This is a genomic window from Pedobacter humicola, assembly GCF_056490705.1.
On sequence record NZ_JBWJIG010000004.1, the window covers coordinates 115,344 to 173,014 of the forward strand.

At 39.8% G+C, this 57,671-nt stretch carries 53 protein-coding genes and 1 pseudogene (2 of these 54 cut by a window edge); 29 read left to right on the forward strand and 25 right to left on the reverse strand.

The window, feature by feature from the left end:
• Positions 1–1,745 carry the 5' portion of a M14 family metallopeptidase gene (locus tag AC04Q1_RS08405; protein WP_478363638.1) on the reverse strand. Its footprint begins 751 nt before the window's first position, so 1,745 of the gene's 2,496 nt are visible here — the first part of the coding sequence; it begins with the start codon at positions 1,743–1,745; the stop codon falls past the left edge of the window.
• Positions 1,746–1,829: 84 nt separating this feature from the next.
• Here AC04Q1_RS08405 and AC04Q1_RS08410 point away from each other — a divergent pair, with 84 nt between their 5' ends.
• Positions 1,830–3,131: a UDP-N-acetylmuramoyl-tripeptide--D-alanyl-D-alanine ligase gene (locus AC04Q1_RS08410; protein WP_478363640.1), complete on the forward strand. Its 1,302-nt coding sequence runs from the start codon at positions 1,830–1,832 to the stop codon at positions 3,129–3,131.
• A 256-nt stretch (positions 3,132–3,387) separates the two neighbouring features.
• On the opposite strand, the gene AC04Q1_RS08415 is transcribed toward AC04Q1_RS08410, so the two are convergent.
• The 3 genes from AC04Q1_RS08415 to AC04Q1_RS08425 are packed head-to-tail and all read right to left on the reverse strand — an operon-like array spanning position 3,388 to position 6,521.
• A complete protein-coding gene (locus AC04Q1_RS08415) occupies positions 3,388–3,879 on the reverse strand; it encodes a gliding motility lipoprotein GldH (protein ID WP_478363641.1) in 492 nt (163 codons plus the stop codon).
• The gene (locus AC04Q1_RS08420) at positions 3,848–5,371 is read right to left on the reverse strand and encodes a PSP1 domain-containing protein (RefSeq protein ID WP_478363643.1); all 1,524 of its coding nucleotides are present in this window, start codon (positions 5,369–5,371) and stop codon (positions 3,848–3,850) included. The genes AC04Q1_RS08415 and AC04Q1_RS08420 overlap by 32 nt, the downstream gene beginning before the upstream one ends.
• A 1-nt stretch (position 5,372) precedes the next feature.
• On the reverse strand, positions 5,373–6,521 hold the full coding sequence (locus tag AC04Q1_RS08425; RefSeq protein WP_478363644.1) for a DNA polymerase III subunit: 1,149 nt from the start codon (positions 6,519–6,521) through the stop codon (positions 5,373–5,375).
• A gap of 312 nt (positions 6,522–6,833) precedes the next feature.
• On the opposite strand from AC04Q1_RS08425, the gene ruvX reads away from it, so the two are divergent.
• The 7 genes from ruvX to AC04Q1_RS08460 all read left to right on the forward strand — a co-directional run bounded on the left by ruvX (position 6,834) and on the right by AC04Q1_RS08460 (position 11,826).
• Positions 6,834–7,250 carry a Holliday junction resolvase RuvX gene (gene ruvX, locus AC04Q1_RS08430; RefSeq protein WP_478363645.1) on the forward strand — a complete coding sequence of 139 codons (417 nt, stop codon included), beginning with the start codon at positions 6,834–6,836 and terminating at the stop codon, positions 7,248–7,250.
• Between the two features lie 7 nt (positions 7,251–7,257).
• The gene (locus AC04Q1_RS08435; protein ID WP_478363647.1) at positions 7,258–7,893 is read left to right on the forward strand and encodes an O-methyltransferase; all 636 of its coding nucleotides are present in this window, start codon (positions 7,258–7,260) and stop codon (positions 7,891–7,893) included.
• A gap of 101 nt (positions 7,894–7,994) precedes the next feature.
• Positions 7,995–8,669 (forward strand): glucosaminidase domain and LysM peptidoglycan-binding domain-containing protein, encoded by a 675-nt coding sequence (locus AC04Q1_RS08440; RefSeq protein ID WP_478363649.1) that lies wholly within the window; start codon positions 7,995–7,997, stop codon positions 8,667–8,669.
• A 94-nt stretch (positions 8,670–8,763) separates the two neighbouring features.
• A complete protein-coding gene (locus tag AC04Q1_RS08445; protein ID WP_478363650.1) occupies positions 8,764–9,606 on the forward strand; it encodes a glucosaminidase domain-containing protein in 843 nt (280 codons plus the stop codon).
• A 48-nt stretch (positions 9,607–9,654) separates the two neighbouring features.
• Entirely contained in the window at positions 9,655–10,407 is a 753-nt protein-coding gene (locus tag AC04Q1_RS08450; protein WP_478363652.1) for a hypothetical protein, read from the forward strand.
• Positions 10,404–10,727, forward strand: a complete 324-nt coding sequence (locus AC04Q1_RS08455) for a hypothetical protein (RefSeq protein ID WP_478363653.1) — start codon at positions 10,404–10,406, stop codon at positions 10,725–10,727. The genes AC04Q1_RS08450 and AC04Q1_RS08455 overlap by 4 nt, the downstream gene beginning before the upstream one ends.
• 94 nt (positions 10,728–10,821) lie before the next feature.
• Positions 10,822–11,826, forward strand: a complete 1,005-nt coding sequence (locus AC04Q1_RS08460; protein WP_316845268.1) for a DUF3078 domain-containing protein — start codon at positions 10,822–10,824, stop codon at positions 11,824–11,826.
• A gap of 9 nt (positions 11,827–11,835) precedes the next feature.
• On the opposite strand, the gene AC04Q1_RS08465 is transcribed toward AC04Q1_RS08460, so the two are convergent.
• A complete protein-coding gene (locus AC04Q1_RS08465) occupies positions 11,836–12,567 on the reverse strand; it encodes a ferredoxin reductase domain-containing protein (RefSeq protein WP_478363654.1) in 732 nt (243 codons plus the stop codon).
• Positions 12,568–12,663: 96 nt separating this feature from the next.
• On the opposite strand from AC04Q1_RS08465, the gene AC04Q1_RS08470 reads away from it, so the two are divergent.
• The gene (locus tag AC04Q1_RS08470; protein WP_478363656.1) at positions 12,664–13,650 is read left to right on the forward strand and encodes a helix-turn-helix domain-containing protein; all 987 of its coding nucleotides are present in this window, start codon (positions 12,664–12,666) and stop codon (positions 13,648–13,650) included.
• A 59-nt stretch (positions 13,651–13,709) separates the two neighbouring features.
• On the opposite strand, the pseudogene AC04Q1_RS08475 reads toward AC04Q1_RS08470, so the two are convergent.
• A pseudogene (locus AC04Q1_RS08475) lies at positions 13,710–16,133 on the reverse strand (DUF5916 domain-containing protein).
• A gap of 193 nt (positions 16,134–16,326) precedes the next feature.
• Here AC04Q1_RS08475 and ffh point away from each other — a divergent pair.
• From ffh to AC04Q1_RS08490, 3 genes are all read left to right on the forward strand, one after another.
• Positions 16,327–17,664 carry a signal recognition particle protein gene (gene ffh, locus AC04Q1_RS08480; RefSeq protein ID WP_478363658.1) on the forward strand — a complete coding sequence of 446 codons (1,338 nt, stop codon included), beginning with the start codon at positions 16,327–16,329 and terminating at the stop codon, positions 17,662–17,664.
• A 220-nt stretch (positions 17,665–17,884) separates the two neighbouring features.
• Positions 17,885–19,423 (forward strand): YifB family Mg chelatase-like AAA ATPase, encoded by a 1,539-nt coding sequence (locus AC04Q1_RS08485; protein ID WP_478363660.1) that lies wholly within the window; start codon positions 17,885–17,887, stop codon positions 19,421–19,423.
• Positions 19,424–19,918: 495 nt separating this feature from the next.
• Positions 19,919–20,293: a hypothetical protein gene (locus AC04Q1_RS08490; RefSeq protein WP_478363662.1), complete on the forward strand. Its 375-nt coding sequence runs from the start codon at positions 19,919–19,921 to the stop codon at positions 20,291–20,293.
• 53 nt (positions 20,294–20,346) lie between these two features.
• Here the strand turns inward: AC04Q1_RS08490 and AC04Q1_RS08495 are convergent, their stop codons facing one another.
• Positions 20,347–20,601, reverse strand: coding sequence for a hypothetical protein (locus AC04Q1_RS08495; protein ID WP_316845280.1), 255 nt, complete (start codon positions 20,599–20,601; stop codon positions 20,347–20,349).
• Positions 20,602–20,776: 175 nt separating this feature from the next.
• On the opposite strand from AC04Q1_RS08495, the gene AC04Q1_RS08500 reads away from it, so the two are divergent.
• Positions 20,777–21,049, forward strand: coding sequence for a hypothetical protein (locus tag AC04Q1_RS08500; protein WP_478363664.1), 273 nt, complete (start codon positions 20,777–20,779; stop codon positions 21,047–21,049).
• 82 nt (positions 21,050–21,131) lie between these two features.
• Positions 21,132–22,514: an MBL fold metallo-hydrolase RNA specificity domain-containing protein gene (locus tag AC04Q1_RS08505; protein WP_478363665.1), complete on the forward strand. Its 1,383-nt coding sequence runs from the start codon at positions 21,132–21,134 to the stop codon at positions 22,512–22,514.
• A 224-nt stretch (positions 22,515–22,738) separates the two neighbouring features.
• Here the strand turns inward: AC04Q1_RS08505 and AC04Q1_RS08510 are convergent, their stop codons facing one another.
• From AC04Q1_RS08510 to proB, 3 genes are read right to left on the reverse strand one after another with little or no spacing between them, the layout of a single operon-like run.
• The gene (locus AC04Q1_RS08510; protein ID WP_478363667.1) at positions 22,739–23,992 is read right to left on the reverse strand and encodes a glutamate-5-semialdehyde dehydrogenase; all 1,254 of its coding nucleotides are present in this window, start codon (positions 23,990–23,992) and stop codon (positions 22,739–22,741) included.
• Positions 23,982–24,380 carry a hypothetical protein gene (locus AC04Q1_RS08515; protein WP_478363669.1) on the reverse strand — a complete coding sequence of 133 codons (399 nt, stop codon included), beginning with the start codon at positions 24,378–24,380 and terminating at the stop codon, positions 23,982–23,984. Before AC04Q1_RS08515 ends, AC04Q1_RS08510 begins: the two co-directional genes overlap by 11 nt.
• A gap of 4 nt (positions 24,381–24,384) precedes the next feature.
• Positions 24,385–25,464, reverse strand: a complete 1,080-nt coding sequence (proB, locus tag AC04Q1_RS08520) for a glutamate 5-kinase (protein ID WP_478363671.1) — start codon at positions 25,462–25,464, stop codon at positions 24,385–24,387.
• A 395-nt stretch (positions 25,465–25,859) separates the two neighbouring features.
• On the opposite strand from proB, the gene AC04Q1_RS08525 reads away from it, so the two are divergent.
• The 4 genes from AC04Q1_RS08525 to def all read left to right on the forward strand — a co-directional run bounded on the left by AC04Q1_RS08525 (position 25,860) and on the right by def (position 30,574).
• Positions 25,860–28,010 carry a S9 family peptidase gene (locus AC04Q1_RS08525; protein WP_478363673.1) on the forward strand — a complete coding sequence of 717 codons (2,151 nt, stop codon included), beginning with the start codon at positions 25,860–25,862 and terminating at the stop codon, positions 28,008–28,010.
• Positions 28,011–28,114: 104 nt separating this feature from the next.
• Positions 28,115–28,567, forward strand: a complete 453-nt coding sequence (locus AC04Q1_RS08530) for a hypothetical protein (RefSeq protein ID WP_478363675.1) — start codon at positions 28,115–28,117, stop codon at positions 28,565–28,567.
• Positions 28,568–28,593: 26 nt separating this feature from the next.
• On the forward strand, positions 28,594–29,826 hold the full coding sequence (locus AC04Q1_RS08535) for a M16 family metallopeptidase (protein WP_478363677.1): 1,233 nt from the start codon (positions 28,594–28,596) through the stop codon (positions 29,824–29,826).
• A gap of 187 nt (positions 29,827–30,013) precedes the next feature.
• Positions 30,014–30,574: a peptide deformylase gene (gene def / locus AC04Q1_RS08540; protein WP_478363679.1), complete on the forward strand. Its 561-nt coding sequence runs from the start codon at positions 30,014–30,016 to the stop codon at positions 30,572–30,574.
• A gap of 249 nt (positions 30,575–30,823) precedes the next feature.
• Here def and AC04Q1_RS08545 read toward each other — a convergent pair whose 3' ends face one another.
• The 3 genes from AC04Q1_RS08545 to AC04Q1_RS08555 are packed head-to-tail and all read right to left on the reverse strand — an operon-like array spanning position 30,824 to position 32,869.
• The gene (locus AC04Q1_RS08545) at positions 30,824–31,459 is read right to left on the reverse strand and encodes a peptidase associated/transthyretin-like domain-containing protein (RefSeq protein ID WP_029274883.1); all 636 of its coding nucleotides are present in this window, start codon (positions 31,457–31,459) and stop codon (positions 30,824–30,826) included.
• A 53-nt stretch (positions 31,460–31,512) separates the two neighbouring features.
• The gene (locus tag AC04Q1_RS08550; RefSeq protein WP_316845290.1) at positions 31,513–31,758 is read right to left on the reverse strand and encodes a NifU family protein; all 246 of its coding nucleotides are present in this window, start codon (positions 31,756–31,758) and stop codon (positions 31,513–31,515) included.
• A gap of 34 nt (positions 31,759–31,792) precedes the next feature.
• The gene (locus AC04Q1_RS08555; protein ID WP_478364091.1) at positions 31,793–32,869 is read right to left on the reverse strand and encodes an Mrp/NBP35 family ATP-binding protein; all 1,077 of its coding nucleotides are present in this window, start codon (positions 32,867–32,869) and stop codon (positions 31,793–31,795) included.
• Positions 32,870–33,000: 131 nt separating this feature from the next.
• On the opposite strand from AC04Q1_RS08555, the gene AC04Q1_RS08560 reads away from it, so the two are divergent.
• The 3 genes from AC04Q1_RS08560 (at position 33,001) to AC04Q1_RS08570 (ending at position 36,505) form a co-directional block, all read left to right on the forward strand.
• Complete coding sequence (locus AC04Q1_RS08560) at positions 33,001–35,160, forward strand: transglycosylase domain-containing protein (protein WP_478363681.1); 2,160 nt, start codon at positions 33,001–33,003, stop codon at positions 35,158–35,160.
• Between the two features lie 87 nt (positions 35,161–35,247).
• Positions 35,248–35,790: a hypoxanthine phosphoribosyltransferase gene (hpt, locus tag AC04Q1_RS08565; protein WP_478363683.1), complete on the forward strand. Its 543-nt coding sequence runs from the start codon at positions 35,248–35,250 to the stop codon at positions 35,788–35,790.
• 55 nt (positions 35,791–35,845) lie between these two features.
• A complete protein-coding gene (locus AC04Q1_RS08570; RefSeq protein ID WP_478363685.1) occupies positions 35,846–36,505 on the forward strand; it encodes a phosphatidylserine decarboxylase family protein in 660 nt (219 codons plus the stop codon).
• Between the two features lie 265 nt (positions 36,506–36,770).
• Here AC04Q1_RS08570 and AC04Q1_RS08575 read toward each other — a convergent pair whose 3' ends face one another.
• From AC04Q1_RS08575 to AC04Q1_RS08600, 6 genes are all read right to left on the reverse strand, one after another.
• Positions 36,771–37,946: a mechanosensitive ion channel family protein gene (locus AC04Q1_RS08575; RefSeq protein WP_478363687.1), complete on the reverse strand. Its 1,176-nt coding sequence runs from the start codon at positions 37,944–37,946 to the stop codon at positions 36,771–36,773.
• Positions 37,947–38,016: 70 nt separating this feature from the next.
• Positions 38,017–38,364, reverse strand: coding sequence for a 50S ribosomal protein L19 (gene rplS / locus AC04Q1_RS08580; protein ID WP_478363689.1), 348 nt, complete (start codon positions 38,362–38,364; stop codon positions 38,017–38,019).
• Positions 38,365–38,502: 138 nt separating this feature from the next.
• Entirely contained in the window at positions 38,503–39,177 is a 675-nt protein-coding gene (gene trmD, locus AC04Q1_RS08585) for a tRNA (guanosine(37)-N1)-methyltransferase TrmD (RefSeq protein WP_478363691.1), read from the reverse strand.
• 57 nt (positions 39,178–39,234) lie between these two features.
• On the reverse strand, positions 39,235–39,846 hold the full coding sequence (locus AC04Q1_RS08590) for a hypothetical protein (protein WP_478363693.1): 612 nt from the start codon (positions 39,844–39,846) through the stop codon (positions 39,235–39,237).
• A gap of 43 nt (positions 39,847–39,889) precedes the next feature.
• Positions 39,890–40,417: a ribosome maturation factor RimM gene (gene rimM, locus AC04Q1_RS08595; RefSeq protein ID WP_478363695.1), complete on the reverse strand. Its 528-nt coding sequence runs from the start codon at positions 40,415–40,417 to the stop codon at positions 39,890–39,892.
• A gap of 118 nt (positions 40,418–40,535) precedes the next feature.
• Entirely contained in the window at positions 40,536–41,108 is a 573-nt protein-coding gene (locus tag AC04Q1_RS08600; protein ID WP_478363697.1) for a 30S ribosomal protein S16, read from the reverse strand.
• Between the two features lie 144 nt (positions 41,109–41,252).
• Here AC04Q1_RS08600 and AC04Q1_RS08605 point away from each other — a divergent pair, with 144 nt between their 5' ends.
• On the forward strand, positions 41,253–41,774 hold the full coding sequence (locus tag AC04Q1_RS08605; protein WP_478363699.1) for a 5' nucleotidase, NT5C type: 522 nt from the start codon (positions 41,253–41,255) through the stop codon (positions 41,772–41,774).
• A 124-nt stretch (positions 41,775–41,898) separates the two neighbouring features.
• On the opposite strand, the gene AC04Q1_RS08610 is transcribed toward AC04Q1_RS08605, so the two are convergent.
• Positions 41,899–44,979, reverse strand: coding sequence for a VIT domain-containing protein (locus AC04Q1_RS08610; RefSeq protein WP_478363701.1), 3,081 nt, complete (start codon positions 44,977–44,979; stop codon positions 41,899–41,901).
• Positions 44,980–45,156: 177 nt separating this feature from the next.
• On the opposite strand from AC04Q1_RS08610, the gene AC04Q1_RS08615 reads away from it, so the two are divergent.
• Entirely contained in the window at positions 45,157–45,480 is a 324-nt protein-coding gene (locus tag AC04Q1_RS08615) for a heavy metal-binding domain-containing protein (protein WP_029274899.1), read from the forward strand.
• Positions 45,481–45,564: 84 nt separating this feature from the next.
• On the opposite strand, the gene pfkA is transcribed toward AC04Q1_RS08615, so the two are convergent.
• From pfkA to AC04Q1_RS08635, 4 genes are all read right to left on the reverse strand, one after another.
• On the reverse strand, positions 45,565–46,548 hold the full coding sequence (pfkA, locus tag AC04Q1_RS08620; protein ID WP_478363703.1) for a 6-phosphofructokinase: 984 nt from the start codon (positions 46,546–46,548) through the stop codon (positions 45,565–45,567).
• Positions 46,541–48,226 (reverse strand): protein-disulfide reductase DsbD family protein, encoded by a 1,686-nt coding sequence (locus AC04Q1_RS08625; RefSeq protein ID WP_478363705.1) that lies wholly within the window; start codon positions 48,224–48,226, stop codon positions 46,541–46,543. The genes pfkA and AC04Q1_RS08625 overlap by 8 nt, the downstream gene beginning before the upstream one ends.
• Before the next feature lie 148 nt (positions 48,227–48,374).
• Entirely contained in the window at positions 48,375–48,824 is a 450-nt protein-coding gene (locus AC04Q1_RS08630) for a protein-disulfide reductase DsbD domain-containing protein (protein ID WP_478363707.1), read from the reverse strand.
• 6 nt (positions 48,825–48,830) lie between these two features.
• Complete coding sequence (locus AC04Q1_RS08635) at positions 48,831–49,607, reverse strand: biotin--[acetyl-CoA-carboxylase] ligase (RefSeq protein ID WP_478363709.1); 777 nt, start codon at positions 49,605–49,607, stop codon at positions 48,831–48,833.
• Positions 49,608–49,651: 44 nt separating this feature from the next.
• On the opposite strand from AC04Q1_RS08635, the gene rsfS reads away from it, so the two are divergent.
• The 6 genes from rsfS (at position 49,652) to AC04Q1_RS08665 (ending at position 57,084) form a co-directional block, all read left to right on the forward strand.
• Positions 49,652–50,026, forward strand: a complete 375-nt coding sequence (gene rsfS / locus AC04Q1_RS08640; RefSeq protein ID WP_055914301.1) for a ribosome silencing factor — start codon at positions 49,652–49,654, stop codon at positions 50,024–50,026.
• A 27-nt stretch (positions 50,027–50,053) separates the two neighbouring features.
• Complete coding sequence (ftsH, locus tag AC04Q1_RS08645; protein WP_478363711.1) at positions 50,054–52,075, forward strand: ATP-dependent zinc metalloprotease FtsH; 2,022 nt, start codon at positions 50,054–50,056, stop codon at positions 52,073–52,075.
• Positions 52,076–52,140: 65 nt separating this feature from the next.
• Positions 52,141–52,785, forward strand: a complete 645-nt coding sequence (locus tag AC04Q1_RS08650; protein WP_478363713.1) for a LutC/YkgG family protein — start codon at positions 52,141–52,143, stop codon at positions 52,783–52,785.
• Positions 52,786–53,397: 612 nt separating this feature from the next.
• Positions 53,398–55,275: a sensor histidine kinase gene (locus AC04Q1_RS08655; protein WP_478363715.1), complete on the forward strand. Its 1,878-nt coding sequence runs from the start codon at positions 53,398–53,400 to the stop codon at positions 55,273–55,275.
• Positions 55,275–55,928 (forward strand): response regulator, encoded by a 654-nt coding sequence (locus tag AC04Q1_RS08660; protein ID WP_478363717.1) that lies wholly within the window; start codon positions 55,275–55,277, stop codon positions 55,926–55,928. Before AC04Q1_RS08655 ends, AC04Q1_RS08660 begins: the two co-directional genes overlap by 1 nt.
• 79 nt (positions 55,929–56,007) lie before the next feature.
• Positions 56,008–57,084 carry a 3-oxoacyl-ACP synthase III family protein gene (locus AC04Q1_RS08665; RefSeq protein ID WP_478363719.1) on the forward strand — a complete coding sequence of 359 codons (1,077 nt, stop codon included), beginning with the start codon at positions 56,008–56,010 and terminating at the stop codon, positions 57,082–57,084.
• Here AC04Q1_RS08665 and AC04Q1_RS08670 read toward each other — a convergent pair.
• A protein-coding gene (locus tag AC04Q1_RS08670; RefSeq protein ID WP_478363721.1) for a tetratricopeptide repeat protein crosses the window boundary here: on the reverse strand, positions 57,081–57,671 show its 3' end. Its footprint extends 897 nt past the window's final position; the window shows 591 of its 1,488 coding nt (coding positions 898–1,488); its start codon lies off the right edge, out of view; it ends in the stop codon at positions 57,081–57,083. The genes AC04Q1_RS08665 and AC04Q1_RS08670 overlap by 4 nt on opposite strands.

Consider the following 57,671-nt stretch of genomic DNA (forward strand, 5'->3'; position numbering starts at 1 on the left):
AAACCGCTGCTTACCGCCTGAATGGGTTTATCGAGCATTTTGGCAATCAGCGCAACTTTATCTTTCATCCCTTTTATTGAGCGCTCATTTTCAGCCCGCAAAACAATCAGGGTGCCGGCAGGGTAGTCTTTACCGTTTACCGCAAATGGCTGATCGGCCTGACGGACTTTTATATTTTCCTTTTGCAACGCAATTAAAAGGCGGGCATCCTCATTGGTCCCCCAGTTAAATAACCAGGCCAACGGTTTATCAACATCCGTATTCGCAACTTTAGGCTCTTCCAACGAAGAAAACTTCCCTTTAATGCTTTCTTTGCTCGCATAAGCTTTTAAACCATACACATAAGGCAAGGCCCATGCAGTAATATCGTAAGTGTTAGAATCGGTTACGAAGGTTTGGGGTTCCAACAGCACATTGGCCAGAACGGCCCTAGATTGCTGAACATTCACGATCAGATCGTTACGGCCAATGGTAAAATTCTCTTCCTTTTGTGTATCGTAATCGTAAGCCCTTCCGTTTTTATCCCCGCCAAAAGCAAATTCTATTTTGTTTTTAGTGAGCAGTTCAGCCAATTTTTTCAACCGCGATAAATTGCTCGGTTTGATGATATAACTTTTATAAATGCCCGGAGCAGTAGTTAATTCCTGCTGAAAATACTTTTTATACTCTTCTAACAGTTTATTGTGGTTTAAGGAGCTTACTTCAAGCGTCGACATTCCTGTGGTAAAGTGGTGTGCAATGCGGTCTTTAAGCGTTAAGGTATCACCGTCGTTGGTTACCACTGATAATCCGGCCCTGATGCCACCCTGTTCATAAGTCATCCCGATGGAGCCATTATACAGCGGATAGGTATCGCCATAGGATGGATAAAGCAGGTCGAAACGTTCTTTGGTGAAATACTGCCACCCTTCTGCATCAAAATATTTGGCGTTGTTTTTCCCTACTACCACCTGGAAACTTTTTTGCCATGGGGTAATGTCCTGATGAACAGGCTCTGCCGCCGGGGCAAAATAGTACGGTTCGTTATAACCTTGTTCATGAAAATCGACATGCACCTGTGGCATCCATTGGTTATATAAGGCCAACCTTTGCTGGCTTTCAATCTGCGTTTGCCAGGCCCAGTCGCGGTTTAAATCAAAATAATAATGGTTTGGTCTTCCACCTGGCCAAGGCTCGATATGTTCTCTTGAAGCGGGGTCGGAGTTGGGTGTTTTACCCACCACACTGTTAAAATAATTGACATAGCGATCCCTTCCATCGGGGTTTAAACAAGGATCAATTACCACAACAGTATTTTTTAACCACTCAGTTGCTGGTTTATTTGTTCCGGAAGCAAGCGTGTACAACATTTTGATGGCGGTTTCAGTAGAATTGGCCTCATTGCCATGCACATTATAACTTAACCAAAGGATAACCGGCTGACTGGCTAAATCGGCACCGCTGTTTGTACCGGATGTTAAGGCCAGGTTGTTATTTCTGATCTGCTCGAGCCTCGATATATTTTCTACTGAAGAAACAACGGCCACCATAAGCGGTCGGCCCTCGTTTGTTTTGCCATACTCGATCAGTTTGATGTTCTGAGGAGATGCCGCAGCAGTATGCCTGAAATAATCGGCAACTTTATGGTGGGGCGTAAAGTGCGAACCCAGTTCATAACCCAAAAAATCATCCGGTGATTTTAGCTGGGCTTGTACAAAAAAAACGGAACCAAGGGAGATTAGGCAGAACGTTAACAGTCTCTTCATAGGAAAATAATTTTACCTAATGTACTAATTTTGTTTTTTGTTGTTGCTAAAGCTTAATTTTACATCATATTTTTTACGATAAGCATGATCACAACAGAAAAATTATACGAATACTACCTGGAAAATCCTGTTATTTCTACCGATACAAGAAACATTACGCCTGGTTGTATCTTTTTTGCCCTAAAAGGAGACCTTTTTAATGCCAATGAATTTGCAGTTCAGGCCATCGAAAAAGGAGCCGCCTATGCGATCATCGATGAAAAAAAGTATGCTATAAATGATCGTTGTGTATTGGTAGCAGATGTTTTAAGCACTTTGCAGGATCTGGCACGCCATCACCGCAAACAGTTAAACATCCCCGTGATCGGTTTAACCGGTAGTAACGGAAAAACAACGAGTAAAGAACTGGTCAATGCCGTTTTAGCAGAGCGGTATAAAACCTTTGCCACTTTTGGCAATTTAAATAACCACATTGGCGTTCCTCTGTCTATCTTATCCATTACCGATGATGTGCAGATCGCGGTAATCGAAATGGGGGCAAACCACCAGAAAGAAATAGCACTGCTCTGTACCATTGCCCAGCCCACACATGGCATTATTACAAATGTGGGTATGGCACACCTGGATGGATTTGGTGGCTTTGAAGGCGTAAAAAAAGGCAAGGCAGAATTATATGCCTACCTGAAGGAAACAAACGGTTACACCTTCATCAACAGAGACAGTCCTTACTTACTCGAAATGAGTGCTGTTGCGGGCCTGAATAAACTGATTTATTACGGAACTGAAAATGGCAATACCATTAAGGGTGCCTTAAAAAGCAGCGACCCTTTTATTGAGGTAGACTGGACCAACCATGATGTTTCTTCATCAGTAAAAACGAATTTAACGGGGAGTTACAATTTCGAAAATATCCTTGCGGCCATCTGCATCGGTGATTTTTTCGACATGAGCCCTGAGGAAATTAATACGGGTTTATCGAACTACCAGCCTAAAAACAACCGTTCGCAACTCACCAAAACAGAAAAAAACACCGTAATCTGCGATTTCTATAATGCCAACCCCAGTAGCATGACCGCTGCACTAAAAAATATTGCAGTATTATCGGCCGATAAAAAGACCGCCATTTTGGGCGATATGTTCGAACTGGGGCCCGAATCGCCCGGACAGCATGAGCTGATTGCCAAACAGGCCAGCGAAAGTAGCCTGGATCAGATTATCTTTATCGGAAAAGATTTCTACGCGTTTAAAGATGAGGTAGAAGGCACCTTTTTCGAAACACCGGCCGAGGCGGCAGGTTATCTGCAAGCAAACCCCGTTCTAAACCATTTGGTATTGCTAAAGGGATCACGTGGAATGAAACTGGAAAGCCTGCTGCAATATTTATAGTTTAAATTTCCTAGCCAAATACATAAACTTTATACAGTGCAACCTTAATTAACCACAGATACACACAAATACATACGGATTTTATCTGTGTGCATCTGTGGTTTAAGCATTGGAATTGATGTCATTCTCTTAAAATGTACAGTCAATTTACGCAACGGCCACTAAGCCAAACTAGCTCACCGCCCTTGGGTAAAGGAATCTCTCTGGAAAATCGAATACAGATTGATAGACTAAGAATTAATTACAAAACAGGCGTTTATTTATCCACATCAACCAAAACACCGGCATCACTCACTTCCAAAAGCGGATTTTCACGCATATTCTGTTCAATTTCGATAGCAAATTTGCCATTTCTCGGAAAATGATAATTGGTAAGCATGGGTAAGGTATAGGTAAATAAATTCCCCGAACCGCTGCCCAGCCATTCGCCATCATTCTTGGCCAGTTTGTATTGATAACGTTTGGTGACCATATTTTTCCCATCCCTAAAATGGGCAAGAATAAAAATATTGGCGTATTTATAATCCGCAGTATGCCGCAGTTTAAAGTAAATGTTATATGCTTTGGCGTTATCCTTAATTTCAAACGAGGTAAGAATATGCCTGCGGTAACTCCACCTTCGGTCGGTAATTTCTACATTGCTATCCACCACACTCTCGGTACAGCCAACAAATAGTGAAGTCACCAATAGAAAACCAAGCAAAAATAATTGCTTTTTACTCTGCAGCAGGTTTATTTTCTGGGCCATTGTTGTTATTTCGGCGGTTATTGTTTTTCCTACGGTTATTTCTATTCTTGTTTTTGCTTTGCTCTGGTTTAACACCGTCTGCTGAAACCTCTCCTTCGGCTTTTGCTACGGGTTTTGGCCCTTGCTGCTGTGGTTTCTGCTTATTATTTTGTGGTTTTGGTCCGTTAACATGCTGTGGTTTCGGTACCGTCTGTTGTTGAGGCCTTGGCCCGTTCGGTTGTGCTTTCCCGGCTTGCTGAGGTTTCTGACCACCTTGCTGAGGATGTTGAGACCTGTTATTAGGTCCTGCATTCTTTTCGCCTGCCGGTACCCGGTCTCTTCTATTTTGATTATTGTTGTTGCGGTTATTCTTCTGATTGTTGTTTTTGTTCTGGTTGTTTCTACCCCGCGAACGTTCATCCAAACGGGTTAAGCTGTCCTGACCAACTACATTTTCATAATCGAAAGATTTCTCTACCACAACCGGCGCAGCAATTTGAACAGCTTCCTCTTTTAGGTTAGGAGCCTTTTTGCCGGCTTTGTTCATCGCCATGATCTCTTTTACGCGGGCAGCTTTAACCGGAATCCAGTTTTCATCACCCTGGTAGCTGAACCACATGATTTTTTTGAAGATATCGGTTTTTTGGTGACGGGCATAACCTGCTTCGGTATCTAAGTTTTCGATTCTGTCCGGAATATCCTTTAAAGCATCCAGATAAGTATCCAGTTCATAGTTTAAGCAGCATTTTAATTTACCGCACTGTCCGGCAAGCTTCAAGGTATTTAACGATAGGTTTTGATAGCGCGCCGCAGCTGTAGAAACCGTTTTAAAGTTGGTTAACCAGGTAGAACAGCATAATTCGCGACCACACGAACCGATACCACCCAAACGGCCGGCTTCCTGGCGCATTCCGATCTGGCGCATTTCAATCCTGATGCGGAAACTTTCGGCCATCTTTTTAATCAGCTCGCGAAAATCCACACGTCCGTCAGCTGTATAAAAAAAAGTGGCTTTGGTTTTATCTGCCTGGTAATCCACATCACTGATTTTCATCTGTAAACGGAGATCCAATGCCAGTTTACGGGCTTTGTGCATGGTTTCCCATTCCATTCCTTTGGCGGCATTCCATTTCTCCACATCAGCCTCTGTAGCCTTACGGTAGATTTTTTTAGTTACCTGGTCCATCGCGGTTTTGCGGCGTTTCATCTGGATGCGTACCAGTTCGCCGGTAAGCGAAACATGCCCCACATCAAAACCTCCGGTTGGTCCTTCAACAGCAACAAGTTCTCCGATTTCGAGATAAATATTGTCGTTGTTCAGGAAAAACTCCTTACGTGAACCTTTAAATTTGATTTCTGTAACCTGAAAAGGTTTATAATTAGATGGCATATCCAAATTAGATAGCCAATCGTGAACTTCCATTGTTTGGCAACCACCGGTGCCACATGAGCCATTACTTTTGCATCCATTAGGGGTGCAACCACCACCTGTTGAACAACTTCCACATCCCATATTAATTGTATATATATTGAGTCCCCGCAGGGAGCGTTTTAAACTTGATAATTTTTACCAATTGTAAAGATACATCTAAAAACAGAATTTTCGGGTTCGCGTTTCTTTCAATGTGGTAATGTGCCTTTTCCAGTTCGCCAATTATGGCCTCTGCCATAGGCAAGGTAAGTACGTGTGTACTTAGTTTTTTTGCGGTTTCGAAGGTCAATGGCGGCAATTTTACCAGTTCTTCGGCACCACTTAAAATCAAACAGCACTCGCGTAAATAATTTACGCCATATTTTAAAAAATTCTTTTGGTTCTCTCTTCCCCACTTCGCTGCCTCATCGGTAAAGTCGATTAAATCGGGAACTTTATTACCAAAACCCATTCTCAACCAGGCCGTAAAGGTGCCCGAACTGTCGCTTTGCGTATCGGCGGCCAAAGCTTTGGCTTCAATTAAGTTTCCATCGGCCAGAAAAGAATAATCGATGGCCTGATGTTCGTTTAATCCACTGCTATTTAACAGGTATCCGGTTACTTCTTCTGAAGATAGTTTCGGAATCTTCACAATCTGCGTCCGCGATAAAATGGTGGTTAAAATCTGGTCCTGACTTTGTGCAATTAAAATAAAGAGTGTATTTGCTGGCGGTTCTTCAATCAGTTTCAGCAACGCATTACCCGCTTTATCCAGATATTCGGGCAACCACATAATCAAAACCTTGGTTTCGGCCTCAAAGGCTTTATAACTTAGTTTTTTAATGATATCGTGGCATTCGGCAATGTTAATATTGGCCTGTTTATTGGCTGCATCGAGTTTCGACCGCCAGATATCGATGTCGAAATAAGGATCCTGCATCACCATGTTACGCCATTCTTCGAGCACATCTACCGCAATTTTTACACTAGCTGAGGCAAAAAAAGGATAGGAGAAATGGAGATCGGGGTGAATCAAACGTTCATATTTTCTACAGCTTGAACATTCGCCACAGCTATCATTTTCGCCTTTATTAAGGCAATTGATGTATTGTGCGTAAGCAATGGCCAAAGGCAGCGCACCAGAACCGGCAGGCGACAAAAACAGCTGCGCATGGCTAATGCGGTTTTCCTTAACCGTTTGCACCAATTGTTGCTTCACTCTTTCCTGTCCGATGATTTCTTTAAACTGCATTTGGTGCAAAATAGCAAATAGATATGAGATTCACAGCCTTGTCATTCTGAACTTGTTTCAGAATCTGTATTTTTTAGATTAAAACGACATTTTATTTTTTAGAAAAGCAGGTTCCAGCGATCCTTTTGTTCAGTCCGCCCCTCTTTCCGCTATATCCCAAATTGAACTAATCTGGGGATGCCGCTGCAATAGGGTTAGATTCACCCTGAAGAAGCTTTTTAGCCTAAAACGCATTTCCCAAAAAACCTTACCTTTGGCTTTTATTTTTTAAAAGGGCGCCAAACGCTTTACGCCCAACGCTTAACTATTTTTATGGCACGGATCCTCGCATTTGATTATGGCACAAAACGCATCGGCATTGCGGTAACCGATCCTTTGCAGATTATTGCAACAGGACTGGATACGGTGCATCCGAAAGATGTAATCGAATACGTTAAGAAATATATGCTTACCGAGCCGGTAGAGGCTTTTGTGTTGGGCGATCCTAAACAAATGGACGGATCTCCGTCTGATTCGGCCCAACATGTAAAAGGCTTTGCAACGCTGTTAAAAAAGTCGTTCCCCGATATCCCGAGACATTGGGTTGATGAGCGTTTTACCTCTAAACTGGCCCATCAGGCGATTATGCAAAGTGGCCTAAAAAAAATGGACAGAAGGGATAAAGACCGGGTGGATACCATCTCCGCAACAATCATTCTACAATATTTTATGGAAAGTAACCGTTTATAACCAACAAATGAGCCTGATAAACGACGATTTACAAGATTTATTAATTGCCTACTGCGAACCTGAAAGCGAGCTGCTACAGCAGATCGACCGCGAAACCAACCTTAAAGTTTTAATGCCCCGTATGCTTTCGGGCCACTATCAGGGCCGGGTTTTGAGCATGCTCAGCAAAATGGTTTCACCAAAACGAATTTTAGAAATTGGCACCTTTACCGGTTATGCTACTTTATGTTTGGCCGAAGGGCTAAGTAAAGATGGTTTGCTGTATACTCTGGATATTAATGTAGAGCTTGAGGATATGGTCCGCAGCCATTTTGAAAAGTCAGCATATAACGATCAGATTAAATACATCCTTGGCGACGCCACCACGACAATAGCCAATATAGACGAGGTTTTCGATATTGTTTTTATCGATGCGGATAAGAAAAATAACGGCACATATTACGATCTGATTTTCGATCGTGTTCGCCCGGGCGGGATCATCATTGTGGATAATGTACTATGGAGTGGAAAAGTACTTCAGGAAAAACAGGACAAAGACACCAGAAATATTATTAGTTTTAATGATAAAATCGCTGCAGATGAACGGGTTGAAAAACTGATACTGCCTGTTCGGGATGGTTTGTTTGTGATCAGGAAAATATAAAAATCGTCATTGAGAGGCACGAAACAATCTTAAAGCGCTGGGTTAATTAGCGATTGTTGCAGAATTGATTCGTGCCTCGTAATGACGAAAATATAAAAACCATGAAAAAAATCTTTACTTTTTGTCTGTTGCTTTTAACGGGAATCGTTGCAAAGGCGCAAGACACGGAAGACTATATTGCTGAACATGTAGAATATGCACAGGGTTTAATGCACGATCATAAAATTCCGGCCAGCATTATTTTAGCGGTTGCCATACACGAATCGGCAGCAGGAAACAGCAAAATTGCACAACACCTCAACAATCATTTTGGTGTAAAGGGCCCAAACAACAATGCCGAAATCCGTTCTTCATACCGTGATTATTTAAATGCGGATGAATCTTATAGCCATTTTGTCGAAATTATGGAAACTCGGGAGCCCTTTAATAACCTTTTTGCAAAATACGACCAGTATGATTATCGGGGCTGGGCTTATGGCATCCGCCGCTGTGGATATGCCAGCAGCAGAAGCTGGGCAAGTCAGGTAATTGGTCTGATTAAAAAATATGAGCTTTACCAGTACGATGAACGGCCGGAAGGTTACGAAGAACCGGTTTATGCCACCCCGGTACGCCATCGCACAAAAAGCAGAAGAACAAGCAAAACTTATACGGTCAAATCTGGCGATAACCTGGGGGCAATTGCCAAAAAGAAGGGCACTACGGTTAAAGCACTGATGCAGAAAAACGGCATGAAAAAGGCAGACCTTAAACCTGGACAGAGAATTAAGTTTTGAGTCATGAGTTCTCAATTAATCAGTTAACCCATTCAACAATTAACCCTATAAAAGTTTGCAATTTTCATTTCACAATTAACCATATAACCCAACAATGCGTTCATCCAATCCTTATATTCTATTAGCGGCAATCCTCGTTTTTTTTAGCTCCTGCGGTACGCGGAAATTTTCCAAAAACAATAAACAGATCGAAAAAGCAGCCAATAAAGCCAATAACAATTCGTACAAAAGTTACAATACCTTAAGTTATATCGACGAGTTTAAAGGCGTAGCGGTAGAAGAAATGAATGCCAATGGGATTCCGGCAAGTATTACCCTGGCGCAGGGGATTTTAGAATCGGGTAGTGGCAACAGCGACCTGGCCAAATATGCCAACAACCACTTCGGCATTAAATGCACTTCAGATTGGAAGGGGAAAAACTATTTCCGCGATGACGACCAGAAAAACGATTGTTTCAGGGTCTATAAAGATGCACGCGAATCGTTCAGGGACCACTCTGAATTTTTAAAACGCAAACGTTACAGTTTTCTTTTCCAGTTGGATAAAAACGACTACAAAAGCTGGGCACAGGGGCTAAAGACAGCGGGTTATGCTACCAATCCAAAATACCCTGATCTTTTAATCAATACTATTGAGAAATATCAGCTTTATCAATACGATCAATCTGAAAGCGAAAAACAGAAGATCGCCCGTGAGGATAGGGTTTTTACAGAAATCAATCAAAATATTCCGCAGGAAAAAGCCAAATTTACCCCTGTTGAAACCCCTCCTCCGGGAGCGAAACCCATTCTTGCCGACGGAACTTATACCGTTGTTAAAGGGGATACCTTATACAATATTGCAAAACGATTTAACTTAACGGTTGATCAACTGAAAATGCTAAACGAAATGAGCACTGATGCCATTAAATTAGGTCAGATTCTTAAGGTTAAATAATGTTAAGGACAAACATTGCCTGCCATATATTTGTAGTTTTGTAGTCTGATGAAATTTTTTTTCACCCTAATTTTTATTTTCAGCTGTTCTACGCTGCTCTTTGCACAAACAAAACCTGTGCAGGGAATCGTTATTGACAAAGAAACCAAACAGCGGTTGGCCAAGGTTTATATTTACAATCTACGTACAGGTGATGGTTTATACAACAATACCAAGGGAGAATTCAGCACTTTTGCCATTCCTGGTGATACTTTGGTTGCAGCGTTATCGGGCTATGGAGTAGATACCATGGTATATAAAGGGCAAACTGCAGCCTATTTTCAACTAAACTCGCTGGGGATTAGATTGAGAGACGTGGTTATTCAAAGGAAAAGGTTAACGCCCCAGCAGCAATACGAAAAAAATGTTCAGGAATACCGTTACCAGACCATGAAAGGCAGCAGTAAAGATTTATTGAATTTGGGCAATGGCGGGGTTGGTTTAGGTATAGATGCCATTTATAATTTATTAAGTAAACAGGGAAGGAATGCCCGTCACCTGCAAAAGATCCTCGAAAAAGATTATCGTGAAGATCTGATCGACTACCGTTTCAATGCCAATTTGGTGCGTCAGGTTTTGGGTATAAAAGATGATGAACTGACGGATTTTATGCAACAATACCGTCCGACATATCAGTTTGTATTAGATGCAACCGACTATGCCTTTAACCTGTTTATCAGAAATGCCTATAAAAGTTACCGGTTAAACCCGAAGGCCTTACAATTGCCCGCATTGCCCAAAATAACGATTGAGAAACTGTGAAAGCGCCAATTCTCATCGTTAAAAAGCTACCGGCGGCCGGTATGGCGCTATTCCCGTTTATTCTGCTAAAATCAGCAAAACTTAAAAGCGATCTTGAGATCATTAACCACGAAAAAATCCATTTAAGGCAGCAGCTTGAATTATTCGTTTTTCCATTTTACGCCCTATACCTCCTTAACTACCTGATTAACCTTTTCAAATTCAAAAACCACGATCTAGCCTATCGTAACATCGTTTTCGAAAAGGAAGCCTATGCTTATGAAGCAGACTTGAATTACCTGAAAAAGGGTAACTGGTATGGCTGGATCAGGAAGATCTGAAACAGCTGTTTTAACCCTAAATTCAATTGTCAATCTGACAATCATTTTGTTAAATGCTTTTTATCTCTAAAATTTTTCTTTTTCTTTGTAGGTAATGAAGAACTGTTTAGCTGCCATCATCCTGATTCTAAGTTTCTGCTCTACAAAATTATATGCACAGGAAATTGATACCATTCCGATCAATACCAAAGACCTGAACATTAAATTGAAACGCAGTCCGCTGCCAAGCAGACAGGGCCCCTTAAACTTTGAGCCCGTAAAAATTAAACCTTTGGTTGTAAACGCAAAGATCAATTACTGGAAAACCAGAACCAATATTGGCATCAATGTAAACCAGGCACAGTTTAGCAATAACTGGAAGGGCGGAGGTACCAACTCGGTTGCCGTTGGCGGCTTGGTAAACTGGAAAGCGGAATACAACAAAAACAGTTATAGTTATGTGAGTGAGCTTGTTTTGCAGTACGGTAAAATAAAAAACAAAGATCAGCTACAAAAGAAAACCAACGACCGTATTTTCTGGGACAATAAAGCTTCCTTTCAATTGTCGAAAAGCTGGTTCTTCTTCGGTTCGGTAAGTTTCGAATCCCAGTTTGATAAAGGTTTCAGGTATTATAGAGATGGAAACGGGGACGAGCAGGCGGTTTTAATTTCAAAATTTATGGCGCCAGGTTATTTGACAGAATCGATCGGTTTTGAATATAAACCTGTTACCTATTTCTCCACCCGGATTGGTACCGGTACAGCCCGGCAGACCTTTGTGCTTGATACAGCAGTTTACGACAGTAAAAACGAGGTTTATGCGGTTGAAAAAGGAAAAAAATTTAAAAATGAGCTGGCCTTCCAGGTGGTGAGTGCCTTTGACAAGGATATTTTCACCAACACGAACTTAAAAGCCCGTTATGCGATGTTCATTCCATACAAGGATTTTAAGGCAAGCAAAATTGACCACAGGTTAGATATTGCTTTAACGGCAAAAATCAACAGGTTTATGAATACCAGTTTAACAGGTGTGCTTTTGTTTGATGATGATACCGGTACGAATAAAATACAGGCCAACCAAACGTTGGCCCTCGGTTTTGCCTTTACCTTCCCGAGGTAGCGGTGTAAATTATCCGCCACCAACTTTACCAATTTCCCAATAGGGCATGGTGATAATCTGCTTAAAGCTTACGCCTCTTTGTTTCAGGTATTTTTTAAACTCTTGCACCGATTTGGCCCTGCCAGTTAAATAAAACGTGGCATTTTGCCACATTTCCCAGCAGATGGGGTGCATGTTTTCCATCCAGTTAATGGCATTTTTTGCCGGAGCGTTCGCATCAGCAGGTACGGTATCGATTAATAATTTAAGCTGAGCAACAGAATTAAGGTTTTCTTCCTGTAATTCTAAAACACCAAAGTATTCCACATCCTCCGCCATCACTTTTTTTCCCAGCGATTCGTACAGGCCCAAACTGGTTTCATCACCAAAAAAGAAATGCTGATTCGCCTCTTCATTGTATTTCACCTTTGCACGATCTACAATTAGCTTCAAATGGTCGCCCTTTTGGATATTTACAGCTAAGCTGTGGCCAGGACCCTGGTTGTTTAGATAAAAGATCACTTCGCAGGTTTCGTTCGCCTCATCAAAGCCCGACAGCGTATAATGCCTGTACTCGTTGGCATTCACTCTAAACAACACCTCGTTTCCGGGTACAAATCTGGCATCGGAAAAATTTCCTTTAAAAGTAACGCACTTTAAGTTGCTGCTTAACATTTTGGTTTCGACAACTTCTACTTGATATATTTTATTGCTGATCACTTTTTCCATTGTGTTGGCCAGCCATGAAGGTAATTTAGGCATCGTATGCTTTTGTTTAGTAACTTTGAACAAAAGTAGTTGTCTAACAAACGGATCTTTTTATACCAAAAGGATTAAAGTTTATATCAAAAGGATTTTATGGCCTTAAACATTTACGATAGTAACCACGAGTACTATGTAGTTGGAAACAAGTTTGATATTGCTGAATTTAATCAGCCACTGGTAACCGAAAGGAGAGACAGATACAGTTTTCCTTTTGGTGATGCAGAGATTGTGCAGATCGCTTTTTCGGGTATTTACATTGTTTATGGCGATATGGTAGTAAAACAGAGCCGCCTGCGTATTAAAGCTTTTGATGAACCTGATGTAGTGGAGCTTCATTTTGCGCTTACAGGAGGAGGGATAATGGAAAATTACCTGACCAATAAACGCTTAGATATTAAAGCCAATCAACACAATATTATCTATAGTCCTGATTTCGACGGGATGGCCGAGTTCGACACTAATGGCCCGCATAAATTTTTTGAGGTAAATTTCGAAAGATCACGTTTTATCGATTTAACCAGCGAGAGCAGTGTCCTGTTAAAGAATTTTGCCGAGAACATCATGAATAACCGTTCGGTAGAACTATCATCAGAAAACCTGCCGATTAGTTTGGCGATGCACAGTTGTATCAGCGATATTATGAACTGCCATTTTACCGGTGGATTAAAACTGTTATTCCTACAATCTAAATGTTTGGAGCTGTTGGCCCTACAGGCACAGGCATTTGAAGAGGCGGCTAAGAAAACAGAAGGTACTGCCCTTAAACCGTATGATAAAGAGCGTATTTATTATGCCAGAGAATATCTTCTAGCCAATGCCAACCATCCTCCATGTTTAACCGAGCTGTCGAAAATTGCAGGTATAAACGAGTTTAAACTAAAACATGGCTTTAAAGAAGTGTTTAAAAATACTGTTTTTGGTTATCTAAGCGATTACAAGCTGATGCGGGCCAAAGAATTATTGGCCGATAACAGTAAAGACATCAAGAATATTTCCGACGAACTGGGTTATTCCTCTGTACAACATTTTAGCAATGCTTTTAGCAAGAAGTTTGGGATAAGCCCGGGTAAAGCACGTTGATTTGAGTTTGGAGTCCAAATTCCGCAGTCTTTAGTCGTTGAACGCTATTGCCAGCCTTTTTAAACCTTTTTCCTCTTTCTCTTCAGATCAAGATAATCTACATAATACAAAACCTTTACCGAAAGGCTGTTGTTCTGCGGGGCATTTAAAATCCCGCTCAGGTTTTTATTGTACCGTTGTGTATAATAATTATCGGAGGTTTCTGCTGCATCTTTGTAGGAAACAGAAAGGGTACTGCCGGGCGCAAATTGCCAGGTGTAAATTAAATCGATATTGAACACGTTATAGTTTCTGTCCAGTCCGCTTAGCGGCGCTCCTGCATAATCCGTTAAATTGCCGTCTGGTTTCAGCAAGAAAAATTCTTTATTCCTTCTGTCGCTCCAATAGTGCCTCAATACCACGGTTAAACCCATCAAATTGGTAAAGGTATATTTCGCATCAAAAGAGTTTTCTACGGTCCGACGGTCGTATTTAGAAAAAATAGCTTGATCTCCCAGTGCTGTTACCCAGTTTACATAATTGTAGTTCGGATTAAAATTAAGATCCAGACCAAAAGCGATTTTGTCATTTAACCTCAGGTTTTGGAAAAAGTAAAAGTTGTATTCTTTACCCTTAAAAAGCTCTTGTTCCCTGTAGCGGATGTTTCCGCCAAAATTATAAGCTTTTGCGCGGTTAGGGTTAATGTATAAAACTGCGCTATAGCTTTCTGGAGCCTTATATACCTGCCCGTTTCTCGATTCATAGAAATCGTTTTTTGCAGCCGTATAGATCCCATTGATTTCTGCCGACCAAAGGTTTTTGAATTGAACATAAGGTCCGCCTTCTATAGAAAAAGTTTGAAAACTGCCTGGCATCGCTCTGCGTGAGTATAAAACATTTAAATAGCTGAACAACTGATTTTACCAACTGCTTGGTTTATAAATGTTGTAATGGAAGTCTGCTACCTGATCTAAAAAATTGTTATTGGTAAAAAAACCCATATCGGAAGGGTCAAATTTATCATCGGCATATTGCTGCGAATAACTCCAGAGAAAATTACCGCTCTGTTTACCAAACTTAAGTCCGTAACTGTATCCGGTACTGGTTTCTTTGCCCCGTAAATAGCTCATTTTACCTGCGCCATTAACAAAGTATTTGTTCCCCTTATTGTTCAGGTTAAATAGCAAAGCCGTTACGTTGGCATCGTAGGCTGAGCCCTGTCTTAACACATTCGTGTTGATAAATGTTGCAGAGCTGTTGTTTTTTAAAGATTGATCGAAAACCAGGATATTATAGTTGGTAAGTGGTTGGGTTTCTACTTCATGGGTATTGCCCTGTGCATCTTCCACTTCGGTCTTCATGCTATTGGTAACCGCGTTAAAAATCCCGATCCCCAAACCTTTTGCCGTCCGCCCTGAGATTTTTGTCGCGTTGAGCACCTTGGCTTCCGTTTGATCTTTTATAATTTTGTCGCCATTGCCCACCCCGTTATAATCGTAATAAGAAGGGATAGAACCGATACGTTTGGAATAAAACAGATCGCCTTTATTAAACAGCTCTGTTCCTTCAGTAAAAAACTGACGGTTTTCATTAAATTTCACCTCAAAAGGGGTGAGGTTTAAGATCCGGTTATCAGATTGTACCTGACCAAAATCGGGCACCAAAGTCATATCTAAGGTAAAACTATTATTGATACCGTATTTCACATCCATGCCACCGTTAAATCGAGCGGTTGTGTTTTTTACCCCGGGTAAATTAGCCGGGTAATGGTTCACATAAGCCGAAATATATGGCGAAAAGGACAACCTTAACGGAGGTTTAATATCCTTAACCCCCATCCAAAGTCCTTCCTGATTGATAAAGCCGTTTACCTTAGGATCAACAAAGTTCCAAAAAGTCTGTGTATTGCTCCGTTGTATCCGCCGGCTAAAATTCAGGCCCCAGTTCTGAATATCCTTACCCGAAAACCGGAGGGCAGAATAAGGGATTCTCATTTCACAGGTCCAGCCCTTATCGTCCAATTTAACAGCACTTTCCCAAACGGCGTTCCAGTTGGCATCCTCATCGCCAACTTGCGAGTATTTGGCATCGAACTGCACGCCTGCAGCCGTTACAAAAAAACCATTCCCATTCATCTTATCATAAAATGGATCCACAATAATCGAAATGAAATCAGCATTACCAATATTATCCCTCGAAACCAGTTCGTGTGATACACTATCAGGATGATCGTACATGCGGGCATAAACATAAACGGCAACATCGTCATAAAGTACCTTCATTTCGGTACGGCGGTCCTTGGTTTCCACCTTTCCGGGATTTGGTCTAATCTGAAAAAAATCGGTGGCAATAGGTACGTTGTTCCAGCATTCGTCATCGAGAATACCGTCTATTTTAGGAATCTGAGCGGTTCTTTTTGCATCCAGTTGCTTTTGTTTCGAAATGTCCTGCGCAGAACAAAACGTGTAGATAAACAGGAAAACAAGAGGGATGCAGCGTTTCATTGGTTTAGGTTAATCAGGTATAAGACTGCGCCGAAAGCAAAATGTTGCACCAACGCCTAAATATAATATTCATTTACCCTAAAGTTTTGACTTTGAGTTGCTAAGATTTACAAGCAAAATTTGATACATTTGCCTTTTATTAAAAACAAGTAGCTTTTTGCCTTTCGGCACAAAGCTTTTAGCTTAAAAAAAGATGTTTGATAATTTACAGGACAAGCTAGACAGAGCATTTAAAGTATTAAAAGGACAGGGCAGCATTACGGAAATCAACGTGGCAGAAACCATGAAGGAGATACGTAAAGCATTATTAGATGCCGATGTTAACTATAAAACAGCAAAAGCATTTACCGATGATGTAAGGCAAAAAGCTTTGGGGCAAAACGTGCTTACAGCAGTTTCTCCGGGACAGTTGCTTACCAAAATCATGAACGATGAGCTTGCAGCCCTTATGGGTGGCGAAGTTACGGAATTAGATACTAAGGCAAATCCTACTATTATATTAATTGCAGGTTTAAACGGTGCGGGTAAAACTACCTTTGCTGGTAAACTCGCGCTGCACTTAAAGGGTAAGGGTAAAAAACCTTTATTGGTTGCCGGCGATATGTACCGCCCGGCCGCTGTAGATCAGCTGGAGGTTTTAGGAACCTCTGTTGGTGTTTCGGTTTATGCCAACCGCGAATCGAACGATCCTGTTGGTATTGCCTTAGAAGGTATTGCACACGGTAAACAAAATGGAAATAACGTCATCATTATCGATACGGCAGGTCGCCTGGCGATCGACGAATCTTTAATGAACGAAATATCGGAAGTTAAAGCGAAAACACAACCGCACGAGATTTTATTCGTTGTGGATTCGATGACGGGTCAGGATGCGGTAAATACTGCCAAAATATTTAACGACAGGCTGGATTTTACTGGTGTTGTTTTAACCAAGTTAGATGGTGACACCCGTGGTGGTGCTGCCCTTTCAATTAAATCGGTGGTTAACAAACCGATTAAATTTATCGGTACCGGTGAGAAAATGGAAGCACTTGATGTTTTCTATCCAGACCGTATGGCATCGCGTATTTTGGGTATGGGTGATGTGGTTTCGCTTGTTGAACGTGCGCAGATGCAGTTCGATGAGAAAGAAGCAGCAGAACTTCAGAAGAAAATCCGCAAGAATAAATTCGATTTCAACGATTTCTACAACCAGATTCAGCAGATCAAGAAAATGGGTAACATGAAAGATTTGATGGGCATGATACCGGGTGTTGGCAAAATGATGAAAAACGTGGATATCCAGGATGATGCTTTTAAATCAATCGAAGCCATTATCAACTCGATGACTCCGTTTGAGAAAGAAAACCCGGATAGTATCCAGCAAAGCCGCCGTTTGCGTATCGCAAAAGGTTCTGGAAGCAAAGTGGAAGAGGTAACCAAGCTGATTAAACAGTTTGAAGATATGCGCAAAATGATGAAACAGTTTTCGAACCCCGCAGCCGCAGCAGCAATGATGAAAGGCATGCCTAAAATGCCCTTTGGCAGATAGTTAGGTCGGTTTAGAGTAGAGGGCGTAAAGCATAAGGTCAACAACCTGAAAATATAGTCCCGATCAGAAATGATCGGGATTTTTTGTTTTATTTGTTTATCCTCTATCCAGGCCAAGGCTTTATCGCTACTAAAATTTGATCATTATCTGAACAATCTTTATATTAGACCAACATTCATCCCGAATAGTTTACATCCCTATTTATTTTAATTAAAAATTAATGCTTGTAAAAACATACGGGAGTGCTGTTTATGGTGTAAATGCACTCACCATAACAATCGAAGTGAGTATCAGTGCAGGTACCAAGTACTACATGGTCGGTTTGCCTGATAATGCAGTTAAAGAAAGCCTTAGGCGTGTAGCCAGCGCGATCAACATTTCGGGCTTTAGAATGCCCAAGCAGAAAATCGTAGTCAATTTGGCATCTGCCGACCTTAAAAAAGAAGGTTCCTCTTACGACCTGCCAATAGCGATAGGTATTTTGGCCGCATCAGGCCAAATCCCAAGTGGCGAATTGGGAAACTACTTCATCATGGGCGAACTCTCTTTAGACGGAAGCATCCAGCCCATAAAAGGGGCCTTACCCATTGCGATACAAGCACAACAAGATGACTTTAAGGGTTTCATATTGCCCAAACAAAATGTTCGCGAGGCGGGTATCGTAAGTGGGATAATTGCCTATGGTGTAGAAAATCTGGCCCAGGTAGTGGCTTTCTTTAACAAAACGGAACCGCTTGAACAGGTTGAGGTAAATATCCAGGAAGAATTCTTTAAAAACATCAATAATTATGAGCACGATTTTGCAGATGTTAAAGGACAGGAAAATATTAAACGGGCATTAGAAATAGCCGCAGCGGGCGGGCATAATGTTATCTTAATTGGTCCACCGGGAGCAGGCAAAACCATGCTTGCCAAACGGTTACCAACAATTTTACCTCCGCTAAATTTAAACGAAGCTTTAGAAACTACAAAAATCCATTCCGTTGCCGGAAAGCTTTCGGCGGCTGATGCGCTAATGACCGTACGTCCGTACCGTTCGCCCCACCATACCATTAGCGATGTTGCCTTAGTGGGCGGCGGAATAAACCCACAACCTGGGGAGATATCACTGGCTCATAACGGGGTGTTATTTTTAGACGAACTGCCTGAGTTTAAGCGCACTGTTTTGGAAGTAATGCGACAGCCTTTGGAAGACCGGAAAGTCGCTATTGCAAGAGCAAGACTTTCAGTAGAATATCCTGCCAGTTTCATGTTGGTGGCTTCGATGAATCCCTGTCCTTGCGGTTTCTACAATCACCCCGAAAAAGATTGCGTTTGCGCTCCTGGTGTTGTTCAAAAATACCTGAGTAAAATATCTGGGCCACTTTTAGATCGGATTGATCTTCATGTGGAAGTTACACCAGTTAATTTTACAGAATTGGCTTCTCAACAGGAGGCTGAAAAAAGTGATGGGATCAGGGCCCGGGTAATTAAAGCCAGAGCAATTCAGGATGTCCGTTTTGCCGACCAGGAAGATTTACACTGTAACGCGCAAATGAGCCCGAAAATGGTACGCAAAGTGTGCGAAATCAGTAGTGAAGGAACCATACTGCTAAAAACAGCTATGGAAAGGTTAGGTTTATCGGCCCGGGCATTTGACAGGATTTTAAAAGTGGCCCGAACCATTGCCGATTTAGCAGGGAGCGAGAACGTCGAGCTTGAACATCTGGCTGAATCGATCAATTTCAGGAGTTTAGACAGAGACGGTTGGGCGGGTTAAACCCTCTGAAAAAATTTGATGGTTATTTATCTGTTATCTAGATAAAAATTAATTTTGTCGGGCGGCAAATATCATCTATGGAAAATTAATCTTCTTGTTTATCGGCTCCTTAATCATCTCATTCAAAGTTTCCGCTCAAACATTACCTGAAATGCGATGAATTTCCTAAGTTGATTATCCCGAGCGGAAAAAATTATCTTCATACTGCAAATGTTGGACTTTATCAATTGAGAAATTGATCAAATTCTTTTAAACTGAACAGTTTTACAGTCCTAAATCTTTAAAGCTATCGCTCAAATCAGCGATTAAAAAAATTTAGTCTATTGTTTTTTTGTAAAAACACCAAAGATCTGTATTACAATGTTTTAAAATAAAAAATAATTTCATTTCATCAGATTTTTTAAGCCTATTTCTCCAACAGAAATGATCTTCTGGCATAGTCATTGTCATAGGGCTGTTACATTTATCCTATTAAAAATAAAAAAAGTGAAAGAGATGAAAAAGACAGTTCAAATTTTCAGCATGCTATTGATAGCATTAACCGTAATGGTATCGTGTAAAAAAGATACCGATCCCGCAGACAAAGATTTCTTCGTAGGTACCTACAATGGGACCGTTTCTTACCGTAATGGTGAAACGACCATCAACAGTACTGATGGAAAAGTAACCGTAAGTAAAGTTGGCGATTCCTATAATTTTTATTTTGGCAATAACATTCCTGACATTACCGGTGTAAAGTTTGAAAAGAAAAGCGACAACAGTTATGTAAGTGTAGGTTCAGGTTTAACCGGAATCAGCATTGATGCCAGCAACCTCAAAGTTCTGGTTGTAAAAGACGGCCAAACCTGGACGGCAAATTGCACCAGGTAAAACCACAATAAAGCACAAGGCCCGATCTTAAAAAATCGGGCCTTTTTTTATGGCTATAACTCTTCTTCGTCCTCATCCTCTTCTTCGGGCACGTATTTTTCAATGGCCTGACCGATGGCGTTTACTTCTTCATCTTCTTCAAAAATTGGCAGTTCAGTTTTATAATCCATTTTTAACCAGATCGATGAGGTATCTTTCTGAATCTGAATATATTCTCTACCATCTTTAAAAATGGTATAAGAATCATTTCCTTCAGGGAAAACTGAATAATTAATCGGTCCGATTTCTATATCAAAAGGCTCTTGCATGCTAAATGTTTTTTACAAAGATAAAAAATATTTTTGTTGAGTTTGAGCTTGGCTAGGTATAACAGACCGTCTTATCTTTATGGTATCAATTAAAAAAGATGGATTTTTCAAAAGCAGATAACAAAGTTGCCAGAAAATTATTTGAGGTAGCTTTACAAAGAGAATTAATAAAGGCATGCGCGAATTCGCTGAAGTTTTGGATCAATGGAAAACCCAAAAGCCTGAAGACAATAGGGATGACTACTATAAAAATTTTACTGCAGTAAAAGATTTTGACAAACATATCGCCAGAAGATATGACGGGCTCAGAAATTCCTGGTTTTTTGATACTGTGATCGCTATGCTTTTAGACAAAACAATCACACAAGCTGATTTAGAAGATTTTTCAGAAGGAGCCAAAACTGAAATATTAAGGATTCTCAAGTTCAGAGAAAACGATATACTATAATTAAAAATTTACGTCTGATTGTTTAAAAATCCCATCAATTGTACTACTTTACGGCTAAAGAATTTACTGTACAGATAAGAAGATGAAGTTAACGTTTTGGGGCGCAGCACAACAAGTAACAGGCAGTATGCACTTGCTGGAAGTTGGGCATTATAAGATACTGATAGATTGCGGATTAGATTATGAGAAGGATACCTACCAGGAAGAAAACCAACAATTCCCATTCGATCCGGCAAGTATTAACCTTGTAATTCTAACTCATGCCCATATCGATCACTCTGGCAATTTACCAACGCTGGTACGCCTGGGTTTTGATGGTCAGGTGCTCTGTACACCACCAACCGCCGATTTAACTTCGATATTACTATTTGATTCAGTCGAACTTTTTCTAAGAAAGGCCAGTCGCAAACCACGCACTAAACGCGGTAATTTTAGCGGTCCAAAACCATTGTACCTGCACAAACATGTGATGGATACGATTGATCGTTTTGTAACCATCGCCTTTAACAAAGCTTTTAAAATCAACGGCGATATCAGCCTAACCTTTGTTCCCGTTGGCCATTTACTGGGTGCTGCTGCAGCCATCCTAACCATAAACGACAACGGAATAGAAAAGAAAATTGCCTTTACCGGCGATATTGGAAGAGAAAACTACCCCGTATTGGTCAATCCAGAACCCTTGCCAGAGGTCGATTATCTGGTAAGTGAGGCCACCTATGGCGGCAGAATACACACCAAAAACCAAACATTAGAAGAAAGGTTGGTTCAGGAAATTACCGAGGCCTGCATTAAAAGCCCTGGACGATTAATTATTCCGGCATTTAGCATCGGCCGTACGCAGTCGCTGGTATTCGCCTTGAACCAGATCTTTACTAAAAAACTGTTGCCACCCATACAGATCTTCGTAGATAGTCCCATGGCCATTCAAGCTACTGAGGTTTACCGTAAACACCATAACCTGGTTAATCAGGAGGCGAAGGATTTTTATCAAACCATGGGCGATGAATTTGAGTTTGAGCACCTGGCTTACGTTCAAACGATGAAAGAAAGTAAAGATGTTTCTAATTACTTTGATCCCTGCATTATCATTTCATCGGCCGGCATGCTTGAAGGTGGAAGGATCCAGGATCACCTGTATTACAACATTCAGAATTATTATTGTACCATTCTCTTTATCGGTTATTGCGCAAAAGGAACACTTGGCCATAAACTGTTGAGTGGCGCACCAATCGTAAGGATTAAAGACCGCGAAATGATGGTTTATGCTACCATCCGCCAAACTGATCTTTTAAGTGGCCATGGTGATCATAACGATCTGGTAAAAACAATTAAACAAACGGGGCAACCCAAAAAGGTATTTCTGGTTCACGGTGAAGACAAGAGCTTACAAAGTTTATCACTGTCGCTTCAAGAAGAGGGTTTTAATGTTGTCGTACCCGAAAGAGGAGAGGTATTTGAGCTATAGGTTCAATCTTTCATGGCCATTAGTTCGATAGTCCATAGTCTTTTGACGCATAGTTGATGGCCATAACGGCTAATAAACCATAGTCCGTTAACCATCAACCAATATCTTGTACCCCCCATACATAGATGATAGAGAATGTTAATGTTCATCGACGGTATTCAGTGGTCATTGCACTTGGATAATTGGTTATTCATTCCCTTCCATCATCCATTTTACATCTTACATCAGACACCCCCCCTCACTTGCCCATCACCTCTTACCACCCATTTATAGCTGGTTAGTTCTTCCAATCCCATCGGACCGCGGGCGTGTAGTTTTTGGGTACTAATGCCAATTTCGGCGCCAAGGCCAAATTGTGCACCATCCGTAAATCCGGTAGAGGCATTGGCATAAACCGCGGCAGCATCCACTTCGTTTAAAAATTGAGCAATATTATCGGGGTCTTCAGAAATAATGGCCTCACTATGTTTAGAGCTATAATCGGCAATGTGGTTCAATGCTTCAGTCAAATCAGCTACTACTTTAACTGCCAATTTTAACGATAAAAACTCTGTCCCAAAATGTTCAGGTTTGGCTTGGTTTAACAACTGTACTGGGTAAGAAGCTTTTAATACCGTATAACTTTTTTCATCTGCATATAGCTCCACATTTTCATCGGCCAAAGGAGATAAAAGCGCAGGCAAATCAGTAAGTCGATTTTGATTAACGAGCACACAATCTAAAGAATTGCATACACTTACTCTTCTGGTCTTAGCATTAAAAATAATCGCTTTGCCTTTCTTCAGATCACCAGTTTCGTCAAAATAAGTATGCACGATTCCAGCTCCTGTTTCAATAACGGGGATTTTACTGTTTTCGCGTACGTAATTAATTAACGATTGACTTCCCCGCGGAATTAAAACATCTACAAAACCTCTTGCATTTAATAAAGCTTCGGTTGCTGGGCGTTCTGCGGGTAGCAGCGTTAAAACATCAGCACTGATTCCGTTTTTATCTAGCACCTCATGGATTACTTTCGCAAGGGCCAGATTTGAAAACTCTGCATCACTGCCGCCTTTGAGCACAGCAACATTTCCGGTTTTAAAACAAAGTGAGAATACATCGGCCGTAACATTTGGCCGGGCTTCGTAAATTACACCAACCACACCTAATGGTACACTTACTTTTTGTATATGAAGCTGGTTCTCCAGCGTTTTATCCAAAATAATTTTACCCAATGGACTGCTTAAGCTGGCAACATTTTTAAGATCATTCGCAATATCAGCAATACGCTCCTGACTAAGCTTTAATCTGTCGTATTTAGGGTCTTCGATGGGCATTTTAGCTAAATCCTTAACGTTTTCAGCAAGTATTAATTCAGTATTGGCTACTAAAGCAGCAGCCAGCTCTGTTAAAACAGCATCTGTTGTTTCTTTGCTTAGGCTAATTAAGGTACGACTAGCTTGTTGTGCTTTTTCGAAGTATTGTTTATAATTCATTTTTTGTTTTATTAATCCTATCCAGCACATGTTTAGGGGTTCCAAACTCTAATTTTTCATTTAATTTATTGGTTCCTTCCCAACAAGTAACAATGTCCCAATAGGCAAATAGATTATCGCAATCAATAAAATCCATCCATCCATCAGCAATAAGATTATCTTGAGCATTAAAAACTAAAATCCCAGAATAATTTTCCAAAGAACTACCTAGAAATTCCCTGTCGTGACCCTCAAAACAACTAGTAGACCAATCAAATTTTAGGTTGATCGTATTTACACCATAAAATCTTAAATCCTCAACGAGTTGAGATTCTACAATTTTCCGCAATTCCATGCTCATTGTGGCAGAAAGCCCATAATCGCTATAATTGGGTTTAATCGTATTCATTTAGTTAAATAGCGGAATAAAAATAATCGTAATGCACCAGTGCTTTTTGTTTCTTCTGCCCGATTCTTTCTCTGGCCTTATCCGATCCATATTCAGCGATTCCCAGTCCGATCAGGTTGTTTTTTTCATCTACAATTTTAATAATATCGCCTTTTAAAAAGTCTGTCTGGATTTCGATAATCCCAACCGGCAGTAAACTGGTTGCTTTGCCAGAGGTTAATACTGTTTTTGCACCATCATTTAATTTTACAACGCCCGTTGCGGCAGTTTCCGAATGGGCAATCCATTTTTTCTTGCCAGATTTACTTTTTTCGGGCACAAAGCGTGTATGCACCAGTTCATTGTTTAATAAAGAAGTCAACACTTTGTCTTTCGTCCCGTTGGCAATATGAACCGTGATGCCCAGTTTAGCCACCTTTTGTGCCATGGTCGATTTGGTGATCATCCCCCCACGGCCGAATTGTGATTTACCCGTTTGTATAAAGGAGGCCAGGTTAGCAACCGAACCATTAATTTCCTCAATTACCGCCGATCCTTCAACTTTCGGATCGCCATTATAAATGCCATTTACATTCGATAAGATAATCAGGGCATCGGCATTTAACATCGAAGCGATTAATCCTGCCAGTTCATCGTTATCGGTAAACATCAGTTCGGTAACCGATACCACATCATTTTCGTTCACCACAGGGATTACCTCATTTTGAAGCAAAATCTGCAAACAGTTTTTCATGTTTAAATAATGTGCCCGGTCACGAAAATCCTCTTTTGTTACCAGAACCTGTGCACATTGTATGGCATGTGCTGCAAAGAAATTAGCATAGGTATTAATCAATTTCACCTGGCCAATGGCTGCCAATAGTTGTCGCGTAGTAACGGCATCCTGTTTTTCGGAAACTTTGATCAAACTTCTGCCCGATGCAACCGCACCCGAAGAAACCAAAATCACTTCGAGGCCTTGTTTCTTAATCTCGGCCAGTTGATTTACAAGATGTTTAATCCTAACTTCATCAGGCAAACCATTCGCTTGTGTAATTACATTGGAACCTACTTTAACAACTATTTTTTTGTACCCTAACTTCATTATAATATTCAAACCTTTTGGATGTGGCAATTTAACATCAATTTTTCTAATTCAGATGATTATCTATGGGCTTAATGGATTTTTACAAAAATGGCAACGATTGGCGTATGGTGATAAGCGTTTGAGGCTGATTAACCTACGACTCCGAAGTCTGATGACCGAGGCCGGAAGTTTTGGACGTGAGCACAGTTAAACAATAACCCGTTAACCAATTGTCAGTTAGCAGTTTTCAATTGATAGTTTGCCGATTTTAACAATTAACTGCTTAACCAATTTGCACATAACAATTAAATAATCCGTCATACAGTTAACCGCTGTAAACAATTAACCCGTTGACTTAAACCACTATTGAACTAAAAAATTATTAAATTGCATACGACCTAAATCAAACCGCTATGAAACGTATCTTACCCAGCCTAATCGTACTGAGTGCAATTACGGCTTGTAACCATCCACAAAAAAAAGAAATGAAACCGATAAAATGGCCGGATGCGAAAGCTCCAATAGCAGAAATTATTCCTCATCAAAGGGTTATACATGGCGATACCGTAGTAGACAACTACTATTGGATGATCGATTACTTTAAAAAAGGCCCTCATAGCACGAAAGTTGTCGATTATTTAAAAGCCGAAAACACCTATCTCAATACCATGATGAAAAGTACTGATCAGTTTCAGGCAGATCTGTTTAAAGAAATGAAGGGCAGGATTAAAGAAAAAGACGAATCTGTTCCTGTTTTCAAAAATGGCTATTTCTATTATACCAGAACAGAAGATGGACAACAGTACTTTAAATATTGCCGCAAAAAAGGAAGTTTATCCGCGGCCGAAGAAATACTTCTGGATGTAGATAATCTCGCAAAAGGCCATGCCTATTACAGTGCAACCGGATTTAGTGTTAGTCCCGACAATAAACTTTTAGCCTTTGGGGTTGATCAGGTTTCACGTCGCCAATACACGATTAACATTAAAAATTTAGAAACAGGAGAAATTTTAAAAGATGCCATTACCAATACAGAAGGCGGCGTTGCCTGGGCAAATGATAACAAAACATTTTTTTATACTTCAAAAAACCCTGTTACGCTTTTAAGCGAGAAAATTAAAAAACACACTTTGGGTACTGATGCCAAGACAGATGCAGTTGTTTATAATGAAAAAGACAATAGCAACTATATCGGCGTGATGAAATCGAAAAACGGGCGTTACATTTTTATCGGCTCGCAGGGAACATTAACTGCTGAATATAGAATGATTGATGCAGACCATCCTGAAGCGGCTTTTAAAGTATTTTCATCGCGTTCAAAAGAGGTTTTATACGATATTTTGCCTGTAGATGATAAATTCTATATTATAACCAACTGGAACGCCAAAAATTTCCGCCTGATGGAATGTCCTTTGGATAAAACAGAAAAAGAAAACTGGAAAGAGGTTATTCCAAACCGCAAAGATGTGTTATTGGAGTATGGAGAAGAATTTAAAGACCATCTGGTTTTATCAGAACGTAAAAATGGTTTAACCGAAATGCGTGTATTAAAAAAAGATGGCAGCGATTATTACATCAAATTTGATGAGCCTGTTTATGCTGCCGGCGTGGGTGCAAATCCGGAATATAGCAGTAAAACATTGCGTTATTCGTATACTTCATTAACCACTCCAAGTTCAGTTTACGATTACGATCTGGAGAAAAAGGACAAAAAACTGATGAAACAACAGGAAGTTGTTGGCGGTTACGATCCTAAAGATTATGCAACAGAGCGTGTTTTCGCGACGGCAAAAGATGGCACAAAAATTCCGATCGCTTTGGTTTACAAAAAAGGCTTTGAAAAGAATGGAAATGCGCCTTTGCTGCTTTATGCCTATGGATCTTATGGGTCGAGTACTGACGCGACCTTCTCTTCGCCAAGATTAAGCCTGTTAAACCGTGGTTTTGTTTTCGCCATTGCCAATATCCGTGGCGGACAGGAAATGGGCCGACAATGGTATGAAGACGGTAAGTTGATGAAAAAGAAAAATACTTTTACCGATTTTATTTCGGCAGGGGAATATCTGGTTGATCAAAAATACACTTCAAAAGGTCATTTATACGCCCATGGTGGCAGTGCCGGCGGTTTATTGATGGGCGCAGTTGCCAATATGGCGCCAGATTTATGGAACGGTATAATTGCCGATGTACCCTTTGTTGATGTAATCAATACCATGCTGGATGAAAGCATTCCTTTAACTACCAATGAGTTCGATGAATGGGGAAATCCGAAACAAAAAGCCGCATACGATTATATGAAAAGTTATTCGCCATATGAAAACGTGGAGAAAAAAGCATATCCAAACATGCTGGTTACTACGGGTTTGCACGATAGCCAGGTACAGTATTTCGAACCGGCAAAATGGGTAGCTAAATTAAGGGCTACCAAAACCGATAAAAATATTTTATTGCTTAAAACCAATATGGAATTTGGTCATGGTGGGGCCTCAGGCCGATTCGATTATTTAAAAGATGTTTCATTACGGTGGGCATTTTTATTCTCCCTTGAGGGAATAACTAAATAATTTTAGTTGCTTTGTCATGCTGAGCTTGTCGAACAACATTTCGATCGCGTTTCGACAGGCTCAACATGACAATCTATTTTCATCCAAATTATTCTAAATCCATAATGAACACCAAACTAAAAACACTCCAGATTATTCACCTTGCTTTATGCTCAGGTGTTTTTCTTTTTGCATTGGTAACCATTTTCCTCAACCGCGAAATGATGTTCTTTGATGCCAATCCCAAAACCACTTCGCCTTTTAATCCAATATTTCCGATTATGGGACTGATTACCATTTCGGCAAGCATCTTTTTTCACAGAAACTTAATGGCAAAAATCGATAAAAATGCTAATGTAGACACAAAGATCAATATGTATCAAAGTGCATTTATCATTAGCGCGGCAATGCTTGAGGGCGGTGCGCTCTTCAACATTGTTGGCTTTTTTATTACCCATAATTCGTTTTTTTTGATCTTCGGCATAGCTAATTTCATTTTTTTGGTGCTCAAAAGGCCAACTAAGGATAAATTGATTTCCGCTTTACAATTGCAATACCCAGATACAGAGTCATTGTAAGCAATTAGCCTTATCTTTGCCCCCCAATGGAATACAATGTTCACACTTTGCCAAACGGCATACGCTTATTGCATGTGCCCTCGGCCTCTGCCATATCTCACGCTTGCATCATCGTTAATACCGGATCGCGCGACGAGCCTGAAAACAAGGCTGGCTTAGCCCATTTTATCGAACATCTGATTTTTAAACGGACCGAAAAACGCAGCACCAACCAGATTTTAAATCGTCTAGAGAGTGTTGGCGCAGATTTAAATGCTTATACCACAAAAGAATATACCTGCGTACATGCCTCGTTTCTAAATCCATATCTCGATAGAACTTTAGATCTTTTCAACGATATCCTGTTCCATTCTACCTTTCCGGAAGAAGAAATGGAGAAAGAAAAAAGTGTTATCCTGGATGAGATTTCTTCTTATTTAGATCAACCTGAGGAGGCTATTAACGATGATTTTGAAGATATGCTTTTCGCTGGGCATGCTCTTGGAAATAATATTTTAGGCACAACTGAGTCCGTTCAACAGTTCACACGTGAGGATGTCATTAATTTCAGAAAGGCCAATTACCGCACCAACGAAATTGTGGTCGCTGTTTTGGGTAACTATACCTTAAACAGTGTTGTAAACAAAGGGAGTAAACATTTTGCCGATGTTGAAGAGAACAATCCTGGCAAAATAAGGGTAAAACCAGCTATACTTGCGCAAAGCAATACCACCATTTATAAACCGATTATGCAGGCACATTGCATTTTGGGCACCCAGGCTTATTCTACACACCAATCGCAAAAAGTGCCTCTGATGTTGTTGAACAATTACTTTGGTGGCAACGGAATGAGTTCTGTTTTGAACCTGCAGATCAGAGAGAAATATGGCATAGCGTACACCATCGAATCTAATTTCTCACCATTAAGCGATACCGGGATCTTTTCTATTTATTTCGGAACGGATAAAGAAAAACAGACCAGGGCACTTTCTTTGATTTTCAAAGAGATCAAAAAACTCAGAGAACATCCTTTAAATGAGTTACAATTACAAAAAGCCAAAAACAAATTTATCGGACAGATTGCTTTAGGAGAAGAAAACAGGATCGGCTTGATCATATCGATGGCCAAAAGCCTGATCGATCACAATAAAATCGATTCTTTGGAAACTGTTTTTGAGAAAATAAATGCGGTTACCACAAAACAAATGGCAGAAGTTACAGATGAAATTTTAGCTATTGATCAACTGAATATCTTTACTTTCTGTCCGATAGAGGAATAATTCTTATTTTTGTTGAAAATTTACTGTCATACTGAGGCACAAAGTATCTCGAACTGATGAGCAGTTCAATTAAATATAGTAGCAAACTGTCAGGATAGCAATAAGATGTTAGCGATTCTTCATTGCATCCAGAATGACAATTTTGCGATTAACAAGCTCAGATTTAGGTCTGAAAAAATATAATACAATGAAATTACCAATAGTAGCTTACGGAGATCCTGTTTTAAAAAAGATAGGAACCGATATCGATAAAGATTATCCAGAATTAAAACAGTTGATCAGTGATATGTTCGACACCATGTATTATGCAAATGGTGTGGGCTTGGCAGCGCCTCAGATCGGCTTACCTATCCGCCTTTTTATTGTAGATACAGGTGAAGATGACGACGGAAACCCCGGCTACAAAAAGGTATTTATCAATGCAGAAATTTTGGAAGAAACAGGGGAGGCCTGGAGTTTTAACGAAGGCTGCTTAAGTATCCCGGATATCCGCGAAAACATTATGCGTAAACCGAATATCAGGATTACCTACTTTGATGAAAACTGGGTAGAACATACAGATGATGTAGATGGAATGCCTGCACGGGTAATTCAGCACGAATACGACCACATTGAAGGTAAGTTATTTACCGATAAAGTAAGTGTACTCCGTAAAACAATGCTGAAAAGTAAACTGGATGCGATTTCGAAAGGGAATATCAAAACAGATTACAAAATGAAGTTTCCGAATAAGAGTAAGAAAAGATAATTTTTGATGGAAAATGTTAGAGGGAAAATGGAAGCGTTTTCCCTTTTCATTTAAGGCCCACCCTCATTAATTTCCCTCTTGCTTTCTCCTGAACTTGTTTCAGGAGCTTAATAAGCGTAGATTTCTCCCGCCTGTACGGCCAGGTATTCTGCTGCGCTTCAGTCGAAATGACGACACATGAATTAAATTTTAAACAGTTATTGTATGCAGTGGCCCCAGGACTAAAGACTCTGAACTCAAGACTCCCGACTAATTCGTCCGGCTCTTATCTCCGTCAAAAATCTGCTGCATCAGCTTGCCCCAGGCGAAAGGATTAAGTAGGGGATTGGTTTGCACCATGTTTTTATTGATCATCCGATCGAAATTATAGCGATAATTCTGGCTGCCAATTTCCTGCCCATCACGCGGCAACGTTTGGATCAAGCCATCAATTGATGATCGTGAAAGGTTCTTTTTGGCAATGGCCATATCATCATCCGCCAGTTTCATCGACAAAAATTCGCGGGTAAATTCTTCAGTTGTGGCCCAGGGGAAAACACGCACCGATGGTAAATCGATCACATTGGCTTTCAACTTAACCATAATGGTGTATTTACTATCCGGAGTGCTTTCAGGAATTACAGTAGAAAACTTTTTGTAACCAATGGCGGTAAATAAAATGGTATCGCCAGGATTTACAATAAAGGTAAAATACCCCCTATAATCGGCGCCAACCCTTTTGCTCTTTGCAGAAAGATTGGTGATGGTAACATAAGGAATCACATTTGAACTATCGATATCGGTAATGATCCCAGAAAATTGGATAAGTTTATCCTGTGCCGGTTTTTGTTGTGCAAAAGCGGTTACAGAAAAAATAAGGCAAATTAGGGCAACACAATATCTCATTAAGACAAAAGTAATTTTATTAATAAAACTTCCTTGTTAAATAGTGTTAAAGCTTACTCTTGCTCCACCATGTTTATGGCAACTACCGAAGTAATCTGCGGAACAGCTTTCATAATTGCCTGTTCGATGCCCGATTTCATCGTCATGAAACTCATTGGACAAGAACCACAGCTGCCTAAAAGTTTAAGTTTTACCGTTCCTTCTGATGTAATTTCTTCAACAGAAACATCACCTCCATCAGCCTTTAAATACGGCCTGATAGTTTCCAATGCCTGTTCTACTTGTTCTGTTAAATTCATTATGTATATTTTAATTTATAAAAATAGTAATTTTTTAGCAATTCACCATTTGTGCATTATTGATGGATATCTGTTGTGCAATTTTACTTGCAATATCACCAAAAATAACATCCAGCAAAGGATTTTGGTTCAAAGCTACTGGTTTTCCGTTATCCCCTGCTTCCGAAATGCTTTGTACAATCGGAATTTCCCCTAAAAATGGCACATCAAAACGTTCTGCCAATGTAGTGCCCCCGCCTTTTCCGAAGATATAGTATTTATTTTCCGGCAATTCTGCAGGTGTAAAATACGACATGTTTTCAATAACACCTAAAATTGGGATATTAATTCCCGGCATCCTGAACATGGCTAAACCCTTGTGCGTATCGGCCAGGGCAACCTGCTGAGGTGTAGTTACCACAACTGCCCCCGAAATCGGGAAACTTTGCGTAATGGTAATATGGATATCGCCAGTTCCCGGTGGAAGATCTACGATCAGATAATCAAGTTCTCCCCAGTTGGTATCGTTAAACAATTGTTTTACCGCGTTTGAAGCCATTGGTCCACGCCACGGCACTGGCTGCCCGGGATCGGCAAAAAAACCTAAAGACAATAATTTGATCCCGTACTTTTCGATTGGCAAAATTTTGGTTTTACCATCTTCGGTTTCTTCAGCACCTGGTTTCGCATCTACCAGATCGAACATGGTTGGTACCGACGGGCCATAAATATCAGCATCGATCAGGCCAACTTTTGCACCATCTTTAGCCAATACAACTGCCAGATTACTCGCTACAGTAGATTTACCCACGCCACCTTTTCCAGATGAAACCAAAATGATGTTTTTGATGTTATCTAGTGACGATGAGTTAGTTGGTTGAGTAACCCTCGACGTCACATTGATGATTACTTCTGCCGCTGGAGATACAAAATGTTTGATTGCATTTGTACAGGCATTTTTTAGCATGTCTTTCATCGGACATGCAGGCGTAGTAAGTTCTAATGTAAAGTTGACCTGGTTATCCGTGATCTGTAAATCTTTAATCATGTTTAAAGTAACCAGATCTTTTTTAAGATCGGGATCTTCGACATTTTTAAGCGCATCTAAAACTTGTAGCGGGCTAATCTGCATGGTATTCATTTAAATTCAAAATTAACAAAACATAGCCATAAATACTTTTATTTAGGCTTTTTAACTGTAATTTTAACACGAAATAAACATTTAATTGTTACGTTTAAGCAATTAACCATTTTAACGACTATATGCGAATACCAAAAATTAAGATCCCCAAAAAATATTTAAAAATCGGAGCCTGGGTTTTAGGTGTTTTTTTTGTTGTTTGTATTGCATTAGGTGCGGTTGCCTATAGCAAAAGGGAGGCACTTCTTAAAAAAATGGTGGCCAAGGCCATTGCCAAGGCCGACAAGGATTATGGCCTGGAAGTTAAGATCGGATCGGCTGGGTTTACTGGGCTAAGTACTGTAAAAATGACCCATATTTCTGTGGTTCCAAAAGACAGGGACACACTTTCCAACATTGGCGAACTCAGTGTGGGCGTAAAACTTTTCCCGCTGATTTTTGGAAATGTAAAATTATCAGAAGTAAAACTGAATGATGGTTTTGTAAGTGTGGTGCTTAAAGACTCGACCACAAACATCGATTTTATCTTAAAAAGAAAGAAAAAAGACAGTACAGAAAATAAGGGTAAAGTTAATTTATCAGAAATAGCCAGCAATATATTAAATCAGGTTTTATATAAAATACCGGATGACATGGATGTTCAAAACATGGTTTTCAAATTAAATGATCATGATACAGCCAAACTGAGTTTTGCAACCATGGCTACAATTGATGGCGGCGATCTGAAATCGGCGATAAATGTAAACAATGGCGAGTCTACCTGGCATGTGGATGGCTATGTGAACCCGGGACGTAAAGAACTACGTTTTACCGCCTATGCTGATGGGAAAAAACTCGAGCTGCCCTATTTAAACAACAAGCTTCATGCAAAAATCAGCTTTGATACCTTGCAAACCGAGCTTAAAAATGCAAAATATAGTGGTGATGATTATAAGATTTCGGGCTCCTGGGCGGTAAAAAACATGTTGATTAACCAGCCCCGGATTGCTTCAAATGATATCATTGTACAAAGGGCAAAACTTGATGCAGATATTTTGGTTGGTCCAAATTACATTGCCTTAGATAGTACATCAACAGCCTATCTAAAAAATGCACAGATCCATCCTTATGTTAAATATACTTTAGGGAAGAATAAAATATATGAGTTAAAACTAAATGCCGAAGAACAAGACGCTCAAGGTGTTCTGGATGCTTTTCCACAAGGTCTTTTCGAATCTTTGGAGGGACTAAAAGTGCAGGGCAAAGTTAAATATAGCCTTAATTTTTATTTAGACACGAAGATACCCGATAGCGTTCGTTTTAATTCTACATTGACACCTGTTGATTTTAAAATTGTACAATGGGGCAAAACGAATTTGCAGAAAATCAACAGCCCTTTCGTTTACACGCCTTACGAGTATGGCAAACCGATGCGCGATATCACTATTGGCCCGTCAAACCCGAACTTTACACCACTATCTGCTATTTCCAAAAACTTTATCAACGCGGTTTTAACAGCAGAAGACCCGTCATTTTTTACACATAATGGTTTTGTTGAAGAGTCGATCCGTAAATCAATCGCTGTAAACTTTAAAGAAAAGAAATTTAAACGTGGTGGAAGCACCATCAGCATGCAGCTGGTTAAAAACGTGTATTTAAGCCGCCAAAAGACCTTAGCCCGTAAAGCAGAAGAGATATTAATTGTTTGGCTTATTGAGCATAACCACCTGATAAGCAAGCAAAGAATGCTTGAAGTATATTTCAATATTATGGAACTGGGCCAAAATATCTATGGAATAGGAGAGGCCTCCAGGTATTATTTTGGAAAACAGCCCGCCGATTTAACCATTGGCGATGGATTGTTTCTGGCTAGCATCGTTCCTAAACCAAAGGCATCAATGTATAAATTCATGGCCGATGGAAGTTTAAAACCGTATATGTTCAACTACTTCAGGTTTATGGGTAATATTATGGCCAGAAGAGGTTTAGTGCCCGGCGATACTTCGGGTTACGGTTTCTATAATGTTCGTTTAAGAGAGGGCTTACGCCAGTATTTAGCCCCTGATACCGCTGTTGTTGACACCTCTGCTTTTGACGATGATGAAGACGGCTTGCCGGTTGTAATTGTACACGATAAAAACAAAAGTTTCTTCGATCGTCTTTTTGGTGGCGGATCTAAAAAAGATACATCAGGCAAACCGGCAACCAGTCCGGCAGACACCACTAAAACCAAAAAACAATTGAGGCAGGAACGCAGGGAAGAACGAAGAAGACAAAAGGAATTGGAAAAAGCTCAGCAGTAGTCAGTTTACAGTTAGCCATTGCCAGTTTGCAGTTCTTCGTTAATCCCAGCAATTAACCAGCATTACAACAAACCATTTAACAGCAGCATGCACAAAATAAAGGTAGAGGATAAAGAGTTCGAAATATTTTTAGAGAATGATACTTTAAACAAAAGGATCCGTTTGCTGGGCATCCAGATCAATGTTGATTATGAAGGGAAATGCCCGTTATTTATTGGTATACTCAATGGAAGTTTTTTATTTATGGCCGATCTGATCAAGGAAGTTGATTTACCCTGCGAAGTTGCTTTTATGCGCGTAGCTTCTTATGAAGGAACCTCAAGCTCCGGAAACGTAAAAGAATTAATTGGCTTGCCCGAAAATATCGAAGGAAGGGATATTATTGTTGTGGAAGATATTGTAGATACCGGCCTAACTTTAACGCATATTTTAAAAACGATCAAGGAAAAAAATCCGGCATCCGTTAAAATAGCTTCACTTTTGCTTAAACCCAGTGCTTTAAAATACGAAATTAAGGAACTGGAATATGTTGGTTTTGAAATACCTAATGAGTTTGTTGTTGGCTACGGACTGGATTACAATGGCCTGGGCAGAAACTTAACCGATATTTACAGAGCAAGTGAGGCATAATTTTTAGATTGGATTAATTTATTTTTCGCACCTTTGCCCAATAATTCCGAACACAATGACCATACATAAAGAAGGCTACACTACCATTGCCTTAAGCATATTGTTTATTTTCGTGATCAACGCAGTAGTGGATTACAAATATCACGACATCACCTGGCTACGCTGGTTTATTTATATCTTTTCAGCCGCCTTATTTATTATTGTTCTGCAGTTTTTCCGCAATCCGAGCCGCAGCTTTTCTGCTGGAGAAAACCTGGTTATCTGCCCGGCGGATGGTAAAGTGGTGGTAATCGAGGAAACAGAAGAAGGAGAATATTTTAAAGACAAACGTTTACAGGTTTCGATTTTTATGTCGCCGGTAAATGTGCACATCAACCGCAACCCGATTTCGGGGGTGGTAAAATTCTTTAAATACCATCCTGGAAAATACCTTGCTGCCTGGAATCCAAAATCATCAACAGAAAACGAACGTACTACCACCGTTGTAGAGCATAAAAATGGTACACCCGTATTGTTCCGTCAAATTGCCGGTGCTTTGGCCCGCAGAATTGTATGGTATGTAAAAGAAGGCGATCAGGTGGTACAAACAGAGCAATTTGGTTTTATTAAATTCGGCTCCAGGGTTGACGTTTTTCTTCCAGTAGGAACAAAGGTTAACGTGGAACTTAATCAGGTGGTAAAAGGTGGAATAACGACCCTGGCTACTTTGAGTTAGAAAAACAATACAAACATATTTAAAAGCCGTTCCGATTTTAAATCGGAACGGCTTTTATATTATAGTGACTTTCAAAAGGATTTGAAAACAAAAGTTGCCAAATAAACCTGATCGAAGCGAGATGCCGATATTTCAATAGGCAGAAGCGGGAGCAGGAACAAACTTCAATAGTACCGCAGCACTAGCTTTCCAAAAAGAAAAACACAACACCAAATTTAATAATATGAGCTTGTGGTTTCGTGAGGGTACAGGCCACGGAATGTGGTTAATCTGTTGCATCATTACCCACCTCTTCTTTATTACCTGCCGGAGCTGGCCTATCGCTGATTAAACGTTGCGTTGGATAAGCAAAATCCGATTTGTTGCGGATCACGATATCCATAATCTCCAGGTTGATTTCCTGTCTGATTTTTAGGAACTCTGAATAGTTAAGTACGGTTACGAAATAGTTCACCTCTACGTTCAGGCCAGAATCGCCAAAACTTTTAAATGAAGCATTACCATCATCGCTCGTACCCCGATGATTGTTGATATAACTTTCAATTTCGGTAATAATTTTTCTGAGTGATTCCGAATTGGTTTCGTAAGTAAGCCCAATGATGAAAGATACCTTACGCGAATTTCTAAGTGAAAGATTCTCCAAAACACCATCAATCATCCCCCTATTGGGAATAGTAGCCATTGTTTTTTCAGATGTTCTGATTCTCGTGCTCCTAAAACCAACCTTTTCAACCGTTCCTTCAACACCATCAACCTTAACTAAATCACCTACTGTAAATGGCTTATCTAAAAAGATCGTAAAAGAGCCTATAAGGTTCTCTAAGCTCTCTTTAGCGGCCAGGGCAATCGCAATACCACCAATACCTAATCCTGTAATCAGGGTTAAAACATTAACCTCGAAAACAAAACCCAGCAGCGTAAAAAAACCGATAAAAATTACAACCGTTTTAAATAATTCCTTTAAAAAGGGCACCAATTGATCGTCGGCTTTATTCTCCGTTAGCGATGCTTTATAGAGCAATACGTGGCTAATGAAGTCGATTATCCTTAAAATAATCCAAAAGATTGACAGGATAATCCCAAACAGAAATATCCGGTCAATGCAATCGCCAATGGTTACCGGGATCAACTCTTTAACCTTGCCAATTAATTTACTATAATGGAATACAGCAACTTCCAATGGATGTTTCAGCTGGTTGATGGAAAGATAAAGCGTGGTTAGCAGGATAAAAACCTCGATCGGTTTTACCAATAGGGCAACGAAAGCATCGTTATGAGATTGGTTCGAAAAATTTCTGAATAGTTTAAACAGCAACTTGCTTAATAGCTTAGAAACAATATTCTTAAAAACTAAGCCTAAAAAAAGTATGCCCCCGAAGAGGAAATAGGCCTTTACGGTGTTGCCCCAAAAAGTTTGGTCGAAAAAAGCAGAATCTAACATTTAACAAAGGTATAAACAAAAAAACCTCCACGAAATTAATCGTGAAGGCTATATCTTATAATAAAGAGTATTATTTTCTCAAAGATTTGATACGAGCAGCTTTACCAGTTAAAGCACGTAAATAGAACAATTTCGCTCTACGAACTTTACCATAGCTATTCACTTCTACTTTCTCAATGTTTGGAGAATTAAAAGGGAAAATACGCTCAACACCAATACCGTTGCTCATTTTACGAACTGTGAAAGTTTCGTTAGCACCAGCACTGTTACGTTGTATCACAACACCTTGGTAAATTTGGATACGTTCCTTATTACCTTCGCGAATTTTATAGTGCACGCTCACTGTATCGCCAGACTTGAACGCAGGAAAATCTTTTTTCGCGATGGCCTGCTCTTCAACAAATTTTACTAAATCCATGATTTTAAGCTATTAAATCGATATTTCATCCCGTGAAAATCGGATTGCAATATTAGGGATTATTTTTGAGAAAAAAAAACCTATTTTAATTTTTTCCACAATCTTTACGAATTCCACATTCGATTGTGTTAAATGCTTCTATTCCAAAAGATCAGGACGGCGGATTTTAGTGCGTTCGAATGCTTGTTCGTGCCGCCACTCGTTCACTTTTGCCTCGTGGCCGCTTAATAAAACATCGGGCACTTTATGTCCACGCCAATCTGCCGGGCGGGTGTAAACTGGCGCATCGAGCAATTCGCCCTGAAAACTATCAGACAGGGCTGAAGTTTCGTCATTTAAAACACCAGGGATCAGACGCACAACAGCATCAACCACGATCGCCGCAGGAAGCTCTCCACCGCTTAAAACATAATCACCAACAGATATCTCCCTGGTAACAAAGATATCGCGTATACGCTGATCTATGCCCTTGTAGTGGCCACATAGAATGATGATGTTCTGTTTAATGGAAAGTTCGTTTGCGGTACTTTGATTTAAAGTAACACCATCAGGGCTCATAAAAATAATTTCATCGTATTCGCGCTCCGCCTGAAGTTTTTCAATACAGGCTGCAAAGGGCTCAATACTCATTACCATCCCACTGCCACCACCATATTGATAATCGTCTACACTTTTTTGCTTATTGGTGGCGTAATCCCGAAGGTTATGCACCACAATTTCGGCAATGCCCTTTTTTTGTGCTCGCTGCAAAATAGAATGGGCAAACGGACTCTCTAATAAAGCGGGCAGAACTGTTATAATATCGAAACGCATGGCGCAAAGGTAAGGCTTTAGTCGGAAGTCTTTAGCCTGATTCGAATTTTGATGCTGTTAAGTTGTCCATTGATCATGTACAACAGCAACTAAATAATAATTATCTTGATATTTTTTAAAAACAAACCTCAAACTGGTCCAGTCTAACCCCTTATATTTCTCATCGAAACCTTTAAAATAACGTTCCGTAAAATGGAGCTGAGGGTAACTTTCCTTTAAATTATTGATGGTATTGCCCTGACCGATCAAATCATCATAACTCTTCTTTTCCGCATTTAAATAATCGGCATTGTAGATAAACCGTTCAATGTAAGGCTTAACCTTCATTTTAATCGCCTCGCCACTTCCATCAAAATGCCCCCAGGTTAAGGTCCAGTTTTTATCGATGGCTTCTAAAAAATCCTTTGCTAAAACATGTTTATGCGTAGGGTCTATAAATCCGTACGGGGAAAATCTGACACCATCAATGGGATGAAAACAGGCCGCAAATACATGGTAATCCTTCTCTTTCAAAGCCTTTAAGGCTTTTAGCTCTATCACCTGAATGGAATCCCTTTGCGTTGTTTTGGGCAGGATTTTTCTGCTCCCGGTTTTATTTTCCGATTGTTTATTTTGATTACAACTTATCAATAGCAATGCCGCGGCAAAAGCAATAAGTGAACGCTTCATAAAACCATAACGAAAAACCATCGAAAAGGTTTATAAAGAACCTTTAATTTTCTAGATAGATATCTAATAAGCCCTCAGGCAAATCCAGGGTTAAGATTTTTTCCTCATCATCGATTTCTACAATAAAATCTTCGTTTAACGGGAAAAGGATTTCGGTATCCTTATAGATTACAGTAGCTACAAACTGTTGCGGATATTCGTTTACTTCTGTTATTTCACCCAGTTCACCAAGCGTCTCATCAATTGCCATGAAACCTTTTAAATCGGTATAGAAGAATTCAGATTCATCGCGCGCCGGCATCTGGGCAATGGGAAGGTAGAGTTTCTTTTTTAATAAAGGCTGTACTTTATCGATATGATCGGCATCATCAAAATTAAAGTAACCAGTTTTATTGACCTGCAGTTTTGCCGATGCCACGAAGTAGGGCACCAGTTTGCCGTTCATATCCGCATAAACCACATCAAATTCGAGTTTTTCATATTCATCGAATTCAAAAAATACCTGAACTTCTCCCTTTAAACCTCTCGTTTTGGTAACGTAACCTATGTAAAATGCTTCTTCGTGTTTCATAACTACCCCTAAATCCCCTAAAGGGGACTTTTTAACACCCCCCTTTAGGGGCAGGGGATATTAAAAAAATAGCGTTCCGAATTTCGGAACGCTATTTTATGAGACAAAATAATTAAAATTATTCTGCTCCTTCTTCTTTAGTAGCTTCTGCTGCAGGAGTTTCTTCAGTTGCTTCAGCTTCAACAGCCGGTGCTTCTTCAGTAGCCTCTTCTTCAACAACTTCTTCTGCAACTGGTGCATTTTTAGCTGCGATAGCTGCTGCTTTATCTTCTTTTTTCTTTGCTTCTGCTGCTAAAGCTGCTTTACGGGCATCAGCTTTAGAAGTAGCTAAACCTTCTGATTTACCAGAAATTTTACCTGCTTTAGCATCTAACCAAGCTGCAAATTTTTCATCTGCCTGTTCTTGAGTTAAAGCACCTTTTTTAACACCACCTTCTAAATGTTTTTTGTACAAAACACCTTTGTAAGAAAGGATAGCGCGGGCAGTATCAGTTGGTTGTGCACCACTGTTAACCCAAGCTAAAGTTTTTTCGAAGTTAATTTCGATGGTAGCAGGATTGGTGTTTGGGTTGTAAGAACCTAAACGCTCAATAAATTTACCATCACGTGGAGAGCGGGAATCTGCTACCACAACGTGGAAAAAAGGTTTCCCTTTTTTACCGAATCTTTGCAATCTGATTTTAGTTGCCATTGTCTTTTGTATTTATGTATTCAACATAGTTCCCGGAGCTTCATGCTGCGGGGCTGCAAAGATAACTAAAATACTGTAAATTAAAAACATAGTTTAATTTCTTTGTTTTCAGGATATTTGCGCCAAAATATTTGCAGATACAAAATGGAAAGAATTGCGATTGATATGGACGAGGTGATTGCCGACGCCGTTGGAAAATTCATTAAACTATATAACCGGGATTTTAATGTTCCGCTTGATTTAAAGATCGATGCCGGAAACGAGATTTACCACCACGTTCCACAGGATGTGAATCAAAAATGGTTCGAATATATTAATGAACCTGGTTTTTTCCGCGATCTTGAGGTAATTGAAGACAGTCAGCGGGTGATTAAAGCCTTACAGGAAAAATATGATGTTTATATTGTTTCAGCCGCAATGGAATTCCGCAATTCATTGGTCGATAAATACGATTGGATGGCAGAACATTTTCCTTTCGTCGATTGGCAGCATATCATGTTCTGCGGAAATAAAATAGTAAATGTCGACATCATTATTGATGACCGCACCAAAAACTTTATGAATTTTGCTGGGAGACCTTTATTATTTACCTCTCCACACAACTTGTTGATTACGGAATATGAGCGTGTAAATACCTGGGAAGAGGTTGCTGGATTATTGCTATAAATTATTCATAAAGCAACAACAAATATCTTAATGGTTTCCAAAAAGAGTTGTCAACTTGCCAGCGAAATGGCTATTAAAGTTGACAACTCAAATCTGTGGAATCTTTTAGCAGGTGTAATCATTTCTAAAAATTAAATTCACCAACTAAATTACCCCCATTACTGCCCGCCGCGAGCGGCAATACAATCACTTTTCTCTGTTGTTTACCTGTTGCATATCGGGTGTAAATCTCCGCGGTTACCGTTGTTGGTCCACTGATGTTGATCTGCCTGTCACCATAATAGTTTACCTCAATTTTATATTTCCCCTTTATCGCTTTTTTAATCATAAACTGCTCCGGGCCATAGCCCGAAGTAAAGTCATTACTGATCCTGCCACCAATTTTTGTTCTGGAATTTCCATAATATCCTTTTTCACCTGTAGGATCAGTCAACCATAAGTCGATATCCGTATCATTTTTATTCCAGTTGAGCACTACACGCACATCAACAGGCAAAGGCTGGATCAAACGTTTGTCAATCTCTTTCGTACTCAGGCTATTGCCGTGCTTCGCGATGAGATTATTTATTTCGGATATTACAATCTCTTCAATCCCCTGGTCTCTATCCGCAATCTGACTGTTGTAACTTTGGGTAAGCACCTGATATAAATTATCCAGTGCAGCCTGGTATTGACCATTGTCTGCCAAGGCTAAAGCATAATCACGGTAACTTTGCGCATCCATTGGCCGCCATTGCAAAACTTTATGAGTGATAAAAATCTCATCCTTATAATTACCCGTTTGTTTCAATTTATAGGCCAGTGTTTTATAAAGATCGGCATTCTCCAGATCCATATCGGCAATATTGCTTAAAATAGTTAATGCGCGAACACTGTCTTTCTGCTGATAAAACCAATTGGCTACGTCAAAATAAAACATAGGCGTTGAAATATATTTAGATCGCATTTTTAAATAAGATTGGTATGCACTATCCGGCTTTCCTACCAGACTTTTCATATAATCTTTATCACTTTTAAATTCCGGGATAATAATTGCGGGTTGTTTAGGCGGTGCTGATGGTGGCATTCGCATGGCATCTACCCGAACACCTGCAACCCTGCCTTCAAGAGCACCACTTGAAACATTTCCCCTAATGGTTGTCACAGATCCTGTAATGGATTTCTTTTGCTGCGCCGCATAGCCCACAACCACCACATCATTTAATTGATTTGTTTCTTTATCCCTACTGGCAGCTCCGGTAGGCGGGGCAAGCCTTACAGCCTGTGGCGTGGGAGGAACCATCACCTCTGCTGCTTTTGCAACTTCCACCTCCCGTCTCCTTCTTTCGCCTGTTGGCGTTGGGAATACGATATCAGCTGTAGGATCTCCTTTTACATCTCTTTGACCAGGATCGGGATATTTTTCCTTTTTCTTTTCTGGTTCTTTGTAATAAAAATCAGTGTTCCACCAGGTTTTTAACTCCTTTGTCATGGCTACCGCAGCATTGATCAGATCCTGTTTCTGTTCTAAAATAGCTGCCCTTCGCTGTTTTAAAACCGCATTATAGGCCTGCTGCAGTTCAACAGGGGGTACAATGTCATACCGCAAATAATCATCAAGGTTTTCTAAAACGATCAGACTGGTATTGCGCGTAACAATACCAAACTGTTTGCTAAGAGCACTAATGTCATCCTTATTATCTTCGTATTGAATATCCATTTCGGCAATTTTCTTTTGTGCCCACACCCGGCTCACATCAATGCTGCTTAAGGTGTGCTCTGTTGCATTTAAAAGGACAACCTGTTCAGAAACTACAGTATTCCCAAAGCCGAATTGCAAAGTAAATTCAGTATTAAATTCATTCATAATACCGGCTAGCGAAAAATGCCCGTTTACGTTTACCTTCATCGATGGATAAGTTTGCCGTACACTACTCCCGTTTTTAATTCCTAAAAACTGAAGATTTTGCTGGTTCAATTGCTTAAATGCGTCGCTAACTGAAATGGAATTCAGGTTTATAAATTGTCCCCCCGTTTTCATACTAACGAATTTCAAGGTACTATAATCTGCCTTGAGTGCGGTGTTAATGCAATGAACAGGTTTATTTAATCCTACCGTATTTTTACCAAATGTGGATAGTCCGTCACTAAATAAAATATATTCCTCTGCCTGGAAAGATTTTGCTTGGATGGCACCGAAATTTGTACCGCCATCATAGACTAAATTTTTCAGTTTATCTTTTAGTGCCTCCCAGTTACCATTAGTGATTATAAAGGTTCCTGCGTTTTTAAAGCCGTTATTAACCAAGCCCAGCTGTATGGTTAAATTTTGTTTTCGTTTAACAATTAAATCCAGAAGCTCGATTTCTTTTTCGGTATTTCGTTGAAGACCGCTTAATGATACATCCCAGATTAAACCAATTTGGTTCGCCCATTGCTTTTGACGGCTTTCTGTCTTGGGGAAAACATTCACCAGAAAATAATAGCCTGATGAGGCTTTTTGCATCTGTACTTCGGGTAAATTGCTCCTTTTCGGGAGGTTAATCGTGAGACCATTTTTTGGCTGGTAATTGCTTTTATTGATTTCGCCCACATAGGTGTTTCCGTTGGCTTTTAAATCAAAGCTACCATCGGGCTGTTCGCCTAGCTCTGGTTTTATGATACTTTCAAACACTGTGGTCTTTAAGCTAAAGTTTTCAATGGCTTGATTATAATCTAAAGGCAAATGGTACTTTAGCACATGCTCATTGGTAAAGCCAAGTTCTTCTTCATAGCCTACAATTATGGTTCTGCTGCCATTGGCCGGTAATGGATAAATTCTGGTCCGGAAGTTATTTCCCTCTACTTTTTCCAATAAACCAGGGTCAACCCTCCGCCGCTCAATGCTCTCAAAAACTTCGGTCGCCTTTGCTTTTTCTACCGGAACAGCCTCACGCATTTTGCCGTTTATATCCAAAGCATAACGGCTAACGCTTACCCCTTCTGGCATCGGGAATGTGAGTTCGCCCTCCAAAATGCGGTTGCTGTTGTTATGGAAGGTCATTGTCATTACCGTTGTGGCTATGTTTCCGGTGATCTGCACATCAATAGCTAGCTTTTTAAGCTTAACTGCATCTTTTTGTTCGCTGGTTTCGGCCTGTTGTACCTTTAATACAGGCATCTGCGCATTCACAAAAAAAACTACCAAAAATAATGGGAGGACGAGTAAGGTTTTAGATGGTCTCATAACTGTGATTTTAAATAGTGATGCAAAAGCCCTGGCGATTACATAAATTTATTTTCAGAAGACTATTATTCCGCCCATTTCAGAAATCCAAAAGCACCGTTGAATTCCTTAAAATGAACTTATCTGAGAAAATGTAACATTTTCCAAAAAAAATGTTCTAATGATTAAAACTGAACTATGTTAGTAACTACTACGCCTTCGGTTGAGGGCAGAAAAATTGTAAAATATATAGGTCTTGTTACCGGAGAAACCATTATTGGCGCGAATATTTTTAAGGATTTATTTGCAGGGATAACAGATATAGTAGGGGGCAGATCAAGCTCCTATGAACGTGTTTTGAGAGAAGGAAAAGACACAGCGGTTAACGAAATGCAGCAGTATGCCGCCGCCTTAGGTGCTAATGCGATTGTTGGTGTAGATTTAGATTATGAAACTGTAGGCAGTGGCGGCAGTATGTTAATGGTGAGTGCCAATGGAACCGCTGTCATTTTAGAAGATTAAGAAATTGCTTATTGCGAAAACTAAGCAAAAACAAGAAAGTCTTTCCGGTGCGGGAAAGACTTTTCTTTTATACTCTATTTTCGATTAAAACGAAAGGATATCGATTAGTTTTAACCATTTAGCACTTACTTTTTCTGCATTGATGTGTTTAATGGCGTGATCAAAAGGAGTAAAAACAATCTCACGGTTAATCTGACCGGCCATTACACCACTTTCGCCATTAATTAACCCTTCTACCGCGGCAACACCCAGGCGACTTGCCAGCACGCGATCCATACAGGTAGGTTTTCCTCCACGTTGAATATGTCCTAAAACGGAGACCTTCGTATCGTAATGTGGGTATTTTTCCTGAAGAATTTCGCCAACTTTAAATGCCCCGCCAGTATCATCACCTTCGGCAACGATAATGATTTTCGAAGCCTTGTCTTTACGGCTATGCTCCAGTTTATGCAAAATATCGTCTGCATTCATATTGGCTTCAGGGATCATGATGGCTTCTGCACCCACACCAATTCCACTTCTTAAAGCAATTAAGCCAGAGTCGCGCCCCATTACCTCTACAATGAAGAGCCTGTCGTGCGATTCAGCAGTATCTCTGATCCGGTCTACCGCATCAATAACGGTATTAATGGCTGAATCATATCCGATCGTAAAATCAGTCCCGGCCAAATCGTTGTCAATGGTGCCTGGTAAACCCACAATTGGAAAATCGAACTCTTTTGAAAAAATATTGGCACCGGTAAACGTTCCGTCGCCACCAATTACGATCAGCGCATCAATATCCAGTGCTTTTAGATTTTCGTAAGCTGTTTTTCGACCTTCAGCGGTCCTGAAAGCTTCACTACGTGCCGTTTTTAAAATGGTGCCTCCACGCTGAATGATGTTCGCTACAGATTTACGGTCCATGGGGATATAATCATTGTTAATCAGCCCTTCGTAGCCACGTATAAACCCGGTTACTTCAATATCATAATAAATAGAACCCCTAACTACGGCTCTGATTGCAGCGTTCATGCCTGGCGAATCGCCACCAGAGGTTAAAACACCAATATTCTTAATCTTATTCATTTGTTTGTTTCTTGGCAAATTCTGAAAGTCCCTTATCCAGATATTGCAAATATTTATCTATATCAAATTCTACTCCGATAGGAGGAGAAACTAATTCTTTTTCATCAGTACCCAAAAGTACATAATATGGTTGCGAAATGGTATTAAATCTTTCGGCCTGTAAATGTTTAAATTTTTTACCAACCGTATTTACCCTGGTACTCAAAATTTTAGAGTCAAATTGTTCGCCAGCTGGCAGATCTGTTTTATCATCAGTGTAAAGCGATACAACAATATAATCTTCTTTTAACTTTTTAAGCACCCTTGGGTCAGACCAGACCCTGGCTTCCATTTCGCGGCAATTTACACAGCCATGCCCTGTAAAGTCAAGAAATAACGGTTTTTTTACTTCTTTGGCATAAGCCAGTGCTTCCTGGTAGTCAAAAAAACCATCAATATTGTGTGGAATATGCAGGAATTCTGAATATTTACGTTTTACATGGCTAGGAGCTGCAGCCTGGCTTGAACCACCACCAGCATCTTGTCCGATTATAAAATCCTGTGTAGATAAAGGTGGAACCAATGCGCTTACACCTTTCAGAGGCGCTCCCCACAAACCTGGAATTAAATAAATGGCAAATACAAAAGTTGCGGTTGCAATAAATAACCTCGGTACCGAAACATAAGGAAGATCGCTATCGTGTGAGAATTTAATTTTCCCTAACAAGTAAACACCCAGGATTAATGCAAGTACAATCCAGATGGCCAAGAAAATCTCTCTGTCCAATATTCCCCAGTGGTAAGCCAAATCAGCTGTAGAAAGGAATTTTAATGATAAACCCAACTCTAAAAAGCCAAGAAAAACTTTAATGGAGTTTAACCATCCTCCCGATTTTGGCAATCCCGTCATTAAACTAGGGAAAATGGCAAACATGGTAAAAATTATGGCTAGCGATAAAGAGAACCCGAACATCACCACCACTGGTGTCAGTAAATCGGTGTTAATGGCAACCAACGATGTTCCGATCAGCGGACCAGTACACGAAAAGGAAACAACTGCTAAAGTTGCCGCCATAAAAAATATACCACTTAAGCCTTTAGCATCCGATTTCGCATCAAGTTTATTTACAAAAGAACTGGGTAACGTGATCTCGAAAGCACCTAAAAAAGATACCCCAAAAACAATGAGTATAAGAAAGATGAAGATATTAAAAAACCCATCCGTTGAGATTTCATTTAAAGCACTTGCACCCCAGATTAATGTGATAATTACACCTAAACCTACATAGATGACTATAATCGATAAGCCATAAATAATTGCACTCCTGATCCCTTTTGCCCTACTTTCAGCCCTTTTGGTAAAAAAACCAACCGTAAGCGGAACCATAGGAAAAATACATGGAAGGAAAAAAGCAGCAATACCCGCCAAAAGACCTAGACCAAAAGTTACCCAAAGCGATTGTTTTGGAGCAGCGCTAGCAGTTAATGCCGTTTTTTCTATTTTGGCAGTATCTTTTTTTATCGAATCTTTCACCTTACTATTTGCTGCACTATCCTGTGCAGAACCTACTTCGGTAAAAACAATATCATCGGGAGGGGCGGTTGTGGTGGTATCCTGAGTTACAAAGGCGTAACTCCTAACAGCAGGCAATGCAATAAACATTATAGCCATTAATAACAATAATAAAACCTTTTTCATTTGTGTGTGTGTGTTTGAAACCGTGAAATTAAGAATAATTTTATAAAGAGCTTTTTATAAGGCCATTTAGCATATAGATTTTACTTTAAACAGAAACAGTCCCAAGAATTTAAACTTTGGGACTGCTTTCTAAATATTTTGATGATGATTATTTAACCGGGACGCTAAACTCAACTTCTTCCGGGGGAAGACATTGTTTATCGTTACAGACCATAAACTCAACCTTGCCCTTAACAGCTGTTGTTCCCTTATTCAATTTTACCTTTTGTTGAAAAATAACTGCCTTTTCAAAATAACTTACATTCATTTTGAAAGTGCTTTCATATTTTACGATTGCTTTTGGCTCAACTGTTTTGCCAACCAGGCTAAAATCTTTAGAAGGAGCAAAGGTAAACGTAGTTTTTACCGGACCGCCATCTTTTACATTTTGAGAATAAATATGCCATCTATCTTCGATCGTTGCCTTTAAATAAATAATGGCTTCATCTTTACTGATTTTTTTTGCAGAATAAGCCCAGGTAACCGGCTTTTCGATTTGAGCAAATGCACCGGCGATAGTAAAAAGTACCATCGAAAGTACTAAGGTGATTTTTTTCATTGTGTGTTATTTTGTGTGTGTAAATTCTATTTCTTTAAAGTTGAAGCTTTTTAAACCCCCGTTTGTATCAACAGTTAACCTACCACTGTCTTCAACTCCTTTAATCTTACCCTCAAAAACCTTTCCATCTTGTTTATATAACGCTGGAATGTTGAAGTTATAAAGCCTTGCAAGGTAATCATTTTGTAAAATACTATATTTACCCGCTTTCAAAATTAAGTAGTATTTCTCCATAAATATGAATATTTTCACCATAATATCCATTAAAAGCACATCTTTTTGTAAAATTTGAATGACGGAAGTGGCCCTCTGACTGATGCTCTCCGAAAATTCGGATTGATTTACATTCAATCCAATGCCAATTACTGATGATTTTATCGAGCTGCCTGTCAGTGTATTTTCGATTAATATGCCTCCTAATTTCTTGTCCAGGTAATACATATCATTAGGCCATTTTATCTTTATTCCTTCTGGTACAAAACAAGATAAGGCATCGCTAACGGCCAAACTAACCGCTATATTCAGGTAAAACTGCTTATTTAAAGGTAAAAAGGAGGGCCTTAAATAAATGCTGGTGCTGATATTTTTGCCTGCCTCCGTTTGCCAAACGCTTTCTTGTTGACCTCTTCCTGCAAACTGATTATCTGCCATAATTACAGTCCCTTCGGCTAATGGCTCGGATTTTGACACCAAATCTTTTAAAAAGTTATTGGTAGAATCAACCTCTTTTAATTTGATTAAATTTTGACCAACAAATAGTGTCGAAAAAGTGTTATTTTGCAAGTGTTGAATTTATAATATTGTAATTCCAAAATTAAAGCATTTTAATGGTAAAAAAGAAAATAGTAGCCCTTTCTACATACCTTTCTGAGTTAGCCGTACACGGCATCCAGGAAAAAAAAGGAGAAGATATAGTGCGGTTAGATCTTAGAAATATTCATACTTCAGTAGCAGATTACTTTATTATTGCGAGTGCCACCTCTGGCACCCAGGTAAAAGCTATTGCCGACAGTGTAGAAAAAGAAATATATAAGGCCACCCAGGCCGATCCAAGACATAAGGAAGGTTTCGAATCTGCAGATTGGATTATTCTGGATTATTTTGATGTGGTTGTGCACATTTTTAAAACCGAAAAGCGCCACTTTTATGGCATAGAAGAACTTTGGGGGGATGCAGAAAGCACAAATTATCAGAGCGCATAACCTTTACAACCATTTTGACAAAGACAAATGAACGAAAATCAAAATACCAACGAAAAGCAAGGGAAGAGAATACCTAATATCCCGAAAAAACCACAAAAAGGATCAAAATTCAATATTTTCTGGGTTTACGCAGCCATTATTATAGCCATTATAGCTGCGCAGTTTTTATTTACTACCGACGGCGGCAAGGAGGTTACCTACCAAAAGTTTGAGCAACAAATGTTACTTAAAGGTGATGTTCAGAAAGTTGTTGCCTATAAATCAGACGATTTAGTTAGAGTAGAGGTTTATATTAAAAAAGATAGTTTAGACAAAAAGAAGTTATATGATGCTTATAAAAGCAACAGCACTTTTAACGTAAATAACAGCAATGCCAGTCCTGTGGTATATTTCAATGCCGGAACGATGGATGGGCTTGATAAACAGCTTGCAGATTCGCAAAAAGATTTGCCTGCAACACAACCACGTATTTTAGCAGAAAAAACCAGCCGCAGCAATCCACTGGCAAGCTGGTTCTTAAGCATTATCCTTCCGGTTTTACTTTTAATCGGATTCTGGATTTTCATGATGCGCAGGATGGGCGGTGGCGCAGGTGGTGGCGGTCAGATTTTCAGCATTGGAAAATCAAAAGCAACCTTGTTTGACAAAGAAAGCCAGGTAAACATTACATTTAACGATGTTGCTGGTTTAGAAGAAGCAAAAACAGAGGTAATGGAAATCGTAGATTTCCTTAAAAACCCTAAAAAATATACCGATTTAGGCGGAAAAATCCCGAAAGGTGCTTTACTTGTGGGGTCGCCGGGTACCGGTAAAACCTTATTGGCCAAAGCCGTTGCGGGTGAGGCGCAGGTGCCGTTTTTCTCTTTATCAGGATCTGATTTTGTAGAAATGTTTGTTGGGGTAGGCGCTTCACGTGTTCGCGACTTATTTAAACAAGCTAAAGATAAATCACCTTGTATCATCTTTATTGATGAGATTGATGCCATTGGCCGCGCACGTGGTAAAAATGGGGTAATGGGTGGCAACGATGAGCGCGAAAACACCTTAAATCAACTGTTGGTTGAGATGGATGGATTTGGCACCAACACACATGTTATTATTTTAGCCGCCACCAACCGTGCCGATGTTTTAGATAAGGCGTTATTAAGAGCAGGCAGGTTTGATAGACAGATCTATGTTGATTTACCGGATGTTATCGAACGTAAACAGATTTTCGAAGTCCACATTACACCGCTTAAAAAATCAGAAGAGTTAGATACCGAATTTTTAGCGAAACAAACCCCGGGTTTCTCTGGTGCTGATATCGCTAATGTTTGTAACGAAGCAGCATTAATTGCAGCCCGTAAAAATAAGTCGGCCGTAGATAAACAAGATTTCTTGGATGCGGTAGATAGAATAGTAGGTGGTTTAGAAAAGAAAAATAAAATCATTACACCTAGTGAAAAACGTGCCATCGCCATCCACGAAGCTGGCCACGCAACCGTAAGCTGGTTGTTGGAACATGCAGCACCTTTGGTTAAAGTTACCATTGTTCCACGCGGACAAAGCTTAGGTGCAGCCTGGTATTTACCAGAAGAACGTTTAATCGTTCGTCCACACCAAATGCTTGATGAAATGTGCGCAACAATGGGCGGAAGGGCAGCTGAAAAAGTAATGTTCGATACCATTTCAACCGGTGCGCTTAGCGATTTAGAAAAAGTGAATAAACAAGCCAGGGCTATGGTTACCATTTATGGCCTGAACGAAAAATTAGGAAACATTACTTACTACGATTCGTCAGGTCAGAATGAGTATAACTTCTCTAAACCATATTCAGAAGATACTGCTTTAACCATTGATCAAGAAATTTCGGCACTGATCGAAGGTCAATACCAGAGAGCAATCAGTTTATTGCAGGAAAACAAAGATAAATTGATCCAGTTGGCTGATATCCTGATCGAAAAAGAAGTTTTGTTTAAAGATGATTTAGAAGTGATTTTTGGTAAACGTTTATTCGAAAATCAAAGTGAAAGCGGAACTCCGGGACATATTACTCCGGTAGAAGCATAAATAAATAATTTCTATTATTACATTTGCTACCCTGGTTTAAATAATTAGGGTAGCTTTTTTTTATAATGAAGGATAATACGACAGCGAAGGAACAAATACTAAAAAAGATAAGGAAAGCACTATTAGAAAAGCGTGAAAACCCTTATCCCAATTTAGAGGAGAGCCAATTGTATAAAAAAAATACAGATGAGCTGGAGGTATTATTTGCCGAGCAACTTACTGCCATATCAGGCAATTTTATCTTCTGTGAGGATGGGATCGATTTTTTCGAAAACATGTTACAGCTGGCAGATAAGTTTAAATGGCGTAAAATATATTGCTGGGAGCCAGAACTTCAACAGTTTTTAAGCAAATATGAATTTCCTTTTTACCAGACAGATAAAGACTTTGAACAGGCTGAAGTAGGTATTACACTCTGCGAAGCTTTAATTGCCCGTAACGGCAGCGTAATGGTAAGCAACCAGGGTGCTGCAGGAAGAAGACTGAGTATTTTTCCACATCACCATATTGTAATCGCGAGAACAAGTCAGTTGGTTTTAGATCTTAAAGATGCTTTCTTGCTGTTAAAAAACAAATATGGCAATCAAATTCCATCAATGATCAGTAATATTACCGGCCCAAGCAGAACTGCCGATATCGAAAAAACACTCGTTTTGGGGGCGCATGGCCCTAAGGAGCTCTTTGTGTTTTTGATAGATGATTTTAGTTAGGCTTTCGAAACCTCAAAATTCTATTCGGCAGTTATTGCTGATTTTCTGACAGCTAATTTTTCTTTGATGTCGCCTATAATGTAAGGTGGATCTTTATAGGCTATCTTAAGGTCAACATTACTTATGAGGATGCGTCAATTCAATACCTCCTCGGCAGGACCGGTTTTAATCCTTCATCTTCCAATTTATGATGATCAAAAGCCATATAAATCCCTACATAACGACGATCTTATCCATGGTAATGGTTTCCTCGTTTTAACATTGTAAATATCGACATCCTGAATTCGTCTGTAATTATACCCCAGCTAGAATCTTCTTCAAAATCTTTACTTCTGCCTATCACAAGCCTTTAGGGGCAACCGCAGTTGTAGCGGGCGTATTCACTTTTAGAAACGTGCGATTGGGCATTTACCACCTGTATTATAAACAGGAGCAAGATAATAGTCAGGAAATTCTTCATTTTATGTGGTTTAATTCAGCATAAAAATAACCGGTTATTCAGGCGTTCTATATACCTTTTACTCGGTATTTTTAATGTATGCTTTATACCTTATATTTATGAAATATAGACCCTTAACTTAGCTTTTAATATTATCGCTAATTCGCTCATCCATGAATAAAATTTTCCTGTTAATTGTATTTCTATTCAATCCACTATTGGTGTGTTTTGCCCAGCAGGGCCATCCGATTTTGATCGATACCGCCACAAAATTTAACATTAGCCAACACGGTTATTTTTATGAGGACAAGAATTTAAACCTGAGCATCGATTCTATTATTAAGTATAAACAGGCCAATAAACTCACACCGCTAAAACCGGGCAAAGTTTTTAGTAAAGGTTATACCCAGTCTTATTATTGGGTAGCTTTCGATATCGAAAATACCTTAGATCAATCTGTTCATTTGATGTTTAAAGAGCAGAGTTCGAGCATTAACCAGCTTCAGCTGTTTAAAGTTGATGAAAGTGGAAAAACACATGCTTTAGGCTTAACAGGAGACCACTTCCCTTTTAAACAACGGCCTTACCGCAACAGAAGTTTTATTTACCCCTTGGTGCTTGCGCCTCATGAAAAAGCTACTTTTTATTTGTGGGCCGATAAACGTGGGCAAAATATGTACATGCCAATGTCTATCGGGCGCGATGTTGACATTATTCAGGCTGAAATTCCGCAGCATACCCTTTTTGGATTTTATACGGGGATTTTTGTATTTGCAGTGATCTTTAACCTGTTATTATATGCTTCTGTAAGGGATAATATCCACCTGTACTATGCAATTTACATTTTTTGCACCCTGATCTTTATTCTGGAAGAGGAGGGACTAGCCTTTCAGTGGTTTTATCCGAACCTGCCCGGCCTTCAGGATTACATGCGGTTGATTATGGCTTCGCTAAGCTGTGGGCTGTTGATTCAGGTGATGCAGCTCTTTGTGAATCAAAATCGGTCCAATAGTCGATTGCATCTCTTTACAAACTACTACAAACGATTTTGCTGGGCCATGTCCATCATTCCTGTATTGATGTTGTTTAAATCGTATATCATCCTCGAAAAAACGGTATTTTACATCAATAACTTTTTGGCACTCCTTACTGTAATCGTGATTATCATTTGCGTAGTAGAAAGGATAAGGGCAGGTTATAAACTGGGCTGGTACTATTTTATCGCAACGGTAATGCTGTTATTTGGGGTTTTCAATTATGTTTTTAATACCCTTGGATTAACCAATTTTAACCTGCTAAAACCAAATGGCCTGGTGGTGGGCTTAACAGCCGAAATTATATTCCTCTCTTTTGCGTTGACACAACGCTACAATTTCCTGAAAAAAGAAAAAGAAATCCTGCTCGAAGAAAAGAGCAAACACCAGGTCGATCTTGCCGACGGTATTTTTAATGCACAGGAGGATGAACGCACCCGCCTGGCGCGTGATTTACATGATGATTTAGGCGGCACACTTTCGATCATTAAATTAAATATTACGGCTTTTCAGCATAAGGTTTTAAAACTTACTGAAAATGAACGTGTATTTTACGATCAAACCATTGGCATGATCGAAAAGGCCTGTGCCGATTTAAGGGAAATATCACACAATTTAATGCCTAAAAACTTTGAACAGTTTGGTTTGATCGAAACACTGAATGAACATTTTAGTACCTTGAACCATTCGGGTAAAATTGCCTTCGAATTTGTTTTCCAGGTAGAACATCCCATCGAAAGCACCATGGAAATTACGATATACCGTATTGTTAACGAACTGGTAAATAATATCATCAGGCATTCCTTCGCTTCAAAAGCAACAATTCAAATTCTATCTTTCGATGAAAGAATCAATATCATGGCCGAAGATAATGGCATTGGCTTTAATCCCGATACGGATAAAAAAGGATTAGGCATTCAGAATATTGTGTCGAGGGTTAATTATCTGAACGGAAAAATTCAGGTCGACAGTAATCAAAACGGCACAACAACAACCATTGATATTCCACTAAAATAATGGACGCGTTTGAACAAAAACCCATCACGTTAATGATCGCAGATGATCATAAACTATTTGCGGAAGGATTATCAGCGATCCTATCCGAACAACCAAACTTTAAGGTAATCGGTACCGCATCAAACGGAAAGGAAATTTTGCATTTATTGAACAATCAATTGCCGGATATTTTAATCCTGGATTTAAATATGCCTGTTTTAGATGGTGAAATTGCCTCCGAAAAAATCCGCCAATTGTTTCCGTCGGTAAAAATAATGGTCTTATCGATGTATCATACCGCCAAATTGGTCACAAAGTTAGAGGGCCTTGGGGTTAAGGCATATATTCAAAAAGATACCGATGCAGAAACACTATTTAAAATTATTGCTGCTTTACATAAGGGCGAAAAATATTTCCAAAAAATAAAGCCCGATGTTCAGCAGTCCTCCATTTTTGATGATAGTGATCACTTCCAAAAAAGCCATAACCTAACTGCCCGGGAAATGGAAATTCTGAAATTGATCAGCGATGACTACACTTCACAACAAATTGCCCAAAAATTATTTATAGCTTTAAACACTGTTGATACGCATCGTAAAAATATGGCACAGAAGCTAAATGTAAGCGGAAAAGCAGGATTGTTAAAATTCGCACTCGAAAATAAGCTTCGCTAAAAATTAAATTTATTTTCGATTACCGAATATAATTGATATTTTTATACTACATACCGTTTTAGTATGCGGTATTATAATTATGAGCAAAGCGATAAATACGGTAATTACCGGAACCGGAAGTTATATTCCACAGAATATAATTACCGGTAATGAATTCTTAAATTCGACGTTTTTTGAGAATGGGAGTCTATTGGAGAAAGAGAATTCGGAGATCATTCATAAATTCTCTGAAATTACCGAAATAGTGGAAAGACGTTACGCCTGCCCTGAGCAGTTAAGCAATCATATTGGCGCCAAAGCAGCAGAAAAAGCCATAGAAGACGCGGGTATCGATAAAGAAACATTAGATTATATTATCTTCTGCCATAATTTCGGCGATATTCCTTTGGGCAGCAACCGCACCGATGTTTTACCATCCCTGGCTTCGAAGGTTAAACAACAGTTGGGTATTCAAAATCCTGATTGTGTAGCCTACGACCTTATTTTTGGCTGTCCGGGATGGGTCCAGGGTGCAATACAAGCCGATTATTATATTAAAAGTGGCGATGCTAAACGTGTTATGGTTATTGGTGCAGAAACTTTAAGCCGAATTATCGATAAACATGATCGTGACAGCATGATTTTTTCTGATGGTGCAGGGGCTGTAATTTTCGAAGCAGAAGAATCAGAAGAAAAAAGAGGCATTTTAGCACATAAAACAGAAACACATGCCGTAAATCATGGTAACCTTTTAACCATGGGCAAGAGTTCCCATCCTGATGAAACCAATGGCAACCTTTACTTAAAAATGAACGGACGTAAACTATACGAGTTTGCGGTAGTTCAGGTGCCCCAGGTGATTAAAAAGGCCATTGATAAGGCAGGGCTAGATGTTGAAGATGTAAATATTGTATTTGTTCACCAGGCCAACGGAAAGATGGATACCGCCATTATGAAACGTTTATTTAAACTATATGGTAAAGATACTGTGCCTGAAAATTTAGTCCCAATGACGATTTCCTGGTTAGGAAACAGCTCTGTGGCAACCGTGCCAACCTTATTGGACCTGGTTTTAAAAGGGCAGGTTGAAGGCTATAAAGTTAAAGCAGGTGATGTTGCTGTTTTTGCTTCGGTAGGCGCAGGTATGCACATTAATGCCTTTGTTCACCGCTTTTAATTCGCCAATCTTCTTAATCCGGCTTTTGCCTGGCTTTCAATACTGCTTTCAAACTCATGATTTTTCATGGCAATGGCCGTATTGAAAGCCTCTTTAGCTTTTACCTCATTTTTCTTCCTCTCGTAAACTTTACCCATTTGTAATGCTGCATTTGCAGCAAAGTAATATTTTAGGTTTTTCCCTTCATTAATCGTTTCCTGATAAGCCGCCAAGGCCTGGTCGTCCTTTCCTAAATCCTCGTAAATTCTGCCCAGGCGGTAGTTCAATTCTGTTTTATCCTTATCATTAACATAATCAGTTATCTTCTTATCATCGAGTAGCTGCAATGCCTTGTTTAAATATCCCCCATCAAACAAAAGTCTCGCTTTTAAAAGGTCGATGGTAGGTGTTCCTGCCGCCGCTTCTCCCTTTGCTTGTTTGTCCTTTTCCATATAGGTGTAACCGTTTTTAACAGCCTTCGCCGCAAAAGCCGTATATCCCCCTTTATCTCCTTTCAGCAGCGCGATCCACCCAAGATGAAGATAAGCGTCCTTTATAAAATTAACGCCTTTAGTGGCCTGCAAAAAGCGGTTAAAATAGGCGGCCGC

Coding starts and splice junctions, on each gene's coding strand:
- AC04Q1_RS08410 (WP_478363640.1), top strand. CDS start 1,830: ATGATCACAACAGAAAAATTATACGAATACTACCTGGAAAATCCTGTT.
- AC04Q1_RS08415 (WP_478363641.1), bottom strand. CDS start 3,879: ATGGCCCAGAAAATAAACCTGCTGCAGAGTAAAAAGCAATTATTTTTG.
- AC04Q1_RS08420 (WP_478363643.1), bottom strand. CDS start 5,371: ATGGGATGTGGAAGTTGTTCAACAGGTGGTGGTTGCACCCCTAATGGA.
- AC04Q1_RS08425 (WP_478363644.1), bottom strand. CDS start 6,521: ATGCAGTTTAAAGAAATCATCGGACAGGAAAGAGTGAAGCAACAATTG.
- ruvX (WP_478363645.1), top strand. CDS start 6,834: ATGGCACGGATCCTCGCATTTGATTATGGCACAAAACGCATCGGCATT.
- AC04Q1_RS08435 (WP_478363647.1), top strand. CDS start 7,258: ATGAGCCTGATAAACGACGATTTACAAGATTTATTAATTGCCTACTGC.
- AC04Q1_RS08440 (WP_478363649.1), top strand. CDS start 7,995: ATGAAAAAAATCTTTACTTTTTGTCTGTTGCTTTTAACGGGAATCGTT.
- AC04Q1_RS08445 (WP_478363650.1), top strand. CDS start 8,764: ATGCGTTCATCCAATCCTTATATTCTATTAGCGGCAATCCTCGTTTTT.
- AC04Q1_RS08450 (WP_478363652.1), top strand. CDS start 9,655: ATGAAATTTTTTTTCACCCTAATTTTTATTTTCAGCTGTTCTACGCTG.
- AC04Q1_RS08460 (WP_316845268.1), top strand. CDS start 10,822: ATGAAGAACTGTTTAGCTGCCATCATCCTGATTCTAAGTTTCTGCTCT.
- AC04Q1_RS08465 (WP_478363654.1), bottom strand. CDS start 12,567: ATGCCTAAATTACCTTCATGGCTGGCCAACACAATGGAAAAAGTGATC.
- AC04Q1_RS08470 (WP_478363656.1), top strand. CDS start 12,664: ATGGCCTTAAACATTTACGATAGTAACCACGAGTACTATGTAGTTGGA.
- ffh (WP_478363658.1), top strand. CDS start 16,327: ATGTTTGATAATTTACAGGACAAGCTAGACAGAGCATTTAAAGTATTA.
- AC04Q1_RS08485 (WP_478363660.1), top strand. CDS start 17,885: ATGCTTGTAAAAACATACGGGAGTGCTGTTTATGGTGTAAATGCACTC.
- AC04Q1_RS08490 (WP_478363662.1), top strand. CDS start 19,919: ATGAAAAAGACAGTTCAAATTTTCAGCATGCTATTGATAGCATTAACC.
- AC04Q1_RS08495 (WP_316845280.1), bottom strand. CDS start 20,601: ATGCAAGAGCCTTTTGATATAGAAATCGGACCGATTAATTATTCAGTT.
- AC04Q1_RS08500 (WP_478363664.1), top strand. CDS start 20,777: ATGCGCGAATTCGCTGAAGTTTTGGATCAATGGAAAACCCAAAAGCCT.
- AC04Q1_RS08505 (WP_478363665.1), top strand. CDS start 21,132: ATGAAGTTAACGTTTTGGGGCGCAGCACAACAAGTAACAGGCAGTATG.
- AC04Q1_RS08510 (WP_478363667.1), bottom strand. CDS start 23,992: ATGAATTATAAACAATACTTCGAAAAAGCACAACAAGCTAGTCGTACC.
- AC04Q1_RS08515 (WP_478363669.1), bottom strand. CDS start 24,380: ATGAATACGATTAAACCCAATTATAGCGATTATGGGCTTTCTGCCACA.
- proB (WP_478363671.1), bottom strand. CDS start 25,464: ATGAAGTTAGGGTACAAAAAAATAGTTGTTAAAGTAGGTTCCAATGTA.
- AC04Q1_RS08525 (WP_478363673.1), top strand. CDS start 25,860: ATGAAACGTATCTTACCCAGCCTAATCGTACTGAGTGCAATTACGGCT.
- AC04Q1_RS08530 (WP_478363675.1), top strand. CDS start 28,115: ATGAACACCAAACTAAAAACACTCCAGATTATTCACCTTGCTTTATGC.
- AC04Q1_RS08535 (WP_478363677.1), top strand. CDS start 28,594: ATGGAATACAATGTTCACACTTTGCCAAACGGCATACGCTTATTGCAT.
- def (WP_478363679.1), top strand. CDS start 30,014: ATGAAATTACCAATAGTAGCTTACGGAGATCCTGTTTTAAAAAAGATA.
- AC04Q1_RS08545 (WP_029274883.1), bottom strand. CDS start 31,459: ATGAGATATTGTGTTGCCCTAATTTGCCTTATTTTTTCTGTAACCGCT.
- AC04Q1_RS08550 (WP_316845290.1), bottom strand. CDS start 31,758: ATGAATTTAACAGAACAAGTAGAACAGGCATTGGAAACTATCAGGCCG.
- AC04Q1_RS08555 (WP_478364091.1), bottom strand. CDS start 32,869: ATGCAGATTAGCCCGCTACAAGTTTTAGATGCGCTTAAAAATGTCGAA.
- AC04Q1_RS08560 (WP_478363681.1), top strand. CDS start 33,001: ATGCGAATACCAAAAATTAAGATCCCCAAAAAATATTTAAAAATCGGA.
- hpt (WP_478363683.1), top strand. CDS start 35,248: ATGCACAAAATAAAGGTAGAGGATAAAGAGTTCGAAATATTTTTAGAG.
- AC04Q1_RS08570 (WP_478363685.1), top strand. CDS start 35,846: ATGACCATACATAAAGAAGGCTACACTACCATTGCCTTAAGCATATTG.
- AC04Q1_RS08575 (WP_478363687.1), bottom strand. CDS start 37,946: ATGTTAGATTCTGCTTTTTTCGACCAAACTTTTTGGGGCAACACCGTA.
- rplS (WP_478363689.1), bottom strand. CDS start 38,364: ATGGATTTAGTAAAATTTGTTGAAGAGCAGGCCATCGCGAAAAAAGAT.
- trmD (WP_478363691.1), bottom strand. CDS start 39,177: ATGCGTTTCGATATTATAACAGTTCTGCCCGCTTTATTAGAGAGTCCG.
- AC04Q1_RS08590 (WP_478363693.1), bottom strand. CDS start 39,846: ATGAAGCGTTCACTTATTGCTTTTGCCGCGGCATTGCTATTGATAAGT.
- rimM (WP_478363695.1), bottom strand. CDS start 40,417: ATGAAACACGAAGAAGCATTTTACATAGGTTACGTTACCAAAACGAGA.
- AC04Q1_RS08600 (WP_478363697.1), bottom strand. CDS start 41,108: ATGGCAACTAAAATCAGATTGCAAAGATTCGGTAAAAAAGGGAAACCT.
- AC04Q1_RS08605 (WP_478363699.1), top strand. CDS start 41,253: ATGGAAAGAATTGCGATTGATATGGACGAGGTGATTGCCGACGCCGTT.
- AC04Q1_RS08610 (WP_478363701.1), bottom strand. CDS start 44,979: ATGAGACCATCTAAAACCTTACTCGTCCTCCCATTATTTTTGGTAGTT.
- AC04Q1_RS08615 (WP_029274899.1), top strand. CDS start 45,157: ATGTTAGTAACTACTACGCCTTCGGTTGAGGGCAGAAAAATTGTAAAA.
- pfkA (WP_478363703.1), bottom strand. CDS start 46,548: ATGAATAAGATTAAGAATATTGGTGTTTTAACCTCTGGTGGCGATTCG.
- AC04Q1_RS08625 (WP_478363705.1), bottom strand. CDS start 48,226: ATGAAAAAGGTTTTATTATTGTTATTAATGGCTATAATGTTTATTGCA.
- AC04Q1_RS08630 (WP_478363707.1), bottom strand. CDS start 48,824: ATGAAAAAAATCACCTTAGTACTTTCGATGGTACTTTTTACTATCGCC.
- rsfS (WP_055914301.1), top strand. CDS start 49,652: ATGGTAAAAAAGAAAATAGTAGCCCTTTCTACATACCTTTCTGAGTTA.
- ftsH (WP_478363711.1), top strand. CDS start 50,054: ATGAACGAAAATCAAAATACCAACGAAAAGCAAGGGAAGAGAATACCT.
- AC04Q1_RS08650 (WP_478363713.1), top strand. CDS start 52,141: ATGAAGGATAATACGACAGCGAAGGAACAAATACTAAAAAAGATAAGG.
- AC04Q1_RS08655 (WP_478363715.1), top strand. CDS start 53,398: ATGAATAAAATTTTCCTGTTAATTGTATTTCTATTCAATCCACTATTG.
- AC04Q1_RS08660 (WP_478363717.1), top strand. CDS start 55,275: ATGGACGCGTTTGAACAAAAACCCATCACGTTAATGATCGCAGATGAT.
- AC04Q1_RS08665 (WP_478363719.1), top strand. CDS start 56,008: ATGAGCAAAGCGATAAATACGGTAATTACCGGAACCGGAAGTTATATT.